This is a genomic window from Spirosoma sp. 209 (assembly GCF_002006735.1).
GTDB lineage: Bacteria > Bacteroidota > Bacteroidia > Cytophagales > Spirosomataceae > Spirosoma > Spirosoma sordidisoli.
In genome coordinates this window covers 57,672-107,578 of sequence record NZ_MVEC01000024.1, presented here as the reverse complement: position 1 = coordinate 107,578, position 49,907 = coordinate 57,672, and the positions used below count along the sequence as shown (strand labels likewise).

41 protein-coding genes and 1 rRNA gene (1 of these 42 only partly in view) are annotated in these 49,907 nt (G+C 52.9%); 20 read left to right on the top strand and 22 right to left on the bottom strand.

What is annotated here, in order from left to right:
- Together B1C80_RS26525 and pruA are read right to left on the bottom strand one after the other, a co-directional pair.
- Positions 1-387, bottom strand: a 16S ribosomal RNA gene (locus B1C80_RS26525); the annotation flags it as partial.
- Between the two features lie 213 nt (positions 388-600).
- Positions 601-2,229 carry an L-glutamate gamma-semialdehyde dehydrogenase gene (gene pruA, locus B1C80_RS26520; protein ID WP_077924225.1) on the bottom strand — a complete coding sequence of 543 codons (1,629 nt, stop codon included), beginning with the start codon at positions 2,227-2,229 and terminating at the stop codon, positions 601-603.
- Between the two features lie 198 nt (positions 2,230-2,427).
- Here pruA and thrC point away from each other — a divergent pair, with 198 nt between their 5' ends.
- Positions 2,428-3,735 (top strand): threonine synthase, encoded by a 1,308-nt coding sequence (thrC, locus tag B1C80_RS26515; RefSeq protein WP_077924224.1) that lies wholly within the window; start codon positions 2,428-2,430, stop codon positions 3,733-3,735.
- Here the strand turns inward: thrC and B1C80_RS26510 are convergent.
- The 5 genes from B1C80_RS26510 to B1C80_RS26490 all read right to left on the bottom strand — a co-directional run bounded on the left by B1C80_RS26510 (position 3,732) and on the right by B1C80_RS26490 (position 12,663).
- Complete coding sequence (locus B1C80_RS26510) at positions 3,732-5,510, bottom strand: tetratricopeptide repeat protein (protein WP_236648936.1); 1,779 nt, start codon at positions 5,508-5,510, stop codon at positions 3,732-3,734. The genes thrC and B1C80_RS26510 overlap by 4 nt on opposite strands.
- Before the next feature lie 517 nt (positions 5,511-6,027).
- A complete protein-coding gene (locus B1C80_RS26505; RefSeq protein WP_236648935.1) occupies positions 6,028-6,720 on the bottom strand; it encodes a class I SAM-dependent methyltransferase in 693 nt (230 codons plus the stop codon).
- Positions 6,721-6,974: 254 nt separating this feature from the next.
- A complete protein-coding gene (gene mnmG / locus B1C80_RS26500; RefSeq protein ID WP_077924221.1) occupies positions 6,975-8,834 on the bottom strand; it encodes a tRNA uridine-5-carboxymethylaminomethyl(34) synthesis enzyme MnmG in 1,860 nt (619 codons plus the stop codon).
- Positions 8,835-8,987: 153 nt separating this feature from the next.
- A complete protein-coding gene (locus tag B1C80_RS26495) occupies positions 8,988-12,299 on the bottom strand; it encodes a DUF4175 family protein (RefSeq protein ID WP_077924220.1) in 3,312 nt (1,103 codons plus the stop codon).
- A 19-nt stretch (positions 12,300-12,318) separates the two neighbouring features.
- Positions 12,319-12,663, bottom strand: coding sequence for a hypothetical protein (locus tag B1C80_RS26490; RefSeq protein ID WP_077924219.1), 345 nt, complete (start codon positions 12,661-12,663; stop codon positions 12,319-12,321).
- 65 nt (positions 12,664-12,728) lie between these two features.
- Here B1C80_RS26490 and B1C80_RS26485 point away from each other — a divergent pair, with 65 nt between their 5' ends.
- Complete coding sequence (locus B1C80_RS26485) at positions 12,729-13,436, top strand: ComF family protein (RefSeq protein WP_077924218.1); 708 nt, start codon at positions 12,729-12,731, stop codon at positions 13,434-13,436.
- 56 nt (positions 13,437-13,492) lie between these two features.
- Here the strand turns inward: B1C80_RS26485 and B1C80_RS26480 are convergent, their stop codons facing one another.
- The 7 genes from B1C80_RS26480 to pdhA form a co-directional block, all read right to left on the bottom strand.
- Positions 13,493-14,758, bottom strand: a complete 1,266-nt coding sequence (locus B1C80_RS26480; protein WP_077924217.1) for an SUMF1/EgtB/PvdO family nonheme iron enzyme — start codon at positions 14,756-14,758, stop codon at positions 13,493-13,495.
- A gap of 39 nt (positions 14,759-14,797) precedes the next feature.
- Complete coding sequence (gene mfd / locus B1C80_RS26475) at positions 14,798-18,151, bottom strand: transcription-repair coupling factor (RefSeq protein WP_077924216.1); 3,354 nt, start codon at positions 18,149-18,151, stop codon at positions 14,798-14,800.
- A 104-nt stretch (positions 18,152-18,255) separates the two neighbouring features.
- Positions 18,256-18,702 (bottom strand): barstar family protein, encoded by a 447-nt coding sequence (locus tag B1C80_RS26470; protein ID WP_077924215.1) that lies wholly within the window; start codon positions 18,700-18,702, stop codon positions 18,256-18,258.
- Between the two features lie 191 nt (positions 18,703-18,893).
- Positions 18,894-19,190: a muconolactone Delta-isomerase family protein gene (locus B1C80_RS26465; protein WP_077924232.1), complete on the bottom strand. Its 297-nt coding sequence runs from the start codon at positions 19,188-19,190 to the stop codon at positions 18,894-18,896.
- A 43-nt stretch (positions 19,191-19,233) separates the two neighbouring features.
- The gene (locus B1C80_RS26460) at positions 19,234-19,866 is read right to left on the bottom strand and encodes an alpha/beta hydrolase (protein WP_077924214.1); all 633 of its coding nucleotides are present in this window, start codon (positions 19,864-19,866) and stop codon (positions 19,234-19,236) included.
- A gap of 69 nt (positions 19,867-19,935) precedes the next feature.
- A complete protein-coding gene (locus B1C80_RS26455) occupies positions 19,936-20,877 on the bottom strand; it encodes a ring-cleaving dioxygenase (RefSeq protein ID WP_077924213.1) in 942 nt (313 codons plus the stop codon).
- A gap of 139 nt (positions 20,878-21,016) precedes the next feature.
- Complete coding sequence (pdhA, locus tag B1C80_RS26450) at positions 21,017-22,078, bottom strand: pyruvate dehydrogenase (acetyl-transferring) E1 component subunit alpha (protein ID WP_077924212.1); 1,062 nt, start codon at positions 22,076-22,078, stop codon at positions 21,017-21,019.
- A gap of 166 nt (positions 22,079-22,244) precedes the next feature.
- On the opposite strand from pdhA, the gene B1C80_RS26445 reads away from it, so the two are divergent.
- The 6 genes from B1C80_RS26445 to B1C80_RS26420 all read left to right on the top strand — a co-directional run bounded on the left by B1C80_RS26445 (position 22,245) and on the right by B1C80_RS26420 (position 31,773).
- The gene (locus B1C80_RS26445) at positions 22,245-23,345 is read left to right on the top strand and encodes a DNA replication/repair protein RecF (protein WP_077924211.1); all 1,101 of its coding nucleotides are present in this window, start codon (positions 22,245-22,247) and stop codon (positions 23,343-23,345) included.
- A 198-nt stretch (positions 23,346-23,543) separates the two neighbouring features.
- A complete protein-coding gene (locus B1C80_RS26440) occupies positions 23,544-24,914 on the top strand; it encodes a glycoside hydrolase family 140 protein (RefSeq protein WP_077924210.1) in 1,371 nt (456 codons plus the stop codon).
- Between the two features lie 170 nt (positions 24,915-25,084).
- Complete coding sequence (locus B1C80_RS26435; RefSeq protein WP_077924209.1) at positions 25,085-25,744, top strand: TetR/AcrR family transcriptional regulator; 660 nt, start codon at positions 25,085-25,087, stop codon at positions 25,742-25,744.
- Positions 25,668-27,095, top strand: a complete 1,428-nt coding sequence (locus B1C80_RS26430) for a TolC family protein (RefSeq protein ID WP_236648934.1) — start codon at positions 25,668-25,670, stop codon at positions 27,093-27,095. The genes B1C80_RS26435 and B1C80_RS26430 overlap by 77 nt, the downstream gene beginning before the upstream one ends.
- Positions 27,096-27,114: 19 nt before the next feature.
- Positions 27,115-28,245: an efflux RND transporter periplasmic adaptor subunit gene (locus tag B1C80_RS26425; protein ID WP_077924207.1), complete on the top strand. Its 1,131-nt coding sequence runs from the start codon at positions 27,115-27,117 to the stop codon at positions 28,243-28,245.
- Between the two features lie 81 nt (positions 28,246-28,326).
- Positions 28,327-31,773: an efflux RND transporter permease subunit gene (locus B1C80_RS26420; protein WP_077924206.1), complete on the top strand. Its 3,447-nt coding sequence runs from the start codon at positions 28,327-28,329 to the stop codon at positions 31,771-31,773.
- A gap of 348 nt (positions 31,774-32,121) precedes the next feature.
- Here B1C80_RS26420 and B1C80_RS26415 read toward each other — a convergent pair whose 3' ends face one another.
- Both B1C80_RS26415 and B1C80_RS26410 read right to left on the bottom strand, forming a co-directional pair.
- Complete coding sequence (locus B1C80_RS26415) at positions 32,122-32,388, bottom strand: hypothetical protein (RefSeq protein WP_077924205.1); 267 nt, start codon at positions 32,386-32,388, stop codon at positions 32,122-32,124.
- 120 nt (positions 32,389-32,508) lie between these two features.
- A complete protein-coding gene (locus B1C80_RS26410) occupies positions 32,509-33,303 on the bottom strand; it encodes a carbohydrate-binding family 9-like protein (RefSeq protein ID WP_077924204.1) in 795 nt (264 codons plus the stop codon).
- Positions 33,304-33,474: 171 nt separating this feature from the next.
- Here B1C80_RS26410 and B1C80_RS26405 point away from each other — a divergent pair, with 171 nt between their 5' ends.
- The 6 genes from B1C80_RS26405 to B1C80_RS26380 all read left to right on the top strand — a co-directional run bounded on the left by B1C80_RS26405 (position 33,475) and on the right by B1C80_RS26380 (position 40,149).
- Positions 33,475-34,701 (top strand): S8 family serine peptidase, encoded by a 1,227-nt coding sequence (locus tag B1C80_RS26405; RefSeq protein WP_077924203.1) that lies wholly within the window; start codon positions 33,475-33,477, stop codon positions 34,699-34,701.
- Between the two features lie 106 nt (positions 34,702-34,807).
- Positions 34,808-36,133, top strand: a complete 1,326-nt coding sequence (locus B1C80_RS26400) for a hypothetical protein (protein ID WP_077924202.1) — start codon at positions 34,808-34,810, stop codon at positions 36,131-36,133.
- 517 nt (positions 36,134-36,650) lie between these two features.
- The gene (locus tag B1C80_RS26395; RefSeq protein ID WP_077924201.1) at positions 36,651-37,931 is read left to right on the top strand and encodes a metallophosphoesterase; all 1,281 of its coding nucleotides are present in this window, start codon (positions 36,651-36,653) and stop codon (positions 37,929-37,931) included.
- Between the two features lie 63 nt (positions 37,932-37,994).
- The gene (locus tag B1C80_RS26390; protein WP_077924200.1) at positions 37,995-38,849 is read left to right on the top strand and encodes a dienelactone hydrolase family protein; all 855 of its coding nucleotides are present in this window, start codon (positions 37,995-37,997) and stop codon (positions 38,847-38,849) included.
- Positions 38,850-38,980: 131 nt separating this feature from the next.
- On the top strand, positions 38,981-39,316 hold the full coding sequence (locus B1C80_RS26385) for a hypothetical protein (RefSeq protein WP_201723596.1): 336 nt from the start codon (positions 38,981-38,983) through the stop codon (positions 39,314-39,316).
- Between the two features lie 71 nt (positions 39,317-39,387).
- Positions 39,388-40,149, top strand: a complete 762-nt coding sequence (locus B1C80_RS26380; RefSeq protein ID WP_077924199.1) for a hypothetical protein — start codon at positions 39,388-39,390, stop codon at positions 40,147-40,149.
- Here B1C80_RS26380 and B1C80_RS26375 read toward each other — a convergent pair.
- Positions 40,131-40,529 (bottom strand): gamma-glutamylcyclotransferase, encoded by a 399-nt coding sequence (locus B1C80_RS26375; protein ID WP_077924198.1) that lies wholly within the window; start codon positions 40,527-40,529, stop codon positions 40,131-40,133. The two genes, B1C80_RS26380 and B1C80_RS26375, sit on opposite strands and share 19 nt — an antisense overlap.
- Before the next feature lie 82 nt (positions 40,530-40,611).
- Between B1C80_RS26375 and B1C80_RS26370 the strand changes: the two genes are divergently transcribed.
- The 3 genes from B1C80_RS26370 (at position 40,612) to B1C80_RS26360 (ending at position 43,245) form a co-directional block, all read left to right on the top strand.
- On the top strand, positions 40,612-40,818 hold the full coding sequence (locus B1C80_RS26370; RefSeq protein ID WP_077924197.1) for a hypothetical protein: 207 nt from the start codon (positions 40,612-40,614) through the stop codon (positions 40,816-40,818).
- A 537-nt stretch (positions 40,819-41,355) separates the two neighbouring features.
- The gene (locus B1C80_RS26365) at positions 41,356-42,639 is read left to right on the top strand and encodes an Hsp70 family protein (RefSeq protein WP_077924196.1); all 1,284 of its coding nucleotides are present in this window, start codon (positions 41,356-41,358) and stop codon (positions 42,637-42,639) included.
- A gap of 66 nt (positions 42,640-42,705) precedes the next feature.
- The gene (locus B1C80_RS26360) at positions 42,706-43,245 is read left to right on the top strand and encodes a hypothetical protein (RefSeq protein ID WP_077924195.1); all 540 of its coding nucleotides are present in this window, start codon (positions 42,706-42,708) and stop codon (positions 43,243-43,245) included.
- A gap of 53 nt (positions 43,246-43,298) precedes the next feature.
- On the opposite strand, the gene B1C80_RS26355 is transcribed toward B1C80_RS26360, so the two are convergent.
- Complete coding sequence (locus B1C80_RS26355) at positions 43,299-43,787, bottom strand: GtrA family protein (RefSeq protein ID WP_077924194.1); 489 nt, start codon at positions 43,785-43,787, stop codon at positions 43,299-43,301.
- Between the two features lie 591 nt (positions 43,788-44,378).
- Between B1C80_RS26355 and B1C80_RS28590 the strand changes: the two genes are divergently transcribed.
- The 3 genes from B1C80_RS28590 (at position 44,379) to typA (ending at position 46,962) form a co-directional block, all read left to right on the top strand.
- A complete protein-coding gene (locus tag B1C80_RS28590) occupies positions 44,379-44,519 on the top strand; it encodes a hypothetical protein (RefSeq protein ID WP_165358920.1) in 141 nt (46 codons plus the stop codon).
- A 48-nt stretch (positions 44,520-44,567) separates the two neighbouring features.
- Entirely contained in the window at positions 44,568-44,864 is a 297-nt protein-coding gene (locus tag B1C80_RS26350; RefSeq protein ID WP_077924193.1) for a PqqD family peptide modification chaperone, read from the top strand.
- 283 nt (positions 44,865-45,147) lie between these two features.
- On the top strand, positions 45,148-46,962 hold the full coding sequence (typA, locus tag B1C80_RS26345; RefSeq protein WP_077924192.1) for a translational GTPase TypA: 1,815 nt from the start codon (positions 45,148-45,150) through the stop codon (positions 46,960-46,962).
- A gap of 246 nt (positions 46,963-47,208) precedes the next feature.
- Here the strand turns inward: typA and B1C80_RS28245 are convergent, their stop codons facing one another.
- From B1C80_RS28245 to B1C80_RS26330, 4 genes are all read right to left on the bottom strand, one after another.
- Complete coding sequence (locus tag B1C80_RS28245) at positions 47,209-47,403, bottom strand: hypothetical protein (RefSeq protein WP_129603049.1); 195 nt, start codon at positions 47,401-47,403, stop codon at positions 47,209-47,211.
- A 69-nt stretch (positions 47,404-47,472) separates the two neighbouring features.
- Entirely contained in the window at positions 47,473-48,072 is a 600-nt protein-coding gene (locus tag B1C80_RS26340; RefSeq protein ID WP_077924191.1) for a hypothetical protein, read from the bottom strand.
- Between the two features lie 12 nt (positions 48,073-48,084).
- Positions 48,085-49,389 carry an LVIVD repeat-containing protein gene (locus B1C80_RS26335; RefSeq protein ID WP_077924190.1) on the bottom strand — a complete coding sequence of 435 codons (1,305 nt, stop codon included), beginning with the start codon at positions 49,387-49,389 and terminating at the stop codon, positions 48,085-48,087.
- 136 nt (positions 49,390-49,525) lie between these two features.
- Positions 49,526-49,907, bottom strand: partial view of a hypothetical protein gene (locus B1C80_RS26330; RefSeq protein ID WP_077924189.1) — the 3' portion only. The gene runs 41 nt beyond the window's last position; 382 of the gene's 423 nt are visible here — the last part of the coding sequence; its start codon lies beyond the right edge, outside the window; its stop codon occupies positions 49,526-49,528.

Below are 49,907 nucleotides of genomic sequence, written 5' to 3'. Positions count from 1 at the left end.
CGCGGCATGGCTGGGTCAGAGTTGCCTCCATTGCCCAATATTCCCTACTGCTGCCTCCCGTAGGAGTCGGGTCCGTCTCTCAGTACCCGTGTGGGGGCCAATCCTCTCAGAACCCCTACTGATCATCGCCTTGGTGGGCCGTTACCCCCCCAACTAGCTAATCAGACGCAAGCCCCTCCTCAACCCATAAATGTTTACCCAAACAGCCAGGTGACTCCAGGGGACTATGCGGGTTTACCCCCGCTTTCGCAGGGCTATCCCCCAGTTGAGGGCAGGTTGCTTACGCGTTACGCACCCGTTTGCCGCTGGTCTTGCGACCCGCTCGACTTGCATGTATTAGGCCTGCCGCTAGCGTTCATCCTGAGCCAGGATCAAACTCTCCATCGTAAATAATTGTGTACCTGATAAATCAGATACGTTGTCATTAGCCTTATTTGGTGCTAACCTATTGATATCAATACGTCAAAGAACTGTCTCACATCCCTTTCGGGGGTGATTGAGGCCAACCGTTGTCGGCCTTCCTTATTGATTTGGGACTGCAAAGGTAGCAGTTTGATTTGCGTTACGCAAGACCTGCTTCAAACTTTTTTCTGTTTTTTTTCAGCTCTCCAGAAACGGATACCCGAAGTGCCTGGGACTCACGTAGGTTTCCTTAATCGTGCGTGCCGATACCCATCGAAATAAATTTAAAGCTGATCCGGCTTTGTCATTTGTTCCTGATGCGCGGGCTCCTCCGAAAGGTTGTTGACCCACTACCGCTCCTGTTGGCTTGTCGTTGATATAAAAGTTACCTGCTGCGTTTTGCAGCGCCTGGGCGACCCGCTCAACCACGTATTTGTCTTTAGCGAAAATAGATCCGGTCAACGCGTAAGATGAGGTACGATCAACGAGCTTGACGATTTCATCGAAGTCAGCCGGTTCATACACATATATGGATAGTACGGGACCGAATATTTCCTCGCACATGGTTCGGTAATTCGGGTCATCGACACGCAATACAGTTGGCTCTATGAAATAACCTATTGAATCATCATACGTGCCACCTGCTACTACAGACACCTGGGCGTTTTGCTTTGCTTCTTCGATATAGGCTGTAATCTTCCTGAAAGACCGCTCGTCGATCACGGCGTTGATGAAGTTGCCGAAATCTTCTGTACCGCCCATCTTCATCTCCCCTAGAAACGATTTAATTTTCGCTTCAACTGCTGGCCAGAGTGAAGACGGAATGTAAGCTCTGGAGGCTGCTGAACATTTTTGTCCCTGATACTCGAAAGCACCCCTGACCAGCCCCGTGGCTACCTCATCGACATGAGCCGACTCATGTACCAGTACAAAATCTTTTCCGCCTGTTTCGCCCACTATGCGCGGGTATGATTTGTATTTACTGATGTTCTCACCAATCGTCTTCCAGATTTGCTGAAACACGGCGGTGCTTCCCGTGAAATGGATACCGGCAAAGTCAGGGTGGCTGAAAATGATCTCTCCGGCTACAGGTCCATCTACGTAAATCAGGTTGATCACCCCTGCAGGCAGACCGGCTTCTTCCAGCACTTCCATGATCACTTTTGCCGATAGCACCTGTGTGTAGGCTGGTTTCCACACTACCGTATTGCCCATCAAGGCTGCCGAAGTGGGTAGGTTGCCAGCGATGGCGGTGAAATTAAAGGGAGTCAGTGCAAAGACAAACCCTTCTAACGGACGGTACTCGAGCCTGTTCCAGACACCAGCTGATGAGTTTGGCTGCTGCCGGTAAATTCCTTCAGCATAGTGCACGTTAAACCGCAGAAAGTCAATCAATTCACAGGCTGAATCTATTTCTGCCTGGTACGCGTTTTTCGATTGACCAAGCATGGTGGCAGCATTGATGCGAGCCCGGTATGGCCCGGCAATTAGCTCCGCTGCTTTTAAGAAGATACTGGACCGCTGTTCCCAACTCAGGTTCGCCCAGGCCTCTTTGGCCGTTAACGCTGCCTCGATGGCCTGATGCACATGTTCGGCATCACCTTCGTGAAAATAGCCCAGCGTATGCTTATGGTCATGGGGCGGAGCAACCCGTATCGTACGGTTTGTACGAACCTCCTGCCCGCCTATATACATGGGAATATCCGTTTCCTGAGCGCGGAAGTCGGCAATCGCCTGTATTACCGCGTTCCGCTCGGGCGATCCCGGACGATATTCTTTTACCGGCTCATTTGTCGGCATTGGCACATTTGACTGTCCGAAAGACATATGTATGCATGAGTTCTGGTAGACGTGTTGAACACAAAAAATAGGTCTACCGGTTTGTTTTGAAGCGTTTTACAGGTTGCAAAACTACAAAAACCCAAACTTATCCACAACGAACGCCAGTTTTCCACATTTCAAGTTCACCTTCTCCTTTCATTGAACTGATTTACCGTACTTTGTCTTTCGGTATCCTTATTTCGTATGCGTTTCTACAGCACCAATAGTCCACAGGTTACTGTGACAGCCGAACAGGCTCTTTTCAACAGCATGCCCGCTGATCGGGGGCTGTATATGCCAACTCCCCTGCCTGTTCTGGGTAAATCGTTTTTTGATACTATAGCCGGAGAGTCGTTAGCCGACATTGGTTTTGCCCTCAGCAAAGCCCTTTTCGGCGACGAAATCAGTAAGGCTGACCTGGAAGAGTTAACTCATAAAGCGTTCCCGTTCGAGACTCCTGTAGTTGACCTGGAGCCCGGTAAAGTATCCGTGCTTGAGCTTTTTCATGGTCCTTCCCTGGCCTTCAAAGATGTTGGTGCCCGCTATATGGCGGCTTTGATGTCTTATTATTCCGATCGGAACGAGCAGGAAGTGAATATTCTCGTGGCCACCTCTGGTGACACTGGTGGCGCCGTCGCGATGGGCTTTCACAATGTTCCTGGTGTTCGGGTGTCTATACTGTACCCGAGCGGACGCGTTAGTGATTTGCAGGAAAAACAGTTGACTACTCTGGGCGGTAATATTCAGGCTTTTGAAGTAGATGGTTCGTTTGACGATTGCCAGGCTATCGTCAAACAAGCGTTTGTGGACGCCGAGCTCAATGCAAGCCTTTCGTTGTCGTCGGCTAATTCTATCAATATATTTAGATTAATACCCCAGGGCTTTTATTACGTTAGTGCGTATGGCCAGGTGTGCAAGTCCAACAAATCAATCATTTTTTCTACGCCCAGTGGCAACTTTGGGAATCTTAGCGCCGGTGCTATGGTGCAACAGATGGGCTTGCCCGTCGACCATTTCGTTGCGGCAACCAACCTAAACCATATCGTACCGACCTACCTCAAAACCGGAGCCTACAGCCCCAAACCATCGGTAGCTACGCTATCGAACGCCATGGATGTGGGAAACCCCAGTAACTTCCCCCGCTTGGCTCATTTATATGGGGATAACTACGACCGGTTTGTGGATAACGTATCCGGTTACTTCTACGATGACGCAGAGACCCAGGCCGGTATGAAACGAATCGACGATACATATGGCTATGTGGCTTGCCCACACACAGCGATCGGCATTATGGGCCTTGAGGCTTACCTGGCAGATTCGAAAAAAGACGTTTACGGCATTGCGCTGGCAACGGCTCATCCCGCAAAATTTAAGCCTCTTGTCGAGGAAGTACTGGGTAAGTCAGTAGAAGTACCCGACCGTCTGGCAGTTCTGGCTGACCGCCCTAAGCAGAGCATCCGCATCCCGGCCGAATACGACGCCTTCAAAGAGTCGCTTCTTCAAACCTACTAGTTGATCACATCGCCACGCAGTAGCCGGAATCGTTTACGGGAGTCTGCTCCGTAGATGCTTCCGGGATACTGAGTCAGCAGCTTCTGGTATGCTTCCATAGCGGCCTGCTTGTCTTTCAGCCGCTCTTCGTAGATTTTTCCCTGGGTATACAAGGCGTCATCACCAAGAATATCCGTCGAAAACGAAGCGGTTATTTTCTTCAGATCGTCCAGTGCTTCGGTATGTTTACCCTGTTTCAGATAGGTATTGGCACGGAGCCAGAGTACTTCATCGGCCAGGCTGTGTTGTTCATATTTTTTCCACATCTGGTTGAGTTTATCCACAGCTTCGTCGGTTTTGTTCTGGAACAATAACAAGTCCACAGCGGCATACTCACGCATGGCGGCTTCTGTGCTATCCATACCCGTGTTATCCACAATTAACAGGCTAAGTTGTTCTGCGTCATTGGCTATCTCGCGGGATGTGGCCAGTTTCAACACGTCCAGAATATCTTTCGATACGGCAAAATCACCTTTGTAATAGTGTAGCTTGGCATTTTTAAGCTTGGCTTCGTACCCGAGCAGTTCTTCTTTCTGCGACTTCTCCACCTGCGAGTATAATAAGGTAGACTCCCAGGGTTCTCCTTTCAGCAAATAAATATCGCCCTTGTCCAGCTTGCACTTATCCACAAAATTCCGGTCAGTTTTCCCCAAATCGATAGCCAGGTCAAGCACTGTCAGGGCAGTGTCTTTACTGTCCAGGTAGTTTCCGTACAGGTTGGCGGTGCTTCGCAGGGCTTCGAGCGTTTTTACATTGGTGCCGATTTCCTGGAGCATCCGCTGGTAGTCGCCAATCAGCTTTCGAATTTCAGCTTTATCGATCGGGTATGTATTTTTCACCTGCTCTTCGCGGGCGTTGATCACCAATCGACGGGCAAACGGGTAGAGCTGCCCCTGTGGATAGGTCTGGGTGATGTACTCAAACGCATCGGCCGCTGATTTATATTCTTTATTATTCAGCGCCAGCATTCCCAGATCATAAACCCGGCTACCGTTCAGCTTCATTCGTTTATCGGTAGCTTTTTCCTGAAGCAGAGCCCGACTGAATTTCTGTTTCTGGACAAAGTACCAGATCAAAAGTTCGTTATAGGCCAGTTCGTTGGGTTCCTGCTGAATCCGGCTGTAGAGCGCTTTCTCTATGATTGGCTCTTCTTTAGTGTTCAGGTAGGGCTGCAAAGCCGCCAGCACCATTTCTTTCTTCTCGGGCTGTTTGCTGGTCGTAATAATTTCCTCTACGGTTTTTTCGGTTTGCCCCGTTGCCCGGTAAAGGGCTATAAGTTCTTCGCTGTACGCCGTTGGGTCTTTGCTAACCTCCCGGGCCGTTTCGAGCGAACGAAGCGCCCAGCGGGTCTCTCCGGCCTCTGAGAAGGCAGTTGCCAGTTTTTCCAGTTTGATAGTTGACCCTTTGCTTGATTGGAGGGCCGCGGTGTATTGTTTGGCGGCCTGTACCGTGTCGCCCTGCTGGGCGGCCGCCTGGCCGATCAGCAGATCGTAGTAAGACCGGTTGGCTTCATCGCTTCGCTGTTGCTTACGCATGAACTTCAGTGCTTCATCTGCTTTGTTGCTTTTCTGCAGGCTGTACACATAACGCGACAGGCGAGACCAGCTCACATCATTCTTCAACAGCTTGCCATACTCGTTGGCCGCTTTCTCGAACTCGCCGGCTTTGAAGTACTCATCAGCCAGCGTGCCTCCCCCCTGTCCTTTAGCCACGCACACAGCCAGCAGCCAAATCATCACAACAACGTTAGACCTTATTAACATTTTATATAAAAAGTCTTTTTAAGAAAACGTTATTACTCTTATTAAGGGTGTTGATAAGTGTATAAATAATTTGTCCACTTACCGCCCGTTCCGGTGTGGATAAGAAAGATAGGTAATCCACCTATCACTTTTCAGTTATCAACATTAAATCCATTGATTAATAAGTAAATAACATTTTATCCACAAAATGTTTGAAATCCCTTTGTGAATTTGTGCATAATTCTTATGCACAGGATAGAGTGAGGAAAAGATGGGTCATAGGTGGTAGATATGTTGCCGTATTTCCACATTTGCAGCCGCCCAATTTTCTAATGTGAATTACTAGTTAGGTAGTCCACACGGCTTCAGTTCCTTATCAACCCATTTCCCACATATAGGGTGGAGTTATGCACACAGATATGCACAGAAAAGTTTCACTTTTTTAATTTAGAATAGACCTGTTTTCCACCCCCATGGATAGACCAGCTTGTGATGACCCTACCAACAACTATTATGCCTTTTTGAATACGTATATCTGACTAGACGAGTGACCCTTCTGTCCTCCCTTTATATTGGAGGCAAGGCCAATCCGTAGACTCTCCACAAAATTTGTCTGGCCGCTTCTATACCGGCTGCTCAACATGGCAATGTAAAAGGCATCGAAGACCATAGGGCGTTTATCAGCCAGTTTAAATCCGTGCTTGTCGAATAGCTTCTCTATAGTATCGGGTGTGAAATGGTACAAATGTCGGGGTACATCATAGGCAGCCCAGTATTGCTTATAATAACTGGCGTCATAGGAGTCGCTGTTCGGTACAGCGATAAGTAATGTACCGTTGGGTGCCAGTCGGGAATGGATCTGCTCTATTGTCTCGTTTAACGTGGGTACATGTTCGAGGACATGCCACATCGTAATCATGTCTACCTGCTCCTGGTCGATTGCCGTCAGGTCGGGCTGGATGGAAATTTTTGTTTTCTGGCTGGCTATAGCGCGTGCATCCGGGTCGGGCTCCACCCCTTTAATCGCCCAGCCTGCCTGTTGACTCACCTCCAGAAAAGCACCCGTACCACAACCGATGTCCAGCAGTTTTCCGGTACCTCCAGTCAATGTTGTGATCAGTTGAAGCTTTTGTTTTAACGTAATTGTTCGGACAAAGCGATATACCGAATTAATCAAACCTCCTCCCTGATCATTATGGGACACGTACTGATCCGATTTATAATAGGCTCCGATCGATTGCTGATCCGGGCGCGGGCTTGTAAAGCGGAAATTACACGACTGGCACTGCTGAATGGTAAACTCCTGCTGGCTTACCAGATAATCTTTACAAACCAGAAAAGGCCTAAACTGAGAATTGCCACAGATGGGGCAGGTAGTTACAGTCTCCAAAATGATGAACAGAAAATAGTAGATACAATAAGGCTCCGAATATATGATATACCCGGAGCCTCTGGTTATTATCGGCCCATATAGACCAGTAATATAGATACATCGGATGGACTCACTCCGCTGATGCGCGATGCCTGTCCAATAGTAGATGGCCGTAAACGCTTCAATTTTTCCTTTCCTTCAAACGACAGCGCTTTTAGCTGATCGTAGTCGAAAGCAGGATTGATTGACAGATTTTCCCATTTATCAAGCTTCTCGGCATTCTGTTTTTCCCGGCTCAGGTAATCCTCATACTTAATCTCGATGACGGTCTGTTCCAGCGACTCCTCCCCTACCCCGGGCAGGTAGGGGATTTGAGAAAACAAGGAAATAACATCTTCCTGCTCAATTTCGGGGCGCTTTAGTAAGGTGTACAGGCTACTTTTTTCCCGCAGGGGTGAGCTGCCTTTCGTCTCCAGCCAATCATTTATGTCTTCAGGTTTAAGCTTTACTTTACGTATGGCTTCTGTGAGCGTAGCTACCTCCGTCCGTTTGGCAACCATCGAGTCATAACGATCCTGCGAGGCCAGTCCGATCGCATATCCTTTTTCAGTCAGGCGAATGTCGGCGTTATCCTGCCGAAGCAGCGTTCGGTACTCGGCCCGTGATGTAAACATACGATATGGTTCTTCCGTCCCCTTCGTAATCAGGTCATCGATCAGCACCCCGATATATCCTTCAGAGCGTTTGATGGTAAATTCGGCTTCTTCGTGCGCATTTCTATGTGCATTTATGCCTGCCATAAGGCCCTGACAAGCCGCTTCTTCGTAGCCTGTTGTCCCGTTAATCTGGCCGGCGAAAAAGAGATTTTGGACAAGCCGCGTTTCGAGCGTTGGCTTTAATTGTGTCGGCGGAAAGTAGTCGTATTCAACAGCGTAGCCTGGCCTGAACATGCGCACGTTTTCAAAACCCGGAATTTTTCGCAGGGCATCATACTGTACTGTTTCCGGTAATGATGTCGAGAATCCATTCACGTACACCTCCACAGTATCCCAGCCTTCCGGTTCTACGAAAATCTGATGCCGATCTTTATCAGCAAACCGGTTGATTTTGTCTTCTATGGAGGGGCAATAGCGGGGGCCTAGTCCTTTGATCCGACCGGTGAACATAGGCGATTTTTCAAAGCCTGTTTTCAATTCGTCATGCACATCCTGATTCGTGTACGTGATCCAGCAGCTTCGTTGCGTGGTTAATGCGGGCGTTGACGTATAGGAAAATTTGCCTGGCTTTTCATCGCCAAGTTGTTCTTCCATCAAATCATAATTCAGGCTTCTGCCGTCGACCCGGGGTGGTGTTCCGGTTTTCATTCGACCCGCTTCGAAGCCCAGTTGAGTCAATTGCTCCGTAAGCCCGGTTGCTGAACGTTCAGCTGTTCTGCCTCCACCGAACACTTTCTCGCCAATGAACATCCGTCCATTCAGGAATGTACCGTTCGTCAGCACCACCGATTTGGCCGTAAATTCGACGCCCAGTCCAGTTTTTACGCCTACAATTCGATTGCCTTTGACAAGAACTTCATTCACCATGTCTTGCCAAAAATCAATATTTGTATTGCTTTCGAGCGTTTTTCGCCACTCCCAGGCAAACATATTCCGATCGCTCTGGCAGCGTGGACTCCACATAGCGGGGCCTTTTGAGCGATTCAGCATTCTGAACTGAATCATGCTTTTGTCGCTGATGATGCCCGACATACCACCGAGCGCATCCACTTCGCGCACAATTTGCCCTTTGGCAACTCCGCCCATGGCCGGATTGCAGGACATTTGGGCGATGGTCTGCATATTCATAGTGATCAGCAACACACGTGAACCCATCGTAGCCGCAGCATGTGCTGCTTCACAACCGGCATGTCCAGCGCCCACAACTATAACATCGTACGAAGCGTGCATTCTTTATTAGATTTTAAAAAATGTTTCACGTGGAAACTTTTCACAAAATTGACTGGTGCCCAATTTTTACACCAAAATTATACGGATGAGTGGGTAACAAAAAACCGTACCTGTTTGTGCCACAGGTACGGTTGAATATAATTGGTTGAAAATTTACTTATTAACTCGTTGCAGATACTGGTTTGCTTCTTTCTTGTAAAAGAGATTATAATTAGGAGAAACCGAACGCAACACTTCTACCTGCTTCGCTTTCGTCTGTAATGAGGTAGTATCGAAGAAAGACGGTGTACTTTTTTTAGTTGATTTTGCCGTTTCTGCCTGACGTTTCGGGTCTTCTTCCTGCTGTTTCAGCGCTTTTTCGGACTCAAGCAAACGGGTCATAATTTCGTTCTGGCGGTTAATGGTATTCTGATTGATCCGTTTATTAACCAGATCTGTTTCAGTTTCATCCATTTTCTCCATCAACTCATTAACCTGTTTTTGCTGTTGTTTACCAACTTCAGTTCCTTTTGCGTTCTCCTCCATTTTTTTCAACATACTCCGAATCATGGCCTGCTGAGCGGCCATTCTTGATAACTCTTCAGAGAGTCCCCTACCCGACTGACCGCCTTTCTGGAGTTGTTTCATCTGGTCATTGAGCTTTCGCTGCATCTCGCTTATACCTTCACCGTCTTTCGGGTTTTTGCCTTTTTTTCCACCCGAACCTGACCCAGGCATGGCCATAGCGTTCATCTGCTGCTGCATGTTTTTCAACACATCGCTGAGCATCAACGCCAGATTGTTGATAGACGTCATCGCAAACTGCTGTTTAGAAGCGGCCATACTTAACCGGCGTTCCTTCAGTTGCTGCGTGCTTTCGTCCATATAAAATTTCATGTTGGTCAGCTCTCGCGTAACAAACGACTGAATCTGGACAACCCGACTTGCCAGCGCGTTAAGGCTATCTTCAATGATTTTGGCATCGTCCTGCAGCTTCAGTTGTTCCTGAGATAGCTTGGTAACGCGAGGGTCCTGTAAGCTCATTCCCTTGAAATCTTTCATCACCCGCTCCTGACCGAAAGAGAGCGTGATGAGGTTTTCGAGGATGTTACGCAGGTCGTCCATGTTCTCCTGAAGCTGTTCCATCTCTGCCGATTCCATCGACTCTTTCATGTTCTTGCTCATGGAACGCATGGACTTAGCCGCCTTACTTTTTGATGAAGCCGACTTCTTGCCCTGATTCTGTTTCATCTGTTTCATCGCTTCTTCCAGGGCTTTTTCAATCTCTTTCTGCTCCTGTTCAGACATCTCAGGCTTAGTAAGCTCATCTTTTTCGGCCTGTTTCTGAATCTCTTTCAGTTGCTCTTCCGTGTTTTTGAAGTCCTCCTGCGACTTCTCCAACTCCTTCTGCTGCTCCTGCGTGGTTTCGTCTTTCTTCGCGTCTTCCTGGGCCTGCTTCTCTAGTTGCTCGGCTTGTTTCTCCAGATTTTCGGCTACGTTGTTGACTTTCTGTTCGAGCTGCATCTGCTTAAACAGCTTCAACGCTCGGTCCAGATCACGCTCCATGTTCCGCTCTTTTCGGCTTAACCGGTCGAGTAGTTCAGACGCTTTCTCGTCCTGTTTGCGCTCGAGCAGTTGCTTGAGCTGTTCATAAAGTTGCTTCGATTCCGGGTCGAGCAACTCATTAAATAGCTTCTGAAGTTGGTCTAATTTTTCCTGAACAGCTTCATTTTTTTCGGCGAATCGCTGCTGGGTTTCGTTCGTTTTCTGGAACTGCTCCTGTAATTTCTGAACTTCCCGCAGCAACTCTTCCCGCTTTTGGAGTACATCCTGGAGTTGCTTTTTATCCTGAAAATCAGACGATTTTTTAGTGCGCATTCGCTCTTCCATCTGGCTCAGCTCTTTCTTGATAGCCTGGGTTTTGCTGAGCGCGTTGTTGATATCAGACTCGGTTTTCTCGGCCGATTTGTCAACCTGCTTCTGAATCTCAGCCTGCGATGGAATAACAAAATTCAGCTGATTGGAACGGCTTGATTTAGGACCGTTTACGCCATCATTATCCCATACCTGAACAAAGTACTCCAGTCGGTCTTCCTGTCCCAGTTTTAAGCTGTCTAGAGACCAGTTGTAGACAAAGTTCTGCGAAGTGGTGGACCGATTGATCGGGATGTCTTTGGTGTACGTAGGCGACGTTTTATCGCCACGTTTGATGGTGTAGTTCAGCTTCAGTTTCGAGAATCCGTAATCGTCTGAAACCAACCCGGACAGAGCAATGTAATTGTAGGTTACCGTGTCCTGAATCCGGTCGACGGAGATTTGAGGGAAGCGGTCCGGGATTACCTGTACGTTATACTGGATTGACGAAGGGGTCGAAATCTGACTGTTTCGTAAGGAGACGGTGTAGACCGTATTCTGCATCAGCCGCCGGTTGACGACAAAAGTATTGTCATCTATCAGCCGGGTCGGTATCGGTTGTTTATCGGTGTTGAACCGTAACTGTAGCGAGTCAGTATGGTCAGCGATAAACTCCCAGTTGACTACCGTCCCCTGCGGAACGAGCAGGTTTCCTACATTGGCGAGCTGTTCGCTAGGCTTGTTCAGATAAGCCGGATAATCAAGCTTTACATTAAACGACAACACAGCCGGCCGATCTACCAGGGCAACCGTATAAGCCGAAGAATTGTAGCCAGCGGCTTCCAGATGAAAGTCAAGATCACGTTGGAGGTTATCGAAGGTATAGGTAAACCGGTCGCCCGACTGGTCGAGCTTAAAGCGGGTGCCGTTCGCAACTACGTAAACAGCCTGGGGAATGGCGCTGCCGGTAAGTTTGACAGATAACGGAAAATCTTCATTACGGAAGGCTTTCAGCGATTTGTTTTCAACGACAAACTGAAACGGAGCCTCTTCGACAAACTCTTTATTATAGTTGACCAGCCGGGTCGATGACTTCGTAAAGAAAGCCGGATTCACAATCAGAATCAGCAGAATCAACGCCAGTGGCGGAATGGCATATTTCAGAAACTGCCGGTTACGACTGATCTGAATGGCATTCGCAAAACGGTTTATCAGCAGCTGTTGAGAACGCTGGTTCAGGCTGGCCTGCAGAAGATCACTCTGGTCGGACGAGATTCGCTGAAGCTGCAGCGTGTTCAGCAACTTATCCCCTACCTCCGGAAAAAAGGTGCCGATCTGCCGGGCGGCTTCGTCGTTGCTGAGCGGTTTGTTAAGTCCATAAAGGCTCATCAAAGGCCGCACAATCAGCAGGTACAGACTGACCAAAGCCATCAGGATGAAGCCGAAGAACAAGGCGCCCCGACCCACGGAGTTGAACCGGCCAATGAACTCGGCGGTGTTGATCAGAAGGTAGCCACTCCCTATCAGCGCTACGAAGAGTAAACTCCCCTTAACCAGCTGATTCAGAAAATAGCGTTTCTTGTACTCATCAATGCGCTGAATCAGCGTGGTGTAAGCGTTTATCGATTGCATATGAATACATGTTGAGTCGTTATACCAGCGCTGACTGGAAGTATTCAATAACGTGTTCCTTTAAAAACGTTTCCTGGGTCAACAAGTCGCCGGGGGGAACGGGCTTGGCCAGGATCCACTGGGGCCAGCCATCTTTGTCCAGCCCGTCAAACGTATAGTATCCAGACTGGCTTAGCACTTTACAAACCGCAATGTGCATCAGGTCTTGTTTGGCTTCCTTGGAGAAACGAATAGGGCCTTTTCCCAACTCCTGTACGCCGATCAGAAATAACACCGCATTCAGGTCTGCAGGCCTTTTGCCAACGAGTTGCTGCAGCTGATCGAGCAAGCCTTCCCACTGCTTATCTACATCTTTTTCATTCACGGGACTTGCCTGTTTATTGTTCTCTCTAAATTACACTATTTTTAGCTAACTAACGAACAGTCACTGTGTTTAGGTTTATTCGCATAGCCCTTTCCGACTTCGCAGACCTGCTTTTTCCAACCCTGTGTCTAGGCTGTAAGCGATCGTTGACGGCCAACGAAAAAATTCTTTGCACGCGCTGCCGGATCAACCTGCCGGAGACGGGGCAACACCGCCGGGCCGACGATGATCACATCCTGAATAAGTTTGCCGGTAAAGTGCCTATCCAGTTCGTGGCCTCTTACCTGCACTTCTCTAAGGGTGGAATCGTGCAAAAACTAATCCACCGTATCAAATACAAAGGCCAAAAAGAAGCGGCCCGAGAAATGGCGCTCTGGTACGGTGATTTGCTGAAACGGGAAGGAAGTCAGCTACCCGAACTTGACCTGCTGATCAGCGTGCCGATGTCTAAAGCGCGGTTGCAACAGCGGGGGTTCAACCAGGCCGAATGGATTGCCGCCGGCCTCTCCGAAGCGCTGGCTGTACCGATGCAGGCGGATGTACTGGTCAGGAAACGGTTCCGTAGCTCGCAAACCCGAAAGAACCGGATCGAACGATGGGAGAATGTGAAAAACGAATTTGTTGTTCGGCAGGCCGACGCCATTCAGGGGCTTCGGGTGGCACTTGTCGACGATGTGCTGACTACGGGGGCCACGCTGGAGGCCTGCGCCGTTGCGTTGCTACAGGCGGGTTGTTCGTCGGTTAGTGTGCTAACGCTGGCGGCTACACGCTAACAAAAAAAGCGGCTACCCCGCTGGAGTAGCCGCTTCCGGAATGTGATGCGGGTGGCTTATTTGTTACGACCAACGCCGATCATGGCGCAGCGGAAACCAATCATAGCCGTGGCTGAATCCTGATCCAGGAACCGGCGCGTACCAGGCGAGAGCCAGTACGCTACGTCGTTCCAGGAGCCGCCTTTGTAAACCCGAAGCTTATCATCGATCAGGCTGTTGTTGCCTTTTCTGTCGTAGTTTTTAGCGTCGTCGAGGTACCCGTTCCGCCGGATGGGGTTCAGGTCATTTACGTCTTCGTACGACAGTGGGCGGTATACGTCATACACCCACTCGTTAACGTTACCGGCCATGTTATACAGACCAAAATCGTTGGCTGGATACGCATAGATCTCGGCGGTGATGATGGCGCCATCGTTTGAACGACCGGCAATACCAGCGTAGTCACCCCGACCGCGTTTGAAGTTAGCCAGCATCTGACCCTGTTTACGACCTTTCTTGGGGTTCCGCACCGATGAGCCATCCCAGGGGTAAATACGCTGGTTGATCTGGTTCTCGTCCATATACTGGGTGCCGATGAGCGCTTTGGCGGCATATTCCCACTCGGCTTCTGTTGGCAGCCGGTAATCGGGCAGGATCATGCCACTTTCCAGACTCGGTTTGGTCGGAGCAGCTGAGGTTGCTTCGGCCAGAGCGGGTTCGGCGGCTTCTTTCTTCGATTTACGCTTGAGCGAGAAGCCACCCCCTTTTTTCTTTTTATCACCACCGCCTTTGGCTAACTCATTGTTCACCGCGTCGGTCCGCCACCGGGCGTAGTCACTGGCCTGAACCCAGGAAACACCAACGACCGGGTAGTATCGGAAAGCCGGGTAGCGCAGGTACTGGGTAACGTACGAGTCGTTAAACGAAAGCGGATTGGCCCAGACCGTTGTATCTGGCAAGGCAGCCCGTACTACTTCTTCTGACGAGTCGCGCGAGATGGCGTTCAGGTACTCGAGGTAGTGAACGTTGGCAATCTCGGTTTCATCCATATAAAACGACTGGATCGATACCGTACGCTCGCGGTTATCGCGCGTGTTCATCACGTCTTCTTCCAGCGCCCCCATCGTGAACCGGCCGCCTTCAATGAAGACGAGGTTCGGGCCTGCTTTCTGTCCCGCAAATTTCTTTACCTGGAAGCCATCCTTCTGGTTGTAAGCAATTCCTGTCGCCGTACTTTTCTTGCCGGGTTGTACGCTGGTCGGATGCTTGGACTTACAGGATGCCAGTGCCGCCGTTGCCAGTAGCACGTAAGCCACTCGTTGCAGGTGATACTTCTGAATCATTGCTGTATTTTGTGTAAAACGTAGATACAAAGTTGGGTATTAAATCGACATTGCCCCTAAAATTTCATCCAGCTGTTCGACCGAGTGAACGTCCGTATGGGTAAAAATAGGGCGGCTTTTTGACTCCTTCAGGGAACATTGGGCTGGGTTTCGCTTGATGTAGTCAATTACCTTGCCAAATTGGTCGCCGGTAAAGAAGGCATCATTCCCGTTAGAAACGAAGTATCCTTTCAGAATAGTATTCTTAAGCGTCAGTTTTTCAAGGTACAAGCGCTCGGCTTTCCACCGTACGTTCACCATCTTGATCAGGTTCTCGACTTCTTCAGGTAATGGCCCAAACCGATCGAGTATTTCCTGACGGAACGCCAGGAGTTCATCCGGGTTCTGAAGAGTATCCAGCCGGGTGTACAATGCAAGCCGCTCCGATATGTTTTGAACGTACCGTTCGGGTATAACGACGGTCAGGTCGGTTTCTATGACGGTGTCGGGCAGGGCCAGCTTGAAGTCGCCGGGTTTGGCCTCGAACAGGTCCCGGAATTCGTTCTCGCGCAACTCCTGTACGGCTTCGTCCAGTACTTTATGGTACATCTCGAAACCCAGATCGTTTACGAAGCCGCTCTGCTCGGCTCCCAGAAGGTTACCGGCTCCGCGGATGTCGAGATCGCGCATGGCAATCTTGAAGCCTTCGCCCAGATCTGAGAAGTCCTCCAGCGTCTGAAGCCGTTTCCGGGCATCGGCGGTGAGCACCGAAGGAGGTGGAGTCAGCAGATAACAGAACGCTTTCCGGTTGGACCGACCCACGCGACCCCGCATCTGGTGGAGGTCCGATAAGCCGAAGTAATGCGCATTGTTGATCAGAATCGTATTGGCGTTCGAAATGTCGAGTCCCGATTCGATGATGTTGGTCGATACGAGCACGTCGTACTCCCCTTCGATGAACCGGGTCATAACCCGCTCCAGTTTGTCGCCTTCCATCTGGCCATGTGCCACGCCGATCCGCGCTTCGGGAACGAGCCGCATGATCAGGTTTCCGATCGACTCAATGTCGTTGACCCTGTTATGGACGAAGAACACCTGCCCGCCCCGCCGGATCTCGTAACTGACCGCATCGCGAATAGTAGCTTCGTTGAAAGCATGTACTTCGGTGGTTACGGGCTGTCGGTTTGGCGGGGGCGTAGCGATGACCGACAGGTCACGGGCGCCCATTAGTGAGAAGTGCAGGGTTCGGGGAATGGGCGTTGCCGTCAGCGTCAGTACGTCGACCTCCACCCGCATTTCCTTGAGCCGGTCTTTGGTTTTTACGCCAAATTTCTGCTCTTCGTCGATAACCAGCAGACCCAGATCCTTGAACTTGATATCCTTGTTAACGATCCGATGGGTGCCGATCAGAATGCCGATCTCGCCCGCAGCAACATCTTTCAAAATCTCTTTCACCTTGGCCGCCGACCGAAAGCGGTTAATGTACTCGATCTTGACGGGGAAGTCGGCCATGCGTTCGCTGAAGGTCTTGAAATGCTGCATCGCCAGGATCGTGGTCGGGACCAGCACGGCTACCTGTTTGTTGTCGGTAACGGCCTTGAATGCCGCCCGAATCGCTATCTCCGTTTTGCCGAAACCCACGTCGCCACAAACGAGCCGGTCCATTGGGTGCGGCCGTTCCATATCGTCTTTAACGTCGTTGGTGGCTTTAGCCTGGTCGGGCGTGTCTTCATAGAGGAACGACGATTCTAGTTCGGCCTGCAGGAAACTATCGCGGCTGTAGGCGTATCCCGGCGCGGTCCGGCGTTTGGCGTAGAGGGCAATCAGCTCGCGCGCAATATCCTTGACCTGCTTACGGATGCGGGACTTCTTCTGCTCCCATTCCTGCGAGCCCAGCTTGCTCATGGTCGGTGGAGTGCCCTCACGGCCGCTGTATTTGGCGATCTTGTGCAAACTGTGGATACTGACCAGCAGCATGTCGTTATCGCGGTAAATCAAACGTATGGCCTCCTGTTCGTTTCCTGCGTTGTCGACCTTCTCCAAACCGGCAAACCGACCGATGCCGTGGTCAACGTGAGTTACGTAGTCGCCAGGCTGCAGCGTTTTCAGTTCGCGGAGGGTCAGCGCCTTCGACTTTGAGAATTTGTCCTGCACCCGGTACTTATAATACCGGTCAAAGATCTGGTGGTCGGTGAAGACCGCAATCTTCAGCGCGTCGTCCAGGAAGCCTTCGCGCAGCCCAATGTTCAGCGGTTGAAACTTAACAAACGGATCCAACTCTTCGAATATGGTGCGGAGCCGGTCGAGTTGCTTGAACGACTCAGCCGCGATAACGTTGGTATACCCCTTGGCCTGGTTATCGCCCAGGGTATCGACCAATCGTTTGAAATCTTTGTTGAACGATGGCTGCGGCTTGGAGGGGTACTGCTGCCGGCCTTCGGTTTTGAAGTAAAATTTACGGCCAAATTCAACCGTCCGAAACCGCTTCAGCTCGTTCAGAAACGACCGCCGGGTTTCGAACAGTTCGCCCGGGTCGGACACGATCTGAATGCCGCCACTGCTGGCCACCGTCGACTCAAAACTTTGTTCGGCTTTTTCGTAGCACTTTTCGACGATGTCGAGGGTAAACTCGATGTCTTTAGCCCAAACGGTTGTGGCTGCGGGCAGGAAGTTGAAGAATGGTTCGCGGGTTTCTTCAACGAGTTTGGTCTGGATGTTTGGGATAATGTTGATGAACTCAACGGCCTCGGTTGAGAGCTGCGTTTCGGGGTTAAACTGCCGGATGCTCTCCACCTCGTCGCCAAACAGATCGATGCGATAGGGAAACTCGCTGGCAAACGAGAATACGTCGATGATACCACCCCGTACCGAAAACTGCCCCGCTTCGTAGACAAAATCTGTTTTCTCGAATTCGTAATTCTGAAGCAGTTCAGCAACGAAACTGGTGTCCAGCTTCTCCCCCACCCGAATGGTCAGTGTATTGGCCTGTAACGATCGTTTGTTGATTACTTTTTCAAACAACGCTTCGGGATACGTTACCATCAGCAGCCCATCTTTTGGAGCCGGGTTCAGCTTGTTCAGGACCTCGGCCCGCATCAGTACGTTGGCGTTTTCAATCTCCTCGTACTGGTACGGCTTTTTATACGACATCGGGAACAGGAGCACATCGCGCTCGAGCAGGTTCTGAATGTCGTTGAAAAAGTAAGCCGCTTCGTCGCGATCGGTCAGAATGTACAGGTGATTACCGCCCACCGATCTGAACATAGTGGAGGCCAATACAGCGTCCAGGCTACCCGCCATTCCTTTGATCTGAAGACGTTGGGGTTCGCCATCGGGTTTCCGGCCAAACGGTTCGGCCAGCAATTTTATGAAGCTATCGTCGGCGTATAAACCGAGCAATTCGTTAGGTTTCAAACGTACCAGCAGGTTGTATTGTCAAATACGAAAAGCCGCTGGAAGAACGTTCCGGCGGCACGGTAGCATAACAGCACGTTTCGGCGATTTGTTGCAGGCGGAACCTAGTTTAAGTCGGCTATCTTTTTGTAGTCGATCTGCTCTTTTTGCAGCAGTTTCTGAATACGCTCACTGTCCTCAAAAACGACGATGATTTCCTTCTTGTCGTCAATTTCTTCATCATCGACCCACTTCCAATCCTCGGCCGTTGCATCAAGCATATTTAGAACACTGGCCATTTTGGCGGGGTCACGTTCTTTACTGATAAAGCTATTTGTATCGGTGATGTAGAGCACAATCCGGTCGTCTTCCAGCCAGTGTAAATCGTTCAGCGAATCGCTCAGATCATCGAGGCTGAAACCGAAATCGGGTATCTCCAGTACGTGGGCCATGGCCTCGTAAAACTGTCTCAGGGTAAGTGTTTTTGCCCCATCAATATGGGCGATAAAATCACTCCCAAAACGGGTCTTCAGGTCGGCTTCTGACTGGCTGATTAGTATGTTCGGACTCATGTAATACTGCTAAAAATAAGGGGTGGTTAGTCTATAGAAACTGTTCCACGTGAAAATTGAAAATCAGCAAGTTATAAACGTATGTAACCAGTTAAACCCTGGTTACTTATGCATATTTGGGTATAACGTACCCGCAAAAGTACAATTTTAATGTATAAAAAAACCCTCTTGGCGAGAGGGTTTTTCACGGTCTAGTTCAGCGAAAATAGCGGGATTCGGGCCGCCACCATGTTGTGAAACATGAGCTCAGTGATAAGGGGTGTCATGTACTTGACGAGCGGAAATTCGGAGATTGATTCCATCACTTCCAGCTCGGAGTCGGCCTTAAAAATGCACCAGAGTTTTTGGCGATCGACCGAGAGCGAGTAAGACAACAGAAAGCCTCGCTCCATTAATTCTTCTACCTTAAGCCGCTGAGCTGGAATCCGGTTTGTAAACTCTTCATCCATAACAGCCGGGAGGTCAAATTCAACCATATACTGGCTCATAAGCATTGCTGTTAATTGCAAACCGGTTTGTGGGATGGGCCACTTATGCGCCCCCGGTTATAAGCAAATTAACAAAGTTTAGCTCATCTTCGTTGATCGAGTGCGCAAAATTCGGATACAGCCTGGCCGTGACAGACGCCCCCATCTCCGAAAAAACACGTTCGCTTTCGAGCACCCGCTCTTTCGGAACGTGCGAATCGGTATCGCTGCAACCCAGAAAAACGGGCGTATTGCCAAACGATCCTTCGTACTGCCGGGGCGTGCCGTCGGGGCCGATCAGCCCACCGCTCAGACCAAAAATACCCCCGTATTCGGTCGCGTTTCGGGCCACAAATTCCAGCATCAGACAAGCCCCCTGCGAAAAGCCAAACCAGTAGATCTGCGGAAGCTTGAAATTGAAATCAGACTGAAGCCGGGCGCGCAAACTTGTCAGCACATCGAGCGCCGACGACAGGTAAGGTTCGTTCTCCGACATAGGCCGCAGAAAGGAGTACGGGTACCAGGTGCGGCCGTTAGCCTCGGGCGCAACGAACGCAAAATCATCGGCCTTGATGTACTCCGACAACGACAGTATATCCCGCGCGGAGCCGCCCCGACCGTGTACCATGATCATCACTTTGCTGGCTTCTTCAAGCGGCTTACCAGCCGTCACTATATTATTCGGGTTGTGTATCATAAAGAAACCTGTTTAGGACCCCGATCACAGCCGCTCATTCGATGAGCGGCTGTGATCGGGGTCTGACATTTACCGGACAACAATGGGGGGCAACGCCTGCTCCAGGGTGGCCCGGCGGGCTTCGTACTGGGCGGGCAGTTTCAGATTTTGACCCAGCTCGGCCAGGGGTTCGTCAACGGTGAAGCCCGGCGGGTTAGTCGCAATCTCGAACAGGATACCGCCCGGCTCGCGGAAGTAAATGCTGTGAAAGTAATTCCGGTCCAGCACCGTAGTCGGCTGAAAACCGGCCCGCATCAACTCATCGCGGATAGCCAGCTGGGTCTCGTCCGTATCGGTCGAGAAGGCTACGTGGTGAACCGAACCGGCACCCTGCAACGCCCTGACATCGCCCGGCGAAACCTGCACGTCGACATAGTTGCCGGGGCCGCCAGTACCGGCTTTGAACCGGAAGCGCCCCTGCTCCTCCCCTACCAGTGTATGCTGCATAGTATCGGTCAGCAGTTTGATGGTCCGGTCCGGGTTTTGCTCGTTTAGCGTAACGGTATGAAAACCGCGAACGGCGTACTCGGCCGGGATGTGTTTATTGTCCCAGCCCGGGCGTTGGTCTTCGTTGTTGAAAACGAGTTCGATACCAGCTCCGTCGCCATCTTCGAACCGAAGAACGGATTCGGAAAAGCGTTTGTAAGGACCCGCGTAGGGAATACTGCGCTCGTTGAGCCGATCCATCCAGTACTGCAGCGAAGCGGTGGGCACCGAAAACGCAGTGTACGTCAGCTGACCTACGCCTTTCCGGCCACGGGGCAGACCACCGCCGTAGGGGAAAAACGTCAGAATGGTACCGGGCGATCCGGCTTCGTCCCCGTAATAGAGATGATACATATCAGGCGCATCGAAGTTGACCGTTTTTTTGATCAGCCGTAGGCCCATGATGTCGGTATAAAAATCAACGTTGCGTTGCGTATCGCCAGCCAGTGTGGTTACGTGGTGCAGGCCATTGATAAGGGTTTCCATAGTGCAAAAAGTTATTTGTGAGCGTCTTTGTTTAATACGTGTAGATGTATTTGATGTATATACATTTAATTTTTAAAATTTGTTCAATAAAAAAAGCCCGACTTGTAAAAGCCGGGCTTCAGATGAAAATCAGTGTGGATTACTCCATGATGAATGGGTAATCTTTCTGAACGTAAACGTCTTTGTAAGCTTCCTCGGCCGGGGGGTACGGCGACTCTTCGGCAAACTTAACCGACTCATCGACAATACCTTTGATTTTTTGATCGATAGCGGCCAGATCATCTTCCGTTGCCAGTTTCTGCTCAAGGATACGGCTCTTGACCATTTCGATCGGATCGCGCTGTTTGTACTGTTCTACTTCTTCTTTAGAGCGGTACTTCTGCGGATCGGACATCGAGTGGCCCCGGTAGCGATAGGTCCGGAACTCGAGGAAGGTAGGTCCTTCTCCCGACCGGGCGCGGTCAGCCGCGCGGCTAACGGCGTCATGAACGGCTTCAACGTCCATCGCGTCGACCGGTTCAGCGGGCATGTCATACGATTCGCCGAGGGTGTACAGCTCCGTTACGTTCGAGGTGCGGGCTACGGAGGTACCCATAGCATAGCCGTTGTTTTCTACCACGAAGATGACGGGTAGTTTCCAGAGCATAGCCATGTTGAACGCTTCGTGCAGTGCTCCCTGCCGAACGGCGCCGTCGCCCATGAAACAGATGCAGAGGTTAGACGTCTTGTTGTACTTTTCGGCAAAGGCGATACCGGCGCCCATCGGCACCTGCGCACCAACGATCCCGTGGCCACCCATAAAGTTGACCGATTTATCGAAGATGTGCATCGAGCCGCCTTTTCCTTTCGAAGAGCCTGTTTGTTTGGCAAACAGCTCGGCCATGACGGCCTTTGGATCAGAGCCAAGAGCCAGCGGGATACCGTGATCGCGGTAGGCCGTGATCCATTTGTCGTCTTTTGTAAGCGCCGTGTATGAGCCCGACGATCCGGCTTCCTGCCCAATGTATAAGTGGCAAAAACCCCGGATTTTCTGCTGCCCGTAGAGCTGCCCGGCTTTTTCTTCAAACTTGCGTTGCAGCTGCATAGACTCGTACCAATACAGGTAACGCTCCTTAGGATGCTGCGTTTTGGCCGGGGCCGGGGCCTTCCCATTCTTGGGCTGACTGGCTGCGGCTGGGTTTTTGTCTTTTACGCTTGCCATGAGAAATGAGTTCTATTGGAATGGGCAGACGCAGGTAGCGGCTCACTCTGGGTTTATTAACCTAACAAAGCGACCGTATCTTTGTTGCCAATATCGACGGCTTACAGTTATGCGTTAAACCGACAATTGACCGCGAAATTACGCATTCCCTCGTTATACACCACCTATGCACCTCGAAAAGCTGAGCCTGACCAATTTTAAGAATTATGAAGACGGGCGATATGCGTTTGGGCGGCAGGTAAACGTAATTGTTGGGCCGAACGGCAGCGGAAAAACGAATCTGCTCGATGCGGTCTATTTTCTGTCGCTGAGCAAAAGTGCCTTCCAGAATCAGGACGCTTTTAGTATCCTGCACGGGGCCGACTATTTCATTATCGACGGGGTTTTCCAGGAAACCGAACATCACCACGCCCAGATCACGATCAGTTTGCAACGCGGCCAGCGAAAGGTAGTCATGGCCGACAAAAAGCCTTATGAACGAATCAGTGACCACATCGGCCGTTTTCCGGTCGTTCTAATTGCGCCGAACGATACCGACCTGGTGCGCGAACACTCCGAAGATCGGCGCCATTTTTTCGACGGGGTTCTGTCGCAGCTCGACGCCGATTACCTGCAGGATTACCTGACCTACCAGCACGTACTCAAACAGCGCAACAGCCTGCTCAAACTGTTTGCCGAACGGAATCAGGTCGACAACGACATGCTGGATACGTATGACGAACCGCTGCTTGTTATCGGTCAGCGGATTCATGACCGGCGGCAGCAGTTTATAGCCGAGTACCTCCCCTTTTTCCAGTCGCATTATGCCTACCTCAGCAACGAGCGCGAAGTGGTCAATATCGTCTACGAATCGGAGGTGAGCAATCCGGGCTTTGCCGAGGAGTTTCGCCACTTTCGACGGCGCGATACGGTGCTGCAACGGACTACAATGGGCGTCCATAAAGATGACTATAACTTCCTGATCGGCGAGGTACCGCTGAAAAAGTTCGGTTCGCAGGGGCAGCAGAAGACCTTCGTGATTGCGCTGAAACTGGCTCAGTTCGACTGGCTCGAATCGGTCAAAAACATCAAGCCTATCCTGCTGCTGGATGATATTTTCGACAAACTCGACGACCAGCGCATCGGCAAACTGATTGCCCGGATGGACGAAGGTGCGTTTGGTCAGATCTTCGTTACCGACGCCCGCGCCGAACGAACCCGCGATTTATTAAGTGAGGTAAAGGCCGAGGTCCGGTTCTTCGAAACAGGTGACACCAGCCCACTCTGATACTTCTCCCCACCGGCTACCCTGCTGCTGACTCTGGCAGAACAGACCGATAGTAAGTTGGTCTGAAACCCTCCTTTTACCCTACGCAGTCTGGCTGCATCGATCCCGAAGCGGAGTTGTGATGCGGTGGCAGGCAATGCCTTGTTATTGCCGGGCCAGCCAGCTGCGTGTGGCCTAAACCCGTAATTATTACTTTTCATGAAAAGAGCCCTTACTCTTATTGTCGTACTGTTGGTTAGCGGGCTGGCCTTTGGTCAGCAACCCTTCTCGGGTGGACCGCTCAGGGTGTCGGAGAACCGGCGTTACCTGGTCCATGCGGATGGTAAACCGTTCTTTTACCTGGGCGATACCGCCTGGGAGTTGTTTCACCGGCTTAACCGCGCCGAAGCGGACCAGTACCTGAAACGCCGGGCCGAGCAGGGCTTTACCGTCGTTCAGGCCGTTGCGCTGGCTGAGCTGGACGGTCTGGATACGCCCAATGCCAACGGTGATAAGCCACTTCTTAACAACGACCCTACCAAGCCAAACGAAGCGTACTTTAAACACGTTGACTACATTATCGACAAAGCCGCCGAATACGGCATCGTTATTGGCCTTCTGCCTACCTGGGGCGACAAACTCTTTAAAAGCAGTTGGGGTAAAGGACCCGAAATCTTTACGGTCGGCAACGCCAGAACCTACGGGCAGTGGATTGGCAACCGGTACAAAAACCGGCCAAACATCATCTGGATCATAGGGGGCGACCGCAACCCCCGACCCAACTCGCAGGATGTGGCGGTCTGGCAGGCCATGGCCGGCGGTATCGAAACTGGGGTCGGTGGGGCCGACAAAGCCCTAATCAGCTACCACCCGCAGCCGAACGGACTGAAAGGCGGAGCCATCGAATGGTTCAGCAACGACGCCTGGCTGGATGTCAACATGCACCAGAACGGACACTGCCGCGACACGCCCATGTACGATCACATCAGCGTGTCGTATAACAAAACCCCCATTCGGCCCACGATGGACGCCGAACCCATCTACGAAGATCATCCGGTCTGTTTCAACGCCAAAGACCTCGGTTTGTCCAACGCCTACGACGTCCGGAAATACGCTTACCTCGATTTGTTTGCCGGGGCCCACGGCCATACGTACGGTTGCCACGATATCTGGCAGATGTACGCGCCGGGTCGGGAGTCGGTCAACGGAGCGCGTATGCCCTGGTCAGAGGCCCTCGAACTGCCCGCTGCCAACCAGATGAAATTTGTCCGGCAGCTGATGGAGTCGCGGCCAATGCTGGAGCGCGTGCCCGATCAGTCGCTGATTGTCGAGAATAACTACCCGCCTGCCGAGCGGATACAGGCCACGCGGGGCCGGACTTATGCATTCGTGTATACCGCAGCCGGAAAACCAGTTACGGTCAACCTGGGCAAAATCAGCGGCTCGAAGGTGAAAACGGCCTGGCTGAACCCGCGCACCGGTGAAACAAAAGAGCACAGGACCCTAGCCAACACGGGCCAGCAATCGTTTACACCCCCCACCTCCGGCTACGGCCAGGACTGGGTGCTGGTGCTCGACGGGGTGCAGTAAGTCAGTCAAGGTAAGCCACTAACGCCCGGCGAAATTTCGGTTTCGTCGGGCGTTTACGTTGGTTCGCACGCGTATTTTGGCCGTTCATCATTTTATCTAAAAATATATAATGGAAACTCCGAACCTTTGCGGAGTTTCCGCGGTTTTACCCGATAAAGTACAATTCCAATATGAAGGAACGGATTTTATCGGAGGCAGAACGGCTATTCTGGCGATACGGCGTGCGCTCGGTAACAATGGACGACATTGCCCGGCAGCTGGGTATCTCCAAAAAGACGATCTATCAGCATTTCAGTGATAAAGAGCAGATTCTGTACCAGGTTATTCAGGACAAAATCAGTACCGACGTTACGGAAATGCAGTGCGTAGTCTCAGAAACTAGCAATCCGATAGAAGAAATGTTGATTGTGCTGGAAATGATGCAGAAACACCAGGATCAGCTTAGTCCTAATCTGGTGATGGACGTAAAGCGTCATTACCCGCAGGCGTTTACGCTGTTCCGTGAGCACATGGATCGGCATATATTGAAATCGCTTCTTGAAAATATACAAAAAGGAATTTCGCTCGGTTTATACCGGCCCGATATCAATCCGGCTATTCTGGCCCGGATGCGGGTTGAGCAAATCGAGCTGGCGTTCAACAACGATTTTTTTCCAACCAGTGAGTATTCCATGATCGACGTGCAGCGGGAGCTGATCCATCACTTCGTCAGGGGGATGCTTACCGAACAGGGCTTCACCATCTACAATCAGTATGTCAATTTATACAATCATGACGTTCAGGAAAACAAGGCGGATACTAGCGGTCTGGCTACTCTCTCTGCTGAGTAGTACCAGCCTGTTATGGGCCCAACAGCCCCAGCGACAGGAATTTTCGCTACAGGAAGCCATTCAGTTTGCCACCTCGGCCAACATCAATGTGCAAACGTCGCGTCTGGATGCCGCGTCTGCCGAAGCCCGGATCAAAGAAGTAAAATCGACCACGTTGCCGCAGGTCAGCTTGGGTAGCCTGTTGACCTACAACGCCATTATCCAGCGCTTTATCTTACCGGCGGGTGGTTTTGGGGGACCCTCGTCGACAACGGCGGGCAGTGGTACCCAACCCGATAATGCAGCCGTAACGGCCATCCCGTTCGGGGTAAACTTTCAGGGCAACGTACAGGCAACGGTCAACCAGCTGTTGTTCGATGCCTCGTATAAAATTGGTCTGAAAGCAGCGGCTACCCTGCGGGAGCTGAGCCAGAAAAACGTGACGGCTTCCAAAATCAACGTGGCCGAGCAGGTGGCCAAAGCCTATTATAACGTACTGGTCAGCGAAGAGCGGATCAAACTGCTCGATTACAACATCAGCCGGATCGACTCGCTCTACAAGGAAACGCAGGCCCTCAACAGGCAGGGATTCGTGGAAAAGATCGACGTCGACCGTCTGGAAGTGCAGTCGAATAACCTGAAGGCCGAGCGGCAGAATGTTCAGAACCTGATCGGGCTGAGCTATTACCTGCTCAAATTTCAGATGGGCCTGGGTACGAACGACGTGGTGGTACTGACCGACAAAATTCAGGACCTCAACCCCGACCAGCTGGAACGGTCGGTTGCGTTTACGCCGGAGTTCGACTACAGCCAGCGGGTCGAATTCTCGGTGCTGCAAAGTCAGATCACGCTGGCCGACCTCGATTATCAGAGCATTGCCAAGCAGTATTTTCCGCGGGTGGTGGCGTCGGCGACGTATGGTCACAACAACGGTCGGAATAACCTGGGCGATTTTTTTACAACGACCTGGTTCAACTCGGCGGCTATCAACCTGCAGATTCAGGTGCCGGTATTTGACGGATTTCAGAAACGCTACGCAGCCCAGCAGAGGAAGATCGCCCTCGATAAGGCCCGCCTGGGGAGCAACCTGCTGAAAAACTCGATCGACCTGCAGATCCGGCAGTCGCAGATTACGATTCAGAACAGCCTGCAGACCCTGCGGACGCAGAAACGGAACCTCGATCTGGCCCAGGAAATTCTGCGCGTTACCCGAATCAAGTACAAAGAAGGCGTTGGGTCGAATATTGAGGTGCTGAACGCTGAATCGTCATCGCGCGAAGCGCAGACCAACTACTTCGCATCGCTGCTGGATTTCATGCTGGCCAAAGTTGACTACGACAAAGCAACGGGTAAGCTGTATACAGGCAATTAAAGACAAACAACACCGAATCATGAAAGCATATTACGCTATTGCCCTGACCACGAGTTTGCTGATGGCTTGTGGGGGAGAAAAGAAAAACGACCTGGAAGGCAAACGCGCCGAGCTGAGCGAGCTGAAAGCCAAGCAGGCCGAACTGAACACCCAGATCAAAACGCTGGAAGGCGAAGTGGCCAAACTCGATCCGAAGAAGAAAGAAGAAGCCCGGGTAAAAGACGTCGTGGTATCGCCGATAACGGCCAGTACGTTCCGGCGGTATGTAGAGCTGCAGGGTACGATCGATGCCAAAAACAACGTACAGGTGTCGCCCAAGTCGGGCGGGGCGGTAACGGCGGTTTACGTGGTAGAAGGGTCATCAGTGCGGGCGGGCCAGCTGCTGGCGCGACTCGACGACCAGATTCTCAGGACCTCGCTCGAAGAGATAAAAACCCAGTTGTCGCTGGCTAATACGGTTTTCGAAAAACAGGCCAACCTTTGGAAACAGCAGATCGGAACCGAGATCCAGTACCTGCAGGCCAAAAACAACAAAGAGTCGCTCGAGCGTCGGCTGGCTACCCTGAACTCGCAGCTGAGTCAGTCGAACGTAACGGCTCCCATCTCGGGGGTTGTCGATAAAGTGCTGGCTAAGGTAGGGTCATCGGCAGCGCCGGGCGTACCCATGTTTCAGATCGTAAACCTGTCGCAGCTGAAGGTAAAAGCCAACGTAGCCGATACCTATGCGGGTAGTGTGAAGAAGGGAGATGAGGTCATTGTACGCTTCCCCGACGTGAACCGGGAGTTGAAAACCCGCGTGAATTTCGTGTCGACAACGGTTGATCCGCTGAGTCGGACGTTTACCATTGAGGCTCCGCTGCCATCAGACCGGTCGCTGAAACCGAACATGCTGGCGCAGATCAAGATCAATGACGTAAACAAAGCCGACGCGCTGGTCATCAATCAAAACCTGATTCAGAATACCGAATCGGGTCAGCTGGTCTACGTGGCCGTGAACGAAGGCGGCAAGAAAGTGGCCAAGTCGCGGAAAATTACGCCGGGGCAGAGCTACGGCGGGCAGATTGAAATTATCGCAGGCCTGAAACCCGGCGACCAGTTGGTTACCCAGGGCTACCAGGAACTGACCGACGGCACACCGATCAACTACTAATGGATTTTCGGGCATCGGTACGGGCTAACGCACATCATATTGCCCATATGGCTGCCGGAAAAACCAAAAACTGATTTCTTGATGAAAGCAGAACACATAAAAACACTCGGTTTCACGAACTGGTGCGTAGAGAACCGAACGGCCATCTACATCTTCACCGTCATCATTACCCTGGGCGGCTTGCTGGTATACAATAACCTGCCCAAGGAGCAGTTTCCGGATATTAAAGTGCCGACGATCATCGTAACGACGGCCTACTTCGGAACGGCACCGGCCGATATCGAGAATACGATCAATAAACCGATCGAGAAGCAGATTAAGTCCATTTCGGGGGTAAAGCGCCTGAAATCGAATGCCTTGCAGGATTTTTCGCTGATAACGGTAGAGTTCAACCCCGACGTTGAAACGGCCGAAGCGCTGCAGCGGGTGCGCGACGCCATCGACAAAGCCCGGCGCGACCTGCCCCAGAAGATGGACGACGGCCCAACGGCGCAGGATGTGAACTTTTCGGAGTTTCCGATCATGAATATCAACCTGGCCGGTAACTTCTCGCTGAACCAGCTGAAGACCTACGCCGAAGACATGCAGGATGCCATCGAGGCCATGCCCGAAATTAGCCGGGTCGACATTGTCGGTGCCCTGAAGCGTGAGATTCAGATCAACGTCGATCTGCCTCGGATGCAGTCGGCGGGTCTGGCCTTTACCGATATTCAGCAGGCCGTACAGGGTGAAAACGTAAACGTATCGGGCGGGGAGCTGAACCTGGAAGGGGTTCGGCGGACGCTGCGCGTAAAAGGTGAGTTTTCTGACGTTCAGGCGCTGCAGAACCTGCAAATCCGGACCGCCACAGGCGCCACCATCCGCCTGGGCGACGTAGCCGACGTGCGCGACTCGTTCGAAGAGCAGCAGGATTTTGCCCGGCTGAGCGGCAAATCGGTCGTAACGCTGAACGTTATCAAACGGGCGGGGGCCAACCTGATTGCGGCTTCGGACCGGATCGAAGCCACGATCGATGAGTTCGAGGAAGACCGTTTCCCGCCGGGGCTCGACGTGACCGTTACCGCCGACCAGTCGGAGCGGACCCGGGCCGAAATCAATGACCTGGTCAACACCGTTGTTCTCGGGTTCATTTTTGTGGTGCTGGTCCTGATGTTCTTCATGGGCATCCGCGACGCCATTTTCGTGGGCTTGTCGGTGCCGCTGTCGGCGCTGGTAGCCTTTGTACTGATGCCGGTCGTTGGGCCGGTCGTGGGCGCTGCGTTTACGCTGAACACCATTGTGCTGTTCGCCTTCCTGCTGGGTCTGGGTCTGGTCGTGGATGATGCCATTGTGGTGATCGAAAACACCCACCGGCTGTTCAACCAGCATAAGGACTGGGATATTAAACAGGCCGTAAAAGCCGCAGCCGGCGAAGTATTCGTGCCCGTACTGTCGGGTACGCTGACCACCATTGCGCCGTTTTTCCCGCTGCTGTTCTGGCCCGGTATTGTGGGTGAGTTCATGAAGTTTCTGCCCCTGACGCTGATTCTGACCCTGTTTGCGTCGCTGTTTGTGGCTTACGTCATGAACCCCGTCTTTGCGGTGTCGTTCATGAAGCGTCACGACGAAGAACATGGCGACGAAAGCGATACCAGCTTCGACACGATCAAGCGTCCGCTGATGATCATGACCGCGCTGGCTGGCGTAGGATACGTCATTGACCGGGGTATCGGTAACCTGTTCGTGCTGTTCATCATTCTGTACGTGTTCAACCACTACGTGCTGACGCCCCGCATCATCGTGCCCTTCCAGAACAAATGGCTACCCAAGCTGATGCGCGGGTATCGCCGGCTGATCTCGTGGGTACTGACAGGCTGGCGGCCGGTAGTTGCCATCGGCAGCATGTTCGTACTGCTGATCGTAACGTTCGTGCTGATGGGCATCGTGCAGCCGAAGGTGATCTTCTTCCCCAGTGGTGATCCCGACTACGCCTATGTATATAACGTGATGCCGGTAGGGACCGACGCCCGCGTAACCGACTCGGTAACCCGGGTCATTGAGCAGCGCGTGTTCAAAGTCCTCAAGGATGAGAAAGCAGAAAACATGGTGAACTCGGTCATTGCCAACGTAGGTAAGAACGCGGGTGACCCGTTCAACCCCGACCGGAACGCCACGCCCCAGAAGTCGAAAGTAACGGTGGCCTTCGTAAAGGGGCAGGATCGGGGTGGTCGCTCGTCGGCCGAGATTCTGGAAAAGATACGGGCGGCCGTGCAGGGTATTCCGGGTACCGAAATATCGGTCGAGCGCGAAGCCAACGGCCCGCCAACGGGTAAAGCCATATCGATCGAGATTGCGGGCGAGGAGTTTGCCGAACTCACCAAACTGGAGAAAGCGGTTCGTCAAAATATTCAGCAGGCCGGTATCGAAGGCATTGACCAACTGAAATCGGACCTGATCACCAACAAGCCCGAAATCGTTATCAACATCAACAAGGAAAAGGCCCAGCGCGAAGGTATTTCGGCCCAGCAGGTGGCGTTTTCTATCCGTACGGCCCTGTTCGGCTCGGAAATATCGAAGTTCCGCGATGCCAAAGACGAGTACCCGATTATGGTCCGGCTGAAACAGAACGACCGGAGCCAGATTGAGCAGCTGCTGAGTCTGAACATCGTTTACCGCGATATGAACCTGGGCGGTCAGCTGCGTCAGGTGCCGATCTCCGCTGTAGCCGACATCAGCTACTCGACCACGTTCAGCCAGATCAACCGGAAAAATCAGGAGCGGCTCGTTACGCTGAGTTCCGATGTGGTACCGGGCGCTAATGCCAACGTCATTAACGGGCAGATTCAGCAGGTAATCAACCAGATGGAGATTCCGAACGGGTATTCGGTGAAGCTGGGTGGTGAGCAGGAAGACCAGCAGGAGTCGGCTACGTTCCTCGTTACGGCCTTTGGCGTGGCTATTCTGCTGATCTATCTGATTCTTTCCACGCAGTTCAACTCGGTCGTGAAACCGCTGATCATCTTTTTCACCATTCTGCTGTCGCTGATTGGGGTACTGCTGGGTTTCATGGCTACGGGCAAAACCTTCTCGGTGATCATGTCGGGCGTAGGGATTATTGCGCTGGCGGGTATCGTGGTGAAAAACGGGATTCTGCTCATCGAGTTTATCGATGAATTGCGAGGCCGGGGCGTACCGCTGCGGGAAGCTATCATCGAGGGCGGAGCCACGCGTCTGACGCCGGTACTGCTGACGGCATCGGCGGCTGTATTGGGTCTGATTCCGCTGGCAACCGGTCTTACCGTCGATTTCGTGGGTCTGTTCCGCGACCTGGCTCCGAACGTCATTATCGGTGGCGACAGCGCCGTGTTCTGGAACATCCTGGCCTGGACGATCATTTACGGACTCACGTTCTCAACGATTCTGACGCTGGTCATTGTGCCTTGTATGTACTGGGTCAACGAGCGCATCCGGATGAAGTGGTTCGGCAAGAAAGACCCCGCGCTGGAGATGCAGCAGCAACAGAAGCCAGCCGAAGAGCTGGTGTCGTAAGCCGTTGTTATACCGTTTACGAGTTCTACAAACGAAGCATGGACGCGGGGCAACCGGCGTCCATGCTTCGTTTTATGCTACCAAAGCCGCCCTACGCTCGCGGAGATGATTGACGCTGAAAGCCAGGAAAGGCACAGGTAGGTCCGATACGTTTAAGGGTTGCCTGGGGAAGATACGTGTTGAGCTTAGTCGGCTCGAAAGGCTGCCTTTTGTACCCCCCCAGCCCCCTAAAGGGGGAGCCCATTCGGCGGGGCTAACTCCCCCTTTAGGGGGCTGGGGGGTAAAATCCGGCTTCCCAAACAATCTTTTACCAGCCAGGCTGTTGATTCGGTTAACGTCGACCCATAGTTATGGCTGAAGATTACGGCTACTCAGTTCGGCCTGAATGGCCTTGTAATTGTCTTCGTTCTTTTTGCCACCACTGCCCAGGATGCCAAAGACAACGAACAGGATCAGCAGCTTGATCAGAGAAGCCCCGCTTATAGCTGCCCAAAAGAGGACACCCATGAATGCGCCTATAATAAAGGCCCAAAACACTCGTTGCTTCTTGATTTTTGCGTTCTCGGCTACTAGTTCGTCCGTGGTAAGTGTTGAATAGTTGGTCGTAGCGGGCATAGTTAAGGACAGTTTCTGTTCAGGAAGTGAATATTGACAAAAGTGAGGTGAAACGCAACCTGAGTTACGTCTTTTGATACTGGTTAACCGGGAGTGTAAGTTGATCGATCTGTAGTTACATCACTCCTCAAACACGATCTGGCTCCATTTATCGGGCTGGTGGGTGTCGTACTGCCCGTGTGGACTCATAACCATGGCCGGGTGGGGCTGTAGCTCGGTACCCGAAACCATAATTTTCTGAAATCGGCCCAGAAACATACGCCAAAGGTCGCCGGGGCGGGGCGGCAGACTCCGGCCGTTGGCCAGCCAGGTCAGACTTGCCCACGGAATGGCAATTTCGAGGCTCCAGCCCTGATCGACGTCACGGGCATCGTTCAGCGTACCGTCGATCTGTACGGCCGTTTCGAGGCCTGGCAGGTCGTAACTCAGGAAAGCCCACCGCAGACCGCGCGGGTGGGTACCGTACCAGAACGATGCGCCACTGCGGTCATAATCGCCCCCAAACGTCAGGGCCTGCGGGTGAAACACATCGAACTGGGGTACGTCGAACCGGCTGCCGCGCTGGTAGGCATCTTTCCAGATAAAAAACACTTCGTAGATCGTATTGCGGGCGTTTACCTCCAGCTCATAATAGCAGTCGCCCCCGTCGATGAAGAGTTCGAGGTCGCTTTCGAGGAAAATGATCGAATCGCGTTCGGTCAGGTGAGCTTCTACGTTCGGCTCTTCGGCCCGGAAGGCGATGTACAGGTGTGTGTCGTTCCAGAGGATAGAGGCCTGCGTGTTGTACAGCGTCTGACCTCCCGTTACCATATCGACAAAGCGAGGGCTCCAGGTGGCGTTTTGCCAGACGGCTTTGCTCAGATCGCCATCGACCAGGATGGTATCCGAAATTTTTTTGGCAGAAAAGGGCTGCATAAGACTGGCTGTGCGGGTTGGAGCGCTCAAGTTGACAAAAAATCAGGTTGCCTGTTTCCGGGCCCGACGCTTTTTCCGACAAATCGACTGAACCAACCGACCCGCTTCGGGCGGTTGAGTATCTCCGCTGCGTTTTGCCGCAATAATCACGTTCTAAACCCTCATAAACCAATGAACCCATTAAACGAACAACACCACCCACAACCCATCGTCCCGGTTGAACGGCCTCAGCAGGTCGATGTTATGCTGGAACTGATACAGACCAGCTCATTCATTCAGGCCACCACGGCGCGCAGTACGTTCAACGTCAGTGGTAAAAACCTGACGGCCGCCGTACTGGATACCGGTCTTCGCACTACCCATGTCGATTTTGCAGGTAAGGTTGTAGCCCAGCGAAACTTCACGACCGATAACGGGGGCAACGTCAACAACGCCAGCGATGGCAACGGACATGGCACCAACGTAGGCGGCATCATCGTAGCCAACAAAATCAATATCGGGATTGCCCCTGGTGCGAACATTGTGCCGCTCAAGGTCTTATCCAACACCGGTGGCGGTTCGTTTACGGCGGTGAGAGATGCACTCCAGTGGGTGCTGAATAACCACGTAGCGCATAAAATATCGGTGGTAAACCTATCGCTGGGCGATTCGGGCAACTACCCGAACGACGATGCTTTTGCGGCCGATGGCGTTCGGGATCTGATCAAGAAACTGTCGGCCAAACGGGTGGCTGTTGTGATTGCCGCTGGCAACGATTTCTTCAGGCATAACAGCAAGCAGGGCATGGGCTACCCCGGTATCTGCCGCGAAGCCATCAGCGTTGGGGCCGTTTATGACGCTAACGAAGGGGCTTTCAGCTACCTCAGCGGGGCTAAGGCGTTTTCGACGGGCCCGGGTCGCCTGACGCCGTTTACCCAGCGTCTGCACGAAACCAGTCACGCAGCCTGCCGTACGGACATTTTCGCGCCGGGAGCGCCGATTACTTCGTCGGGGATCACCTCCGATACGGCGTTTTCCATTCAGCACGGCACCAGCCAGGCGTCGCCCGTAACGGCGGGGGTGGTGCTGCTGCTGCAGGAGTATTATCAGCGGGTTGCCAAGACGCTGGCTGTACGGTATCCGGCAACGTTCAAGGCGCCTTTCCTGCCGTCTGTTCCCTTGCTGGTCCAGTGCCTGCGCGAAGGTGGGGTGGCCATAAAAGACGGCGATGATGAGGACGACAACGTGGTCAACACCGGCCTGACCTATATCCGCCTGGACGCATTACTGGCGCTTCGCCGGATGAGCCGTTACTTCCGCCGGTACCTGCTCCTGCCTTTCGACGAACAACAAACGACCAACCCGAAAACAGAGATGCTGGTCGAACACGAAGTGCCGGAACTGGCGCTTCAGGACTGAGCCGACTTATCTGACTATTTATTTATGAAGCCGCGCCCAACCCGGGCGCGGCTTTTGTATGGGCTGAAAAGTAGAGAAGTTACCAACCGACTCTTTATCAGCCAGTATGAGAACAACAAACCACCTAACTACCACGCTGGGCCTGCTGGCATTAACCAGTTTGAGCCTGATCGGTTGCTCGGGCAACCAGGAAACGGCCGACACCGCTGTTGCCCCGCCCATGTATAAGCTGATACCCGCCAAAAAAGTCCTGTTCAACTCGTTCGTTGACTGCAACATGGCCGAAGCCTGGGTAGGCGATACGTTCCGGATTTTTCCGGGTAAGTACGGCGAAGATCCGCTCTGGGGCAATGCCCGCGATCTGAAATACGCCGACGGGAAACATGCCGAAGAGGCTTTTGCGAGTAAAGCCAGTGATTTTACCGAGCCTGTCATGCCTAAAAACGTACCCGTCGGTACGCCCGGTCTGCACGGGGCAGTCTGGTTCGAGACGGTCTACCAGGACCCAACCGACAAGTCGGGCAAAACGCTCTACGCTGTTTACCATAACGAAAACTACCCCGCTACCCTCCCCTACGATTCCGCAACGGGCGAAGGGTACATCGATAAAAAATGGCCGCAGGGACTAACGGGACCCACCTCGCCGGCCGCGGTTTGCCGGATTGGCATTATGAAATCGACAAACGGAGGTAAAGCCTGGGAGAACAAAGGGATATTCATCGAAGATCTGCAACCGCGCCTGATCATGAAGCCCCACAACACCTCCAAAACGTTTGCAGGGGGCGTCGGCGACCCGTCGGCGGTGGCCAGCGGAGACTATCTGTACCTGTTCTACGGCGAGTACGGCTATCCTGGTCAGTACGAAGAGAAAGCCTACGACGCGCAAAAAGAATGGAGTGGCCAGTGCATCAGCGTGGCCCGTATTCGGCTGAGCGATCTCGATAATCCGGTTGGTAAAGCCCGACGCTGGGACGGCAAGGGGTTTAACGCCCCCCATAACGGTGTTGGAGCGCCTATTGCGGCTCTGCAGATCCCGCGCGAAGCGGGTGGCGGGGCGGCCTCTTCGCCAACGGGTGGTTTCCACTGGGGACCGTCGGTAAGCTGGAATACCTACCTCAATGGCTGGGTCATGCTGATGGGTAAGGTAACGGGCTCATCCTGGGCGGGGAGCAGCATCCATATTTCGTTCAATCCGCACAAAGACCTGGGCGAAGCCATGCAATCGCAGGCCTGGTCGAAGCCCAAACTGCTGCTCGACAAACCCGGCTATTTCCTCTGGTACCCGTCTCTCCAGCCCATGAACACCCCCGACGATGTTGCCAACAAACACACCTGCCTGCGCCTGGGCCAGCGCGCCCGCCTGTTCGTGAAAAATATCAGGCCCGAAAAGAGCGAATACAAATCGGAACATATCATCGAATTCGTGAAATAGGGCCGGGATACGGTATTCCCCGATTCCCTGGTTTTCCCCGGCCTGAAGGCCGGTGCTATTCATTGGCGGAATAGGTGGGGTGGTCGAATCAACGGCGACCAATGAATAGGCCTGGTTTTCAAACCGGGGATTGAGGAACGGTCGGTCGGGCGTACGGTTTTCCCCGGCCTGAAGGCCGGGCCTATTCATGGTCAGAATGAATGAGGTGGTCGAATCAACGGCGACCAATGAATAGCCCCGGCATTTATGCCGGGGGATAAGGGTTCGGCCGGGGTGTACGGTATTTCCCGGATCCCTGGTTTTCCCCGGCCTGAAGGCCGGTGCTATTCATTGGCGGAATAGGTGGGGTGGTCGAATCAACGGCGACCAATGAATAGGCCCGGCATTTATGCCGGGGCATCGTATATACCGATCGGCCGGGGCATACCCGAATACATCACGACATCAGATAAATGGATGTAAAACTTTACAGACCCCGATTCCGTTAGCCAAAGGCAATCCCTCACTGGTTTTCTTCATGAATCGCACCGCCTTCTTTTTTGTTCTGCCTGCCATAATGCTGCTGATCGACTGGTATGTCTGGCAGGCTGTCAAAACCCTCAGCCGATCAACGACTGAGAACACACAGCGTATCATTGCCATCGCGTACTGGGGCTTCACGGGCCTGTCGCTGTTGATTTACGTAGCCATGCAGTACCTGCCCCCCGACTCGTTCGGCAAGAACACGCGCACGTTTCTCTGGGCTACCATCGCTATTCCGTACTTTTCCAAAATCTTCGCCGTCCTGATTCTGTTCATCGACGATATCGGGCGGTTCTTTCGCTGGGTGGTGTCGCTGTTCTACAAGCCGGAAGTACGCGAAACGGTCGTAGATCCTACCCGCCAGACCATACCGCCTACCGACGCTATTTCACGGTCCGATTTTTTGATGAAAACGGCCCTCGTGGTTGGCGCGGTACCGCTGGTGGGCTTCTCGTGGGGAATCCTGTCCGGCGCGCACGATTACCGCATCCGACGGGTGAAATTGCCGCTCAAAAACCTGCCGTCGGGCTTCCACGGCATGACCATTGCCCAACTGTCCGATATCCACTCGGGAAGTTTCTTTAACCGGACGGCCGTTCGGGGTGGGGTCGATATGCTGCTGCGCGAAAAGCCGGACGTCGTATTCTTCACGGGCGATCTGGTCAATAGCCATGCCGACGAAGTCAACGAGTTCATTACGATTTTCGACAAGGTAAAAGCCCCGCTGGGTGTTTACTCGACCCTGGGTAACCACGATTACGGCAAGTACGTGCAGTGGCCGAGTGCGCAGGCCGAACGCCAGAACGTACTTAACGTCATTGCTGCTCATAAACAGATGGGCTGGAACATCCTGCTGGACGAACACCGGATGCTCGAACAGAACGGCGATCAGCTGGCGCTCATCGGGGTGCAGAACCTGGGATTTGGGCCAGCCGCACTGCGGGCGGGCAACCTGGCCAAAGCGTACCAGGGTACCGCCGATGCACCGGTTAAACTGCTCCTCTCCCACGACCCGACGCACTGGGATGCGCAGGTACGGCCCCAGTATCCCGATATCGACGTGCAGTTCAGCGGCCATACCCACGGTGCGCAGTTCGGTGTTGACCTTGGCGACGTACGGTGGAGCCCGGCGCAGTATTTTTACAAGCAGTGGGCCGGTCTGTATCAGGAAGGCAATCAGCGGCTGTATGTCAACCGGGGCTTCGGCTACATTGGTTACCCCGGCCGGGTCGGTATTTTGCCCGAAATCACCATTTTTGAGCTTACCAAAGCCTGATGGCTAAAACCACAACCTTGCTCGTTTCGTTACGTTCCTGATTCATCCCAATCAAAACACTCCATGAAAACAATTATCATTACCGGCATCACGCTGTTGACCTCTTTCTTCTCGATGCTGTCGCCAACGAAGCGCGAAGAAACCCGAATTCCGGTTTGCCATGGCGGCAACGACATGTCGGCTATGGCGGCCGATCCGGCTTTCCAGCAACTCCATAAGGCTCCCCTACCCTTTACCTATACCGGTGCGGGGGAGATGATCAAATTCTCGACGCCCGATGGCCAGTCGGCCAATGGCTTCCTGCTCAAATCAAAGAAAGCCTCGAACAAATGGCTGCTGGTTTATCAGGAGTGGTGGGGCCTGAACGACAACATCAAACAGGAAGCCGAAAAATTCTACAACGACCTGAGCGATGTGAACGTACTGGCCGTAGATATGTACGACGGGAAAGTGGCCACCGAGCCAGCTGAGGCCGGTAAACTGATGCAGGGAGCCGACAAAAACCGGCTGACGAGCATTATGAAAGGGGCTATTGCGTATGCCGGTCCGAAAGCTGAATTTGCGTCGGTGGGCTGGTGCTTCGGTGGTATGCTGTCGCTGCAGTCGGCCATGCTGGCAGGCAAACAGGCCAAAGGGTGCGTCATGTACTACGGTCGGCCAGAACAGGATGTAGAGAAGCTCAAAACCCTCCAGACCGACGTACTGGGTATTTTTGGCAGCCGCGACAAAGGCATCTCGCCCGAGTCGGTAAAACAGTTCGAAGAGAACATGCAGAAGGCTGGCGAAAAAGTAACCGTTAAGATGTACGACGCGGGCCACGGCTTTGCCAACCCCAGCAACCCCGTCTACGACAAAGAAGCCACCGCCGATGCCTATAAGCTGGCCCTCGGCTACCTGAAAGATAAACTGAAGGCCTAAGAGGCTGTAACTCATCTATGCAAACCCCGGGGCACTAAACATCCCCGGGGTTTGTTTTTTATGGATACAGTAAACCTTTCGCCGGTTCGATTGTCTAACAGGTAAAGGTTGAACACTAAACGCACTCGACTATGAACACGATAAAACCCATGCCACTCCTGACGGCCCTGATGCTGGTCGTGGCGATGGCTAGCTGTGGTCCCTCGTATGTTGGCGTTCGCACGGCTCCTGCTCCCGCCTATGGCTATGGGTACGGGCCTTATTACGGGGTTCGCCCCTACCCGCCCGGCTACTACCGCCGTCCGCCGGTGATCGTACAACGCCGGACCTACGTAGTGCCTCGCGGCCGGTATTACAACAGCCGTCCCTCATACAGCCCAAACGCCCGGAGCAACAACGGCTATCGGGGCAACAATGGCTACCGGAGCAACGGAAACGCATACGGTCGCTCACGCGGACCCAGGTAAGCATAGATAGTGCCTGACAATGGCCGGTACCGATCCCTGCGGGGTCGGTATTTTTTTGTAGTTTCAGACCCATGAAACACAAATACCTTCTTCTGTTTACGGCTGTATGTCAACTGCTTATGTGGGTGCGGGCCGATGTGGCGCTGGCTGGCTACCCCCAAACTCCCCGGGCCAGGGCCGATACCGGGCGCATCGAAAACGCAACCCCGCCCAACCGGGCCGCCCTGATGGAGGAACTGACGGCCCTCCCCTGCGGCATCACCCCTGCCGATACCAAAGCTGCCATCTTCCGGAAAATCAAAAACTACCTCGATCGCTACCAGCCCGACGCGGCTTATCCGGAAGACCGCTATGCCAAAGCCGCCGTCGACTGGGCCCTAAAAGGCGTTTTGGCGGGCGGGTACGGCATCGGGGCGGTACTGGTCGACGGCCGGGGGCAGATTCTGCATGGCGCCTACAACCGGCAACGCCAGACCGGTCGGTCAGACCTGCATGGGGAGATGGCGCTATTGACCGATTTCGAAACCCTGCCCCAGTTCCGAAAATACCAGTCGAAGGGAAATTTTACCGGGGGCGGTACTACCATCTACACCGAGCAGCTTCGGCTCTACACCTCTGCCGAACCCTGCCCCATGTGCTTCGTTCGGGTGTCGATAGCGGGCGTCGATACGCGTTACGTAACAACCGGGCCCGATGACGGGATGAATGCGCGTGCCAGTTGCCTGCCGCCGTTCTGGTACCAGCTTAGCCAGAAACACCCGGTAGCGCAGGCTCAGACGGCCCCCGTACTGCGTCAGCTGGCTCACTGCCTGTTTTATTCGTTTATGTTGTAGGTTCCTGACGCAACCAGACGAGCCTTGTCAACGGGCCAGTTGTACAGATACACCCAGCAGTCGAGAAGGGTAACGTTGCAGACCACCGTGACAACGCCCCGCCTGTACTCATCGGCCGGGTCGGGTGGGTTGCTGACGCCCTCATAATGGTCGAGCTGGTCGAGTATGGTCTTATTTTTGCCGAAGTCATAGACGGAGCCCCGAACAAGCGCTGGGCCGCTGGGATCGTGAACAACGCCCGGGTACTGACCGAGGTCGAAGAGCCGTCCGGGCAGGGTGCCATCACCGATGTATTGGGCCGATGCGCGCAGGAGCTGGGCAAACGGGTTGTTGAAACCAGGGCGCAACGTGCCGTAGACGAACAGATAAGTTGGATCCATGTGTCTTGTGAATCATAAATTTACGTTACCATTCAGGACTAATATGCTCCTAATTTCGTTACTGACAAAACAGGTTGATACTATGAAGAAGACAACGTTACTGATAGCCCTGGTGGCTTCGGTCATTTTGGTGGAGGTCCCGCTCGAAACCAGGGCCTCGGCTGGTAAGGCCCCTACCGAAGCGGCTATTTTCAAACGCAAGCGCAAAGGTTACAAACCCAAACGGGGTGGCCTGTTCAATACCGGTCTGTTTCGCAAGAAAAACCCCTGCGGCTGCCCTAACCACTAGTCGTATCTAGGATAACAGGCTCCGAAGATCACTCAGTTTTATCGGGATGCATATAGAATACGCTGCGTCCGTTCCTTTTTCTGTCTGTTTCGATAAGCCCTTCTCCCCACTTGTCGGCTTCCGGCACGTCCATTGCCCGTTAGAGGTTGTTTTGGGGAATGAATTGATGTGAATTCCACTTGCCCGAATGGCTACCGTTTCACCCCCCAGCCCCCTAAAGGGGGAGTTAGCTCCGCCGAATGAGCTCCCCCTTTAGGGGGCTGGGGGGTGAAACGGCAGCCCATAGAGCCGACTAAAGTCCGCAGCATCTTCCCCAAAAAACTCTTAGGGCGTAGGTATCCGAAGCCGCACGTCTCAGCCGCTTTGCCTAAGATGCCGGGTCTCAGGCAGTAGGGGCTGCGCTGAACCACTGGCCCGTGGTAATTCTTCTGACCAGCGCGCTGACTTTAGCGCGTAGTGGTTAATTTTAAGCTTGCCCAATCGGGTAAGCAGAACAAAACGGGCCAGTTATCTGAAAAGGGCGTCTAGCGTAAACGAATGACAGCAATTTCCTGCGGAATCGATTTTGGTACCTCCAACTCAACCATCGCCATCGACCAGGCCGGTACAATTAGTCTGGTACCGGTCGAAGAATCACACGTAACCATTCCGAGTGCTATTTTTTTTCGGCGCACCGACAACCGGGCGCTGTACGGGCGGGCCGCTGTCAACGCCTTCTTCGACCGGCAGGATGGCCGGTTTATGCGAAGTCTGAAACGGGTGCTGGGCACGTCACTCATGAAACAGGGTACGCAGGTCAACGGCACACCCATGAATTTCAGCATCATCATCACCGCTTTTCTCCGGCATCTGAAAGATAAGGCCGACGCCCAGGCGGGCAGCAGTATCGAAAATGTGGTGATGGGCCGACCTGTTCATTTTGTCGATAACGACCCCTCGGCCGATACCCAGGCGCAGGCCGAACTGGAGGTCATTGCCCGCCGGATTGGATTTAAACACATTGATTTTCAGTACGAACCAATTGCGGCTGCCTTTGCCCACGAAGCCCGGATCAGCGGAGAGAAACTAGCCATCGTTGCCGACCTGGGCGGAGGTACGTCTGACTTTACGGTGATCCGGCTATCGAAGCAGTACATTCATAAGCCCGACCGGTCGTCCGATATTCTGGCCAACACCGGCGTTCGGATCGGGGGCAACGATTTCGATAAAGCGTTGAGCCTGGCGGGGATCATGCCCGAGCTGGGCTACCGGACTACCTATGGCGCCAAACACCTCGAGGTGCCGCTCAAGCCTTTTCACGACCTGGCCGAGTGGAGTAAGGTAAACTTCCTCTATACGCCCAAGGTGCTGATGCAGACGCGGCAGCTGCTCCACGAGTCGCACGATAAGCCACGCTACCGGCGGCTGGTATCGGTACTTGAGCAGGAAACGGGACATATGCTGCTGGCGGCCGCCGAAGACGCAAAAATTGCCCTGTCAGACGAGCCGTCTCATCAGGCCATCTTTGATTTCATCGAGCCGGATTTCGTATTACCCATTGGCCGACAGTTGTTCGAAGAAGCTATCGACGAGCAGGTTGAGCAAATTATGGATTCGACCCGGGCGTGCTTGCAGCAGGCCGGTGTGGGAGCGGCCGATATCGATTTGGTTATTCTCACTGGCGGCTCTACCGAAGTACGGTCGGTGCAGGCAGCTTTCAGCCAGCTGTTTCCGAAAGCCGATATTGCCGATCAGAACAAACTCTCCAGCGTTGGCCTGGGCCTGGGCTACGACAGCCACTACAAATTCGGGCAGCCCCGACAGTCGGTTAGCGTATCATAACAAAGAGACAGGTTTGAATAAACGAAGAAATCACTACTCTTGTAGAATAATAGATTTCTTCGCGTTATGAATAGAAACTATACGATTGGTGGGGCGTTGATTGTCTTTCTGCTGCTGGCAAACGCCGGGTATTCGCAACAATTCTACGACAACCGCTACTGGCTTGGGCTGGGTGCCGGCCGTACCAGCCAGTTTCCCAGCGGTATGATGGCTTTAGGCTACGAGTTTGCGCATAAACCCACCCAGCTCGTAGCTCGCTACGTGCTGAACTCGGAGGTGTTGTCGGATGCGCAGCCTGCTATTCGGGTAAACGAAATCGGCATGTTGTATGGGGTCAGAGCGGGTAAATTTCGCTTTTCGACCGGCCTGAGTGGCGTCTGGGGCACCAACCGCGGCAAGTTTTTACAGTCAGACCCGGACCCGCTGCTGTATGGCTCCGCCTATTACGAACGCCTTACGTATACAACCGTGGGTATACCGGCTGAAATACGGTTCATCACGTCGACAAAAGACGTTGGAGTGGGAGTAACGGCGTTTGGCAATCTGAACGCAAAGCGCTCATTTGTCGGGCTGAATCTGTCGCTGTATGTGGGTCAGATGAAATAAAAATAGCGAGTGGCGTATCAAATCGCTGATAATGAACGTCTAGTTCGTGCTGATTACAGATTCAGCAGCGCTTTCAGTTTATCGTAAAAGCCCGTGTCGCGAAACGTAAATCGTTTGTGCAGGATGTAGTTGCTGATAAAGCTAAGCCCCATACCAAAGACCTGCGAACCCAGTTTGTTGAGGTTGACGGCCTTCACCGAAAACGGAATCAGGAGGGTGAACGGCTCCGCCCGGCTAACCGAAAAGTCGTAGAGCCAGGATGCTCCGTAAACGGTAATCAGGCAGGAAACGATAGAAACCATCGTAAACTTGATGGCTTCGCGCTGGGTCTGGGCCGAGTTGCGGGCGTTGAAGGCAAACAGCTTGGTGAGCACAAACCCGACCAGAAAAGCGACGATATAGCCAATAAACAGGGCCTCCCGGTAACTGACCCGAAACCATTCCTGTAATAAACTACCCGCCAGCAGCTGCACCGTGGCTCCGATAGCCGCCACAATAAAATACGCTAGAACATCCCGGCGGTTAAAAAGCTCACTTGCCATAACGAAGCGGGAGAAGACAAGTGAACGAAAGAAGAAAGGTCATTAGCACTCGGTTATAAATCATTACTAGTCAGGCTAACTAAGCCTGTTGTGGCGCCGATAAACAGCAGATTGTGAGCGATATGGGCCGTTTTTCTACCCTGTTTATCGGCGCCACCAGTCCGTTGACGGGACAAACTTAGTAAGCTAACCTCAATTCAGAGCCCTATGTTTCCTGCTTTTGCCGACCGGTAAAGCAATTTGCCCCGCTTGCGTCGCCTGTCAAACGCCGGCCCACTCCGACCCGGTAGCCGCCTTGGGTTAGATGGGGCAAGCCTTACGAACCTGCAACCCGCCGACGAATTCATCCCCTATCGGTTAACAGAAACTGAGCTCAACGGGAAACTTACCGCTCATCTGGCCGTCTCAGTGCTGTTGCGTCTGGATCGACACGATATACGCCTACCCGACTGCCGAAGCTGATCGCTTTCTGGATAGTCCGAATGATCCGGTTGCAACAACGCTTGTCGGCGCTGTACGTCATCACCGGCGCGCTGGACGAGTCTGGAAAACGAGCACCCAGGCAGCAGTCTGTCAGCCACTTATAGTTATATGCATCCAAAAGAAACCAGGCCGCCCGGCGGGTCGCCCAAAAAAGCGTACAAAACACCCAAGCTGAAAACACTGGGAAACGTCAAAAAACTAACCCTGAAAGTAGGGTCCAATGTCGATGGGTTCGGCTCATTTGGATAACCGTACTACCGGCCGCACCCACCTGGACTTTTCCTCTTTCTTACGAAAATGTTCTTACATCCGGATACCCCTGTTCAACTCGTGTCGAACCAGTCATCGTCTGTTCTTGGCGAAGAAACCATCGTTTTGCAGTACGAGGCCGGTATGTATTACGAGCTGAACGAAATGGGTGGGTTTATCTGGTCGCTGCTTCAGGCCAACAAGGGGATGACAGTCGGGCAGATTCGGGAAAAATTGCTCGATGAGTTCGAGGTCGACGCCGTGGTGTGTCAGCAGGAGTTAGTGCAGTTTCTGGATGATCTGCTTCGTGAAAAGCTTATCGAGACTACCGCGCCTGTTCCGTAAATTCCGGGTGTTGAGAGTCAACGAGTGGCTGGCCGCCCTGGTCTGATGGAACTTGTTGATGCAATTGGCTTTTTGGGGCAGCTGAAACGAGATCGGCTGGTGCCAGAGTGATGAGACTGGTTCACCTGCCCGGAGTTGACGTACTGGTATAATCTATAAAAATAGTAAAATAGAACAATAAAAAGAGAGACAGGCCCTTATTCGCTCAAATGACATTAATAAATTGTAAAAATCTGTTTATCAGCTTACTTTTTCGTATCTTTGCGGTTTGAAATAGAGGAGTATGCAATCCATCCGCAATATAGCCATCATTGCCCACGTTGACCACGGCAAAACGACACTGGTCGACAAAATTATTCACGCGTCGAAGCTCTTTCGGGACAATCAGGAATTTGGCGACCTGATTCTCGATAACAACGATCTCGAACGCGAACGGGGTATCACCATCGTTTCCAAGAACGTATCGGTGCGGTACAAAGACGTTAAGATCAACATCATCGATACCCCGGGCCACAGCGACTTCGGCGGTGAGGTAGAGCGCGTGCTGAAAATGGCCGACGGCGTTTGTCTGCTGGTCGATGCCTTTGAAGGGCCGATGCCGCAAACGCGCTTCGTACTGGGCAAGGCGCTGGCGCTTGGTCTCAAACCAATCGTGATCGTTAACAAAGTCGACAAAGAAAACTGCCGGCCCGACGAGGTTCACGAGCAGGTGTTCGACCTGATGTTCAACCTGGGCGCTACCGAAGACCAGCTCGACTTCCCGACCGTTTACGGCTCGTCGAAACAGGGGTGGATGGGACCGGACTGGAAAACGCCGACCGACAACATTACCTACCTGCTCGACACCATCGTTGACACCATTCCGGCAGCACCGATGAACGAAGGTCTGCCCCAGATGCAGATTACCTCGCTCGACTATTCGGCCTTCGTAGGTCGGATTGCCATCGGCCGGGTGCATCGCGGTACGCTGAAAGAAGGCGCCAACATGGCCCTGGCAAAAGCAGATGGTACGATCAAGAAAGTGAAAATCAAAGAACTTCAGACGTTTGAAGGACTTGGTAAACTGAAAGCTACGGAAGTAGCCTGCGGAGACATCTGCGCTGTAACGGGTCTGGAAGAGTTCGAGATTGGCGATACGCTGACCGATATCGAAAACCCCGAAGCGCTGACTCGCATCTCGGTCGATGAGCCGACGATGAACATGCTCTTCACGATCAATAACTCGCCCTTCTTCGGTAAGGAAGGTAAGTTCGTGACCTCGCGTCACCTGCGCGACCGCCTGTACAAGGAGATCGAGAAGAACCTGGCCCTGCGCGTTGAACCCACCGACAGCGAAGACCGCTTCCTGGTCTATGGTCGGGGTATTCTTCACCTGTCAGTCCTGATCGAGACCATGCGTCGCGAAGGGTACGAACTACAGGTCGGTCAGCCACAGGTGCTGTACAAAGAAGACGAAAACGGTCAGAAACTGGAGCCGATCGAGACGCTGGTCGTTGATGTTCCCGAAGAAACCGCCGGTAAAGTAATCGAGCTGGCTACGCAACGGAAAGGCGAACTGCTGATCATGGAGCCGAAAGGCGACCTGCAACACCTGGAGTTCGACATCCCATCGCGGGGGCTGATCGGGCTGCGTTCCAACGTGCTGACCGCTACCTACGGGGAAGCCGTTATGTCGCACCGGTTCAAGGAATATCAGGAGTTTAAAGGGCCTATCCCCGAGCGGATCAACGGCTCGCTGATTTCGATGACCAGCGGTACCGCCACGGCTTATTCGATCGACAAACTCCAGGATCGGGGTGTGTTCTTCATCGAGCCGGGCGACGAAGTCTACACCGGTATGGTTATCGGCGAACACAACCGCCAGAACGATATCGTGGTGAACGTACAAACCGCCAAGCAGCTGACCAACATGCGCGCGTCGGGTTCGGACACGAACGTGAAGATCGCGCCGAAAATCGCCCTGTCGCTGGAAGAATCGATGGAGTACATCCAGAAAGATGAGTACCTGGAAGTGACGCCGAAGTCGATGCGGATTCGCAAGATCTTCCTAGACGAGAACGAGCGCAAACGGAATCAGAACAAGTTTGCCATGGCCTAAGTCATCAAGCCATTCCTATAAAAAAAGGGAGAACCACAGCGGTTCTCCCTTTTTTTATGCAGCTAATTATGGGGTGTAACTCAGCCGCCATTGGAGCCGATTAACGTCCGCAAATATCCTCTCCAAACAAGCTCAAAAGAGACGGCTGGGGGTAAAAGGGATGCCCTTCGAGCCTACTATAATCAGTACGTGTCTTCCCTAAACAAGCTCTTAGAGGGTCGGGGATATACCGGCTACTTCAACCAATCAGGATGGTTTGATGAGCCGGAACGTCAGCGTATTTCGTAACTGTTCAGGTGGGGCCGTTGTCGAACTAACGTCATTATACGTAGCCTGAATCGGATTGGTGTGAGCGGCCATAAAAGCCGCCTGTCGGCGCGTATACTGATAACCTGTAGCGAAAAGCGCGAGGCCACATACTGCCATTATAAACTTTTTCATATTTGTCGAGTAGTGATGCTAGTTGCTGGCAACTATGTAAAGCAACGCATAGTTACAGATATTGTTTCTTTAAAATGACACACCGGCCCGAATGGTCAGGCGGTTATACAATCTGGACTCATTCCGGCTGATTACGTCACCGCTAATCGGCTTCTGCACAAAAACATACTGACGTTTATAGCCAACGGTCAAAATAAAGGCCGAACTGGCTGGTCGGCCCAGGCGCAGACCCAGGCCGGGATTGAGCATCAGCCCCCCGTTGGTTTCGTAACCGGTAGACCCCTGGTGAAGCCACGCGAAGCCGTAGCCCGCATCGGCCATACCAAACAGACGGACGTTTTTGCGCGGATGCCGGACAAAATCGAACCGGATGCCGGCCCCGACGGGCATCAGCAGCGCTGCCCGGTACCAGTCGATGCCAACCACGCCACCAACGGCCAGCTGCCTGGTCAGCTGAACGCCGTTGAACGTCTGCGCCGTGAAGCTGACTTTATTCTCGACCGTTACGTCGGGTCCGGTAGCTGTCTGGGTGTAGGCCACCCGCCCAAACAGGCCGCCCAGCTCGGTATAATTGACGAACGGTCGGCGAGGTAGATCGATCTGGGCCGTAGCCGGGGTACCCAGCAGCCCGATCAGGACTGCCAGGCCTATACCAGTGATGAACTTCATGGTGGGAAGGGGTTAGTAATAGGAGGGAGCGCTAACCGGAATCCGGCTCAGCAGCCGCAGCTGACGCGGGTTGCTGTAGTCGTACTGGTAGAAGCCGTCTTTACCGATCATCAGCAGCGATTTGCTGGTCGACACCCCGCCCATGGGAATCACGTCGTAGGCGTTCATACCCTCGAGGTGTTGAAGCTGGTTGCGGTCAATGGCGAGCGGATCGCTGGCGTTGAACGATTTGAGGCCGTAGGCACCTTCGCAGATGAACAGGTTCGGGTAATCGATACCCAGCCCGTGCGGATTGCGCATGGGGTAACTTTTGATCAGCCGCGGGCTGCTCAGGTTCGAGATATCTACAACGTCGAGCTGGTTGGTGAACCCCTGGCAGGTGGTGCCCGATCGTAGCGTCACGTAGGCAATGTTATCGTTCACGACCACCGGATCGCAGACGCGGGCGTGCTGAAAGACCGACAGCTGAACCGGCTTTTCGGGATTGGCATTGTCGTAGATGTACATGCCCGACTGCGAGCCAATGAACAGTTTGTCTTTGTAGGGGAAGATGGTTTCGATACCCCATCCCATCTGAATTTTATTGCCCAGTTTTGGCTCGGCCGGGTTCTGGATATTGAACAGCTGCATATCGGAGTTGCTGACCGCATACAGGTAGTTGTCGTAGAGGGCAAACCGCGCCATTGAGCCGGCCACGCCGTTGGTGGTGTTGGTCGCTTTGGTGGCATCGAAGTTGGCGGTCTGCGCAAACATCATGAACCCTCCGCGCCAGAATCCATTGGGAGCGGGCGCTTCTTCACAGTTGGTCGAAATGGTTTCGGTTACGTAGTCTACTTTCTGATCGTAGACCATATCGTTCTGGCTGTTATACGACCAGTAGCCCCCCTCAAACATGCCGCTCGGAAACACATTGGCCAGGCGTTTGACGGGCCGGATGGCCGCCAGGTCGCTGATGTCGAACGTGACCAGGTCCATGTAGCTGTCAGCATAGAGAATGTTGTCCCGGATGGCAATGTCGCCGTTGCCCGGCACGCGCAGAAACGCGACGGTTTTGGGAGCCGACGGGTTCCGGTTGTCGATGAGGTGGATACCCTCTTTCAGTTCGTTGATGAACAGGTAGCCATCTTTCGTGTAGATTTTGCCGGGCTTGACCAGCGCGCGGGCTGCTTCGACGCCAACGCCCTGCCGAATCTGGGAGCCGGTAAACGAAACGGGTGTGTAACGCCGGTAGGTGCGGGTCTCGCGGCAATTGTCGGTGCAGCTGGTAATGGCCAGCCAGGGCAGGATCAACAGGAAGAGTAAAGGTTTCGGTTTCATAGGAGGGATGGATATCAGGTTTATAAACCCCATGACTCTGAACCCGATAGAACCGTTGGAACCGACTGAAAAATAAATTGCCCGGCTGTCTTTACTACGGCCGGGCAATCGTAATCTTACACAAAAAGTACAGAAATCATTGTCGTTTAAACTCGTAAGTCGAGCCGTCGGCTATGGTTGCGCCTATCGGCTGTCGTTCGTACAGAAACAGATGGCCATCCCGGAACGAATAGGGCTGGGCGGTCTGTTCGTCCGGGTAAAAAATGGCTTGCTTCTCGGCGGTGCTGCCGGGGTTGTTACCCGTATAATACCGACCACTCTGATCGGGTTGCGGACTGGTGCCGCTGATTACCCGCCGGTATGTGCCATCGGCAGTGAAGGTCAGCGTTTCGGAGCGGCCAGTCTGCGCAGGAGTAACGCTCAACTGGGTTAAGCCATAGGTGGTCCGAACCAGCGCCCAGATACCCGGCAGCTGGCTGTCAATCGGGTCAGTACTCTTCGTCTGCGTACAGGCCAAA

Bases quoted from the DNA above. Each gene is read 5' to 3' on its own strand.
- B1C80_RS26465 (WP_077924232.1), bottom strand. From the start codon at position 19,190: ATGAGCCAGTATATGGTTGAATTTGACCTCCCGGCTGTTATGGATGAA.
- B1C80_RS26425 (WP_077924207.1), top strand. From the start codon at position 27,115: ATGAAAGCATATTACGCTATTGCCCTGACCACGAGTTTGCTGATGGCT.
- B1C80_RS26350 (WP_077924193.1), top strand. From the start codon at position 44,568: ATGTTCTTACATCCGGATACCCCTGTTCAACTCGTGTCGAACCAGTCA.
- B1C80_RS26370 (WP_077924197.1), top strand. From the start codon at position 40,612: ATGAAGAAGACAACGTTACTGATAGCCCTGGTGGCTTCGGTCATTTTG.
- B1C80_RS26410 (WP_077924204.1), bottom strand. From the start codon at position 33,303: ATGCAGCCCTTTTCTGCCAAAAAAATTTCGGATACCATCCTGGTCGAT.
- B1C80_RS26360 (WP_077924195.1), top strand. From the start codon at position 42,706: ATGAATAGAAACTATACGATTGGTGGGGCGTTGATTGTCTTTCTGCTG.
- B1C80_RS26375 (WP_077924198.1), bottom strand. From the start codon at position 40,529: ATGGATCCAACTTATCTGTTCGTCTACGGCACGTTGCGCCCTGGTTTC.
- B1C80_RS26470 (WP_077924215.1), bottom strand. From the start codon at position 18,702: ATGAGTCCGAACATACTAATCAGCCAGTCAGAAGCCGACCTGAAGACC.
- B1C80_RS26400 (WP_077924202.1), top strand. From the start codon at position 34,808: ATGAGAACAACAAACCACCTAACTACCACGCTGGGCCTGCTGGCATTA.
- B1C80_RS26445 (WP_077924211.1), top strand. From the start codon at position 22,245: ATGCACCTCGAAAAGCTGAGCCTGACCAATTTTAAGAATTATGAAGAC.
- B1C80_RS26395 (WP_077924201.1), top strand. From the start codon at position 36,651: ATGAATCGCACCGCCTTCTTTTTTGTTCTGCCTGCCATAATGCTGCTG.
- B1C80_RS26455 (WP_077924213.1), bottom strand. From the start codon at position 20,877: ATGGAAACCCTTATCAATGGCCTGCACCACGTAACCACACTGGCTGGC.
- B1C80_RS26405 (WP_077924203.1), top strand. From the start codon at position 33,475: ATGAACCCATTAAACGAACAACACCACCCACAACCCATCGTCCCGGTT.
- pruA (WP_077924225.1), bottom strand. From the start codon at position 2,229: ATGTCTTTCGGACAGTCAAATGTGCCAATGCCGACAAATGAGCCGGTA.
- B1C80_RS26495 (WP_077924220.1), bottom strand. From the start codon at position 12,299: ATGCAATCGATAAACGCTTACACCACGCTGATTCAGCGCATTGATGAG.
- B1C80_RS26335 (WP_077924190.1), bottom strand. From the start codon at position 49,389: ATGAAACCGAAACCTTTACTCTTCCTGTTGATCCTGCCCTGGCTGGCC.
- B1C80_RS26430 (WP_236648934.1), top strand. From the start codon at position 25,668: ATGTCAATTTATACAATCATGACGTTCAGGAAAACAAGGCGGATACTA.
- B1C80_RS26340 (WP_077924191.1), bottom strand. From the start codon at position 48,072: ATGAAGTTCATCACTGGTATAGGCCTGGCAGTCCTGATCGGGCTGCTG.
- B1C80_RS26440 (WP_077924210.1), top strand. From the start codon at position 23,544: ATGAAAAGAGCCCTTACTCTTATTGTCGTACTGTTGGTTAGCGGGCTG.
- B1C80_RS28245 (WP_129603049.1), bottom strand. From the start codon at position 47,403: ATGAAAAAGTTTATAATGGCAGTATGTGGCCTCGCGCTTTTCGCTACA.
- B1C80_RS26415 (WP_077924205.1), bottom strand. From the start codon at position 32,388: ATGCCCGCTACGACCAACTATTCAACACTTACCACGGACGAACTAGTA.
- B1C80_RS26380 (WP_077924199.1), top strand. From the start codon at position 39,388: ATGAAACACAAATACCTTCTTCTGTTTACGGCTGTATGTCAACTGCTT.
- pdhA (WP_077924212.1), bottom strand. From the start codon at position 22,078: ATGGCAAGCGTAAAAGACAAAAACCCAGCCGCAGCCAGTCAGCCCAAG.
- typA (WP_077924192.1), top strand. From the start codon at position 45,148: ATGCAATCCATCCGCAATATAGCCATCATTGCCCACGTTGACCACGGC.
- mnmG (WP_077924221.1), bottom strand. From the start codon at position 8,834: ATGCACGCTTCGTACGATGTTATAGTTGTGGGCGCTGGACATGCCGGT.
- B1C80_RS26460 (WP_077924214.1), bottom strand. From the start codon at position 19,866: ATGATACACAACCCGAATAATATAGTGACGGCTGGTAAGCCGCTTGAA.
- B1C80_RS26390 (WP_077924200.1), top strand. From the start codon at position 37,995: ATGAAAACAATTATCATTACCGGCATCACGCTGTTGACCTCTTTCTTC.
- B1C80_RS26435 (WP_077924209.1), top strand. From the start codon at position 25,085: ATGAAGGAACGGATTTTATCGGAGGCAGAACGGCTATTCTGGCGATAC.
- thrC (WP_077924224.1), top strand. From the start codon at position 2,428: ATGCGTTTCTACAGCACCAATAGTCCACAGGTTACTGTGACAGCCGAA.
- B1C80_RS26420 (WP_077924206.1), top strand. From the start codon at position 28,327: ATGAAAGCAGAACACATAAAAACACTCGGTTTCACGAACTGGTGCGTA.
- B1C80_RS28590 (WP_165358920.1), top strand. From the start codon at position 44,379: ATGCATCCAAAAGAAACCAGGCCGCCCGGCGGGTCGCCCAAAAAAGCG.
- B1C80_RS26510 (WP_236648936.1), bottom strand. From the start codon at position 5,510: ATGATTTGGCTGCTGGCTGTGTGCGTGGCTAAAGGACAGGGGGGAGGC.
- B1C80_RS26355 (WP_077924194.1), bottom strand. From the start codon at position 43,787: ATGGCAAGTGAGCTTTTTAACCGCCGGGATGTTCTAGCGTATTTTATT.
- B1C80_RS26365 (WP_077924196.1), top strand. From the start codon at position 41,356: ATGACAGCAATTTCCTGCGGAATCGATTTTGGTACCTCCAACTCAACC.
- B1C80_RS26480 (WP_077924217.1), bottom strand. From the start codon at position 14,758: ATGATTCAGAAGTATCACCTGCAACGAGTGGCTTACGTGCTACTGGCA.
- B1C80_RS26385 (WP_201723596.1), top strand. From the start codon at position 38,981: ATGAACACGATAAAACCCATGCCACTCCTGACGGCCCTGATGCTGGTC.